This is a genomic window from Paenibacillus sp. FSL P4-0184, from assembly GCF_038004625.1.
GTDB lineage: Bacteria > Bacillota > Bacilli > Paenibacillales > Paenibacillaceae > Paenibacillus_AQ.
Window position 1 is genome coordinate 807399 of sequence record NZ_JBBORN010000001.1, and the last position, 57671, is coordinate 865069.

General features: G+C 44.2%; 56 protein-coding genes (2 of these 56 cut by a window edge). 19 read left to right on the forward strand and 37 right to left on the reverse strand.

What is annotated here, in order from left to right; all coding sequences use genetic code 11:
• The 6 genes in view from pbfA to MKY52_RS03475 are tightly spaced (at most 47 nt apart) and all read right to left on the reverse strand, a layout consistent with a single transcriptional unit that may run on beyond the window.
• Nucleotides 1–872 carry the 5' portion of a (R)-1-hydroxy-2-aminoethylphosphonate ammonia-lyase gene (gene pbfA, locus MKY52_RS03450; RefSeq protein ID WP_341049848.1) on the reverse strand. The gene continues 484 nt to the left of window position 1, outside the view, so the window shows 872 of its 1356 coding nt (coding positions 1–872); it begins with the start codon at nucleotides 870–872; its stop codon lies off the left edge, out of view.
• A complete protein-coding gene (gene phnX, locus MKY52_RS03455; RefSeq protein WP_341049850.1) occupies nucleotides 862–1677 on the reverse strand; it encodes a phosphonoacetaldehyde hydrolase in 816 nt (271 codons plus the stop codon). Before phnX ends, pbfA begins: the two co-directional genes overlap by 11 nt.
• Nucleotides 1674–2768 carry a 2-aminoethylphosphonate--pyruvate transaminase gene (gene phnW, locus MKY52_RS03460; RefSeq protein WP_341049852.1) on the reverse strand — a complete coding sequence of 365 codons (1095 nt, stop codon included), beginning with the start codon at nucleotides 2766–2768 and terminating at the stop codon, nucleotides 1674–1676. The genes phnX and phnW overlap by 4 nt, the downstream gene beginning before the upstream one ends.
• Nucleotides 2769–2790: 22 nt before the next feature.
• A complete protein-coding gene (locus tag MKY52_RS03465) occupies nucleotides 2791–3792 on the reverse strand; it encodes an extracellular solute-binding protein (protein WP_341049854.1) in 1002 nt (333 codons plus the stop codon).
• Between the two features lie 47 nt (nucleotides 3793–3839).
• Nucleotides 3840–5459, reverse strand: a complete 1620-nt coding sequence (locus MKY52_RS03470) for an ABC transporter permease subunit (protein WP_341049856.1) — start codon at nucleotides 5457–5459, stop codon at nucleotides 3840–3842.
• Nucleotides 5452–6204, reverse strand: coding sequence for an ABC transporter ATP-binding protein (locus tag MKY52_RS03475; protein WP_042124736.1), 753 nt, complete (start codon nucleotides 6202–6204; stop codon nucleotides 5452–5454). Before MKY52_RS03475 ends, MKY52_RS03470 begins: the two co-directional genes overlap by 8 nt.
• 209 nt (nucleotides 6205–6413) lie before the next feature.
• On the opposite strand from MKY52_RS03475, the gene MKY52_RS03480 reads away from it, so the two are divergent.
• Together MKY52_RS03480 and MKY52_RS03485 are read left to right on the forward strand one after the other, a co-directional pair.
• Complete coding sequence (locus MKY52_RS03480; protein WP_149645227.1) at nucleotides 6414–7175, forward strand: DeoR/GlpR family DNA-binding transcription regulator; 762 nt, start codon at nucleotides 6414–6416, stop codon at nucleotides 7173–7175.
• A gap of 433 nt (nucleotides 7176–7608) precedes the next feature.
• Complete coding sequence (locus MKY52_RS03485; protein ID WP_341049857.1) at nucleotides 7609–9066, forward strand: methyl-accepting chemotaxis protein; 1458 nt, start codon at nucleotides 7609–7611, stop codon at nucleotides 9064–9066.
• A 92-nt stretch (nucleotides 9067–9158) separates the two neighbouring features.
• On the opposite strand, the gene MKY52_RS03490 is transcribed toward MKY52_RS03485, so the two are convergent.
• From MKY52_RS03490 to MKY52_RS03545, 12 genes are all read right to left on the reverse strand, one after another.
• The gene (locus MKY52_RS03490; RefSeq protein ID WP_341049858.1) at nucleotides 9159–11387 is read right to left on the reverse strand and encodes a Tex family protein; all 2229 of its coding nucleotides are present in this window, start codon (nucleotides 11385–11387) and stop codon (nucleotides 9159–9161) included.
• A 118-nt stretch (nucleotides 11388–11505) separates the two neighbouring features.
• Nucleotides 11506–12705, reverse strand: coding sequence for an MFS transporter (locus MKY52_RS03495; RefSeq protein WP_341049860.1), 1200 nt, complete (start codon nucleotides 12703–12705; stop codon nucleotides 11506–11508).
• Nucleotides 12706–12878: 173 nt separating this feature from the next.
• Nucleotides 12879–13487: a TetR/AcrR family transcriptional regulator gene (locus MKY52_RS03500; RefSeq protein WP_341049863.1), complete on the reverse strand. Its 609-nt coding sequence runs from the start codon at nucleotides 13485–13487 to the stop codon at nucleotides 12879–12881.
• 156 nt (nucleotides 13488–13643) lie between these two features.
• Nucleotides 13644–13994: a type II toxin-antitoxin system PemK/MazF family toxin gene (locus MKY52_RS03505; protein ID WP_042124727.1), complete on the reverse strand. Its 351-nt coding sequence runs from the start codon at nucleotides 13992–13994 to the stop codon at nucleotides 13644–13646.
• Between the two features lie 3 nt (nucleotides 13995–13997).
• A complete protein-coding gene (locus MKY52_RS03510; RefSeq protein ID WP_025698676.1) occupies nucleotides 13998–14279 on the reverse strand; it encodes a CopG family ribbon-helix-helix protein in 282 nt (93 codons plus the stop codon).
• Nucleotides 14280–14493: 214 nt separating this feature from the next.
• Nucleotides 14494–15675 carry an alanine racemase gene (gene alr / locus MKY52_RS03515; protein WP_339269216.1) on the reverse strand — a complete coding sequence of 394 codons (1182 nt, stop codon included), beginning with the start codon at nucleotides 15673–15675 and terminating at the stop codon, nucleotides 14494–14496.
• Between the two features lie 216 nt (nucleotides 15676–15891).
• Nucleotides 15892–16977: a LolA family protein gene (locus MKY52_RS03520; protein ID WP_094872533.1), complete on the reverse strand. Its 1086-nt coding sequence runs from the start codon at nucleotides 16975–16977 to the stop codon at nucleotides 15892–15894.
• A gap of 234 nt (nucleotides 16978–17211) precedes the next feature.
• Nucleotides 17212–17385 carry an aspartyl-phosphate phosphatase Spo0E family protein gene (locus tag MKY52_RS03525; protein ID WP_076284026.1) on the reverse strand — a complete coding sequence of 58 codons (174 nt, stop codon included), beginning with the start codon at nucleotides 17383–17385 and terminating at the stop codon, nucleotides 17212–17214.
• A gap of 122 nt (nucleotides 17386–17507) precedes the next feature.
• Complete coding sequence (locus MKY52_RS03530; RefSeq protein WP_341049864.1) at nucleotides 17508–18908, reverse strand: helix-turn-helix transcriptional regulator; 1401 nt, start codon at nucleotides 18906–18908, stop codon at nucleotides 17508–17510.
• A 256-nt stretch (nucleotides 18909–19164) separates the two neighbouring features.
• Complete coding sequence (locus tag MKY52_RS03535) at nucleotides 19165–19923, reverse strand: DUF3600 domain-containing protein (protein ID WP_341049867.1); 759 nt, start codon at nucleotides 19921–19923, stop codon at nucleotides 19165–19167.
• The gene (locus MKY52_RS03540; RefSeq protein WP_076284023.1) at nucleotides 19910–20497 is read right to left on the reverse strand and encodes a sigma-70 family RNA polymerase sigma factor; all 588 of its coding nucleotides are present in this window, start codon (nucleotides 20495–20497) and stop codon (nucleotides 19910–19912) included. The genes MKY52_RS03535 and MKY52_RS03540 overlap by 14 nt, the downstream gene beginning before the upstream one ends.
• A 110-nt stretch (nucleotides 20498–20607) precedes the next feature.
• Nucleotides 20608–20982: a hypothetical protein gene (locus tag MKY52_RS03545; protein WP_341049870.1), complete on the reverse strand. Its 375-nt coding sequence runs from the start codon at nucleotides 20980–20982 to the stop codon at nucleotides 20608–20610.
• Nucleotides 20983–21232: 250 nt separating this feature from the next.
• Between MKY52_RS03545 and MKY52_RS03550 the strand changes: the two genes are divergently transcribed.
• The 4 genes from MKY52_RS03550 to MKY52_RS03565 all read left to right on the forward strand — a co-directional run bounded on the left by MKY52_RS03550 (nucleotide 21233) and on the right by MKY52_RS03565 (nucleotide 24453).
• Nucleotides 21233–21652: a MarR family winged helix-turn-helix transcriptional regulator gene (locus MKY52_RS03550; protein WP_076284020.1), complete on the forward strand. Its 420-nt coding sequence runs from the start codon at nucleotides 21233–21235 to the stop codon at nucleotides 21650–21652.
• Nucleotides 21653–21789: 137 nt separating this feature from the next.
• Nucleotides 21790–22437: a hypothetical protein gene (locus MKY52_RS03555; protein WP_341049872.1), complete on the forward strand. Its 648-nt coding sequence runs from the start codon at nucleotides 21790–21792 to the stop codon at nucleotides 22435–22437.
• A 103-nt stretch (nucleotides 22438–22540) separates the two neighbouring features.
• On the forward strand, nucleotides 22541–23674 hold the full coding sequence (locus tag MKY52_RS03560; RefSeq protein WP_341049873.1) for a copper amine oxidase N-terminal domain-containing protein: 1134 nt from the start codon (nucleotides 22541–22543) through the stop codon (nucleotides 23672–23674).
• A complete protein-coding gene (locus tag MKY52_RS03565) occupies nucleotides 23671–24453 on the forward strand; it encodes a TatD family hydrolase (protein ID WP_341049874.1) in 783 nt (260 codons plus the stop codon). Before MKY52_RS03560 ends, MKY52_RS03565 begins: the two co-directional genes overlap by 4 nt.
• 76 nt (nucleotides 24454–24529) lie before the next feature.
• On the opposite strand, the gene MKY52_RS03570 is transcribed toward MKY52_RS03565, so the two are convergent.
• The 4 genes from MKY52_RS03570 to MKY52_RS03585 all read right to left on the reverse strand — a co-directional run bounded on the left by MKY52_RS03570 (nucleotide 24530) and on the right by MKY52_RS03585 (nucleotide 28822).
• The gene (locus tag MKY52_RS03570) at nucleotides 24530–25096 is read right to left on the reverse strand and encodes a histidine phosphatase family protein (RefSeq protein ID WP_341049875.1); all 567 of its coding nucleotides are present in this window, start codon (nucleotides 25094–25096) and stop codon (nucleotides 24530–24532) included.
• A gap of 371 nt (nucleotides 25097–25467) precedes the next feature.
• Entirely contained in the window at nucleotides 25468–26766 is a 1299-nt protein-coding gene (locus MKY52_RS03575; protein WP_341049877.1) for an MFS transporter, read from the reverse strand.
• An 81-nt stretch (nucleotides 26767–26847) separates the two neighbouring features.
• The gene (locus MKY52_RS03580) at nucleotides 26848–27999 is read right to left on the reverse strand and encodes a winged helix-turn-helix domain-containing protein (protein WP_341049880.1); all 1152 of its coding nucleotides are present in this window, start codon (nucleotides 27997–27999) and stop codon (nucleotides 26848–26850) included.
• 145 nt (nucleotides 28000–28144) lie between these two features.
• Nucleotides 28145–28822: a YjgB family protein gene (locus MKY52_RS03585; protein ID WP_341049881.1), complete on the reverse strand. Its 678-nt coding sequence runs from the start codon at nucleotides 28820–28822 to the stop codon at nucleotides 28145–28147.
• A gap of 316 nt (nucleotides 28823–29138) precedes the next feature.
• On the opposite strand from MKY52_RS03585, the gene MKY52_RS03590 reads away from it, so the two are divergent.
• From MKY52_RS03590 to MKY52_RS03600, 3 genes are read left to right on the forward strand one after another with little or no spacing between them, the layout of a single operon-like run.
• Entirely contained in the window at nucleotides 29139–29633 is a 495-nt protein-coding gene (locus MKY52_RS03590) for an RNA polymerase sigma factor (protein ID WP_445671010.1), read from the forward strand.
• Nucleotides 29630–29986, forward strand: a complete 357-nt coding sequence (locus MKY52_RS03595; protein ID WP_339245522.1) for a hypothetical protein — start codon at nucleotides 29630–29632, stop codon at nucleotides 29984–29986. The genes MKY52_RS03590 and MKY52_RS03595 overlap by 4 nt, the downstream gene beginning before the upstream one ends.
• Nucleotides 29976–32288 carry a hypothetical protein gene (locus MKY52_RS03600; RefSeq protein ID WP_341049884.1) on the forward strand — a complete coding sequence of 771 codons (2313 nt, stop codon included), beginning with the start codon at nucleotides 29976–29978 and terminating at the stop codon, nucleotides 32286–32288. The genes MKY52_RS03595 and MKY52_RS03600 overlap by 11 nt, the downstream gene beginning before the upstream one ends.
• A gap of 101 nt (nucleotides 32289–32389) precedes the next feature.
• Here MKY52_RS03600 and MKY52_RS03605 read toward each other — a convergent pair whose 3' ends face one another.
• From MKY52_RS03605 to MKY52_RS03660, 12 genes are all read right to left on the reverse strand, one after another.
• Nucleotides 32390–33199 (reverse strand): SDR family NAD(P)-dependent oxidoreductase, encoded by an 810-nt coding sequence (locus tag MKY52_RS03605; protein ID WP_341049886.1) that lies wholly within the window; start codon nucleotides 33197–33199, stop codon nucleotides 32390–32392.
• Between the two features lie 46 nt (nucleotides 33200–33245).
• Entirely contained in the window at nucleotides 33246–33680 is a 435-nt protein-coding gene (locus tag MKY52_RS03610) for a MarR family winged helix-turn-helix transcriptional regulator (protein ID WP_042185446.1), read from the reverse strand.
• 129 nt (nucleotides 33681–33809) lie between these two features.
• Complete coding sequence (locus MKY52_RS03615) at nucleotides 33810–34349, reverse strand: RDD family protein (RefSeq protein ID WP_052404175.1); 540 nt, start codon at nucleotides 34347–34349, stop codon at nucleotides 33810–33812.
• 184 nt (nucleotides 34350–34533) lie between these two features.
• Entirely contained in the window at nucleotides 34534–34833 is a 300-nt protein-coding gene (locus MKY52_RS03620; RefSeq protein ID WP_341049888.1) for a hypothetical protein, read from the reverse strand.
• A gap of 153 nt (nucleotides 34834–34986) precedes the next feature.
• Nucleotides 34987–36837, reverse strand: a complete 1851-nt coding sequence (gene abc-f, locus MKY52_RS03625) for a ribosomal protection-like ABC-F family protein (RefSeq protein WP_341049890.1) — start codon at nucleotides 36835–36837, stop codon at nucleotides 34987–34989.
• Nucleotides 36838–37218: 381 nt separating this feature from the next.
• The gene (locus MKY52_RS03630; protein WP_341049891.1) at nucleotides 37219–38133 is read right to left on the reverse strand and encodes a L,D-transpeptidase family protein; all 915 of its coding nucleotides are present in this window, start codon (nucleotides 38131–38133) and stop codon (nucleotides 37219–37221) included.
• 204 nt (nucleotides 38134–38337) lie between these two features.
• Nucleotides 38338–38523 (reverse strand): VOC family protein, encoded by a 186-nt coding sequence (locus tag MKY52_RS03635; RefSeq protein WP_341049892.1) that lies wholly within the window; start codon nucleotides 38521–38523, stop codon nucleotides 38338–38340.
• 138 nt (nucleotides 38524–38661) lie between these two features.
• A complete protein-coding gene (locus MKY52_RS03640; protein ID WP_341049893.1) occupies nucleotides 38662–39360 on the reverse strand; it encodes a copper homeostasis protein CutC in 699 nt (232 codons plus the stop codon).
• A gap of 153 nt (nucleotides 39361–39513) precedes the next feature.
• The gene (locus tag MKY52_RS03645; RefSeq protein ID WP_340974412.1) at nucleotides 39514–40482 is read right to left on the reverse strand and encodes a sugar phosphate isomerase/epimerase family protein; all 969 of its coding nucleotides are present in this window, start codon (nucleotides 40480–40482) and stop codon (nucleotides 39514–39516) included.
• Entirely contained in the window at nucleotides 40483–41214 is a 732-nt protein-coding gene (locus MKY52_RS03650; protein ID WP_341049896.1) for a ThuA domain-containing protein, read from the reverse strand. It lies immediately after the preceding gene.
• 145 nt (nucleotides 41215–41359) lie between these two features.
• Nucleotides 41360–42439: a Gfo/Idh/MocA family protein gene (locus MKY52_RS03655; protein WP_042185435.1), complete on the reverse strand. Its 1080-nt coding sequence runs from the start codon at nucleotides 42437–42439 to the stop codon at nucleotides 41360–41362.
• A 7-nt stretch (nucleotides 42440–42446) separates the two neighbouring features.
• On the reverse strand, nucleotides 42447–43400 hold the full coding sequence (locus MKY52_RS03660) for an AraC family transcriptional regulator (RefSeq protein WP_042185433.1): 954 nt from the start codon (nucleotides 43398–43400) through the stop codon (nucleotides 42447–42449).
• 392 nt (nucleotides 43401–43792) lie between these two features.
• On the opposite strand from MKY52_RS03660, the gene MKY52_RS03665 reads away from it, so the two are divergent.
• The 5 genes from MKY52_RS03665 to MKY52_RS03685 all read left to right on the forward strand — a co-directional run bounded on the left by MKY52_RS03665 (nucleotide 43793) and on the right by MKY52_RS03685 (nucleotide 49703).
• Nucleotides 43793–44797 (forward strand): LacI family DNA-binding transcriptional regulator, encoded by a 1005-nt coding sequence (locus MKY52_RS03665; RefSeq protein ID WP_042185431.1) that lies wholly within the window; start codon nucleotides 43793–43795, stop codon nucleotides 44795–44797.
• A gap of 153 nt (nucleotides 44798–44950) precedes the next feature.
• Nucleotides 44951–46210: an ABC transporter substrate-binding protein gene (locus tag MKY52_RS03670; RefSeq protein WP_149646583.1), complete on the forward strand. Its 1260-nt coding sequence runs from the start codon at nucleotides 44951–44953 to the stop codon at nucleotides 46208–46210.
• An 82-nt stretch (nucleotides 46211–46292) separates the two neighbouring features.
• Entirely contained in the window at nucleotides 46293–47159 is an 867-nt protein-coding gene (locus tag MKY52_RS03675) for a carbohydrate ABC transporter permease (RefSeq protein ID WP_042185429.1), read from the forward strand.
• Nucleotides 47156–47977 carry a carbohydrate ABC transporter permease gene (locus MKY52_RS03680; protein ID WP_179085741.1) on the forward strand — a complete coding sequence of 274 codons (822 nt, stop codon included), beginning with the start codon at nucleotides 47156–47158 and terminating at the stop codon, nucleotides 47975–47977. Before MKY52_RS03675 ends, MKY52_RS03680 begins: the two co-directional genes overlap by 4 nt.
• Before the next feature lie 37 nt (nucleotides 47978–48014).
• Nucleotides 48015–49703: a glycoside hydrolase family 13 protein gene (locus MKY52_RS03685; protein WP_341049898.1), complete on the forward strand. Its 1689-nt coding sequence runs from the start codon at nucleotides 48015–48017 to the stop codon at nucleotides 49701–49703.
• A 113-nt stretch (nucleotides 49704–49816) separates the two neighbouring features.
• Here MKY52_RS03685 and MKY52_RS03690 read toward each other — a convergent pair whose 3' ends face one another.
• The 3 genes from MKY52_RS03690 to MKY52_RS03700 form a co-directional block, all read right to left on the reverse strand.
• Entirely contained in the window at nucleotides 49817–50362 is a 546-nt protein-coding gene (locus MKY52_RS03690; protein ID WP_341049899.1) for a GNAT family N-acetyltransferase, read from the reverse strand.
• 82 nt (nucleotides 50363–50444) lie between these two features.
• Nucleotides 50445–50978, reverse strand: a complete 534-nt coding sequence (locus MKY52_RS03695) for an NAD(+) diphosphatase (protein ID WP_341049901.1) — start codon at nucleotides 50976–50978, stop codon at nucleotides 50445–50447.
• 36 nt (nucleotides 50979–51014) lie between these two features.
• Nucleotides 51015–52490, reverse strand: coding sequence for an amidase family protein (locus MKY52_RS03700; RefSeq protein WP_341049903.1), 1476 nt, complete (start codon nucleotides 52488–52490; stop codon nucleotides 51015–51017).
• A gap of 269 nt (nucleotides 52491–52759) precedes the next feature.
• Here MKY52_RS03700 and MKY52_RS03705 point away from each other — a divergent pair, with 269 nt between their 5' ends.
• The 5 genes in view from MKY52_RS03705 to MKY52_RS03725 are tightly spaced (at most 22 nt apart) and all read left to right on the forward strand, a layout consistent with a single transcriptional unit that may run on beyond the window.
• Nucleotides 52760–53605: an STM4015 family protein gene (locus MKY52_RS03705; RefSeq protein ID WP_341049904.1), complete on the forward strand. Its 846-nt coding sequence runs from the start codon at nucleotides 52760–52762 to the stop codon at nucleotides 53603–53605.
• A complete protein-coding gene (locus MKY52_RS03710) occupies nucleotides 53565–54902 on the forward strand; it encodes an STM4014 family protein (RefSeq protein ID WP_341049905.1) in 1338 nt (445 codons plus the stop codon). Before MKY52_RS03705 ends, MKY52_RS03710 begins: the two co-directional genes overlap by 41 nt.
• Nucleotides 54902–55684 carry an STM4013/SEN3800 family hydrolase gene (locus MKY52_RS03715; RefSeq protein WP_042185413.1) on the forward strand — a complete coding sequence of 261 codons (783 nt, stop codon included), beginning with the start codon at nucleotides 54902–54904 and terminating at the stop codon, nucleotides 55682–55684. Before MKY52_RS03710 ends, MKY52_RS03715 begins: the two co-directional genes overlap by 1 nt.
• 22 nt (nucleotides 55685–55706) lie before the next feature.
• The gene (locus MKY52_RS03720; protein ID WP_341049906.1) at nucleotides 55707–57056 is read left to right on the forward strand and encodes an STM4012 family radical SAM protein; all 1350 of its coding nucleotides are present in this window, start codon (nucleotides 55707–55709) and stop codon (nucleotides 57054–57056) included.
• A protein-coding gene (locus MKY52_RS03725; protein WP_076301060.1) for an STM4011 family radical SAM protein crosses the window boundary here: on the forward strand, nucleotides 57053–57671 show its 5' portion. The gene runs 248 nt beyond the window's last position; 619 of the gene's 867 nt are visible here — the first part of the coding sequence; it begins with the start codon at nucleotides 57053–57055; its stop codon lies beyond the right edge, outside the window. Before MKY52_RS03720 ends, MKY52_RS03725 begins: the two co-directional genes overlap by 4 nt.

Here is a 57671-nt window from a genome sequence, read left to right on the forward strand (position 1 = left end):
AGGATATCCGGTTCGATATCGAAATTCTGATGGACGTAGAACCTACCGCTTCGCATCAGCGCTGTAGGAATCTCATCAAAAATCAGCAGAATCCCATATTCATCACATATTTTTCTTAATCTTGTGAAATAAGAGATAGGCGGGATATGCGTATCCGTCGCCCGAATAGGCTCAAGTAAGATCGCCCCGATCTCTCCCTCATGCTGAATCATATATTCCAGATAGTCGAGGCAGAAGGTAGCCACTGCTTCATGGGAATGACTTCCCAGCAGGTTACGGTATGCGTTAAAAGGAATGGCTTTCAGCATTCCTGGCATTTGCGGGCCCATGTCCTTTTTAAACACGTATTCTCCTCCGACAGCGATTGTATCCAGCCCCGCGCCATGGAAGGACTCCCACATGGAGATGACCTTATGCTTCCCCGTCCATTTGCGAGCAATCTTAAGGGCCAGGCCTACAGCTGCACTTCCGGAAGGCGTAAATAATACTTTATAGTCCTTTGAGGTCGTTTTGTTGATTAAAGCTTCTGCAGCTTTCACCGCAATATCTGCCGTAAATCTTCTTGGAATGAACGGTAGCTCGTCGAGCTGTTTTTTCACAGCTTCAGTTACGTAAGGATTCTTATAGCCAATCTGATGAATGCTATTTCCATGAAAATCAAGATATTTGCGTCCATTCACATCTGTGATATAACATCCCTCAGCATCTACGATACTGTTCAAGCACGGCGTTGACATGGATTGTCGCATATATGCACGCTCGTCCGCTTCGATCCTATCTATACTCACAGCGCTTAACTGGGTCATCCACTCTGTCCGCAAGGGGCTAAAGTTGATGTCGCCTTCTCTTTTCAGCTCATGATTATCTCGCATAAGGTCTGATTCCTTGAGAAATCAGTACATTGATTCGCCCAATCAGCTGAGGCAGCTCACTCATCGATTGAATCGTAAAGTCTGCCCCGTTTTGTATAAAAGAGGTCTGTGTCGCAGAGATCACCGTTTCCTTCTCCACAGCTGAAAGTGCATTAAATTCCTCCTGGCTTAAGCCCATTTCAGAGCTTCCAATGATTACACCTACGGACCAGACGCCTGCATTAACACCCTCTTGAATGTCTGAAATCGTATCGCCTACCTTAACAACCTTCCATGCTGCCGATAGCTTTAAAGCTTCCATATTATGATAAATCATATACGGGTAAGGTCTTCCCAGTGAATGCGTTCCATCTGGCGTGATTACATAATCCGGTTGATAGCCCTTCCCAGCGGCATTCGGAATTACAACTTCCATCATGGACTCTGTATATCCAGTGGTTGAACCAATCTTTAGTCCTTGGCTTCTGAGCACTTGGACGGTCTCAATAACCTGCGGAATCGGATCAGTATATTTGGATAAGGATGCCATCAGGGCCGGTTCGAATTCAGCATACAGGTTCTCTACATCCTGTTCAGTAAAAGCTCTGCCATACTTTTCTTCCCACAAGGCACCTACTCTTGGCATGGATAACATCGCGCGGATATGATCTATTTTCAGCATCCCCATAGGGGCTCTAGCTTCCTGCATCGTAACTTCAATCCCAGCTTCCCGAAAAATATCAAGGAACACATTCACCGGTGCAAAGCAGCCAAAATCTACCGCTGTTCCTGCCCAGTCCAGAATTACGCCTTCGACTTGATTCATTGTGTCATTCCTCCCATGTATGCTTCGATAATATTACATAAGTTCTGAATATCTTCTTCGTAAATCTCACCAATATTCCCAATCCGGAAGGTGTCGTGCTCCGTTAATTTGCCTGGGTAGAGGACGTAGCCTTTTTCTTTCACATATTCATAGAAATCTTCAAAGCTGAATGTCTCGTTCGGAAAAAGAAAGGTGGTTATAATAGGAGACTGCTTATCGTCTGTGATATACGCCTCTATTCCTATTCTCGCAAGTCTTTCTCTCAGTATGCGGTTATTATTCTGGTATCTTGCTGCCCTTGCAGGAATGCCGCCTTCTTCGATCAGTTCTTCAATCGCTTTCGAAAATGCAGCGACTACATGGGTCGGAGACGTATAGCGCCATTTCCCATCCGCGTCCATCGCCTTCCATTGATCGTATAGATCAAGTGATAGACTACGTGCATTCCCTTTACATGTGAGCAGCTTATCCAGCTTTGCAATGACAAACCCAAATCCCGGAACACCCTGAATACATTTATTGGCGCTGCTGATTAAATAGTCAATTTCAAGCCCAGGTACATCCATCTCTATTCCACCGAAGCTGCTCATCGCGTCGATAATTAATGTTTTATCGTAGGCTTTTGCCAGTTGTGAGATCATCTCAAGCGGGTTAAGAATCCCTGTCGTCGTCTCGCAATGCACCATCGCAATGTGCGTAATGGCTGGATCCTCTTTAAGAATCCCTCTAAGCTCTGCCTCTTGGGGGAATTCATTATATAGGGCACTATACACACGATAATGGAGTCCGATATATTGCGCCATTTGCACAATACGTTCTCCGTAGGCACCGTTTGTAATAATCAAAAGCTTATCATCCGCTGAAATCGCCGTCGTCAGCACAGATTCCACTGCAAACGTACCACTACCCTGCATGAGAACTGCCGTATATTCATCGTTCGTTGCCCTTGCCAAATCCAGAAGTCTGGATCTGATTTGTTGTGTAATGTTCTTATAGTCCTGGTCCCAAGTACAACGGTCAAAGAACATTTGCTCTTTGACCGTGTTAGTAGTTGTCAATGGACCGGGTGTCAGCAATTTATAGTTGTTCATGGCCCTAACACTCCTTCTAATCTTATTTATTTTCTTTAAAGAATTGTTGATGTTGCTCCAGCAGTTCCACAGTCAACGGCTTAACAAATTTCATACTGTGTGCAGGCTTATGGATATCACTAACCGTTTCATCTTTATATAGAGCCACTGGGTAATTTGTAATTAAGTCTTTTCTAGCATCTTTAATAATCGTTTCTGCCATTTTCATAGCCAGCTCTGTTGTTGCATCATCTTTTTTCACCACGGCTACGGATTCTGTAAGCGAGAAGTTACCTTCCGTTGGATCTACATAGTCAATCGGTGCGCCTTCTTCTTTAGCTAATACTGCCTGATGACGAAGTCCAAAGCCTGCAGCCACTTCTCCTGCTTTTACCTTTTTAATCGGACCGGAACCGGAGCTTTCCAGATGTGGGCCTACATTAGCAACTAAATCATGCAGAACCGTTTTACCTTCTTCTTCCCCGTATTGCGAAATAATCGCCTGAACCAACAACCAGCCTGTCGAAGAGTCCATAATGTTCGGAACAGATACCAAGCCTTTAAATTCTGGTTTTGTTAAATCCTTAATGGACGTTGGCATCGCCAAGCCCTTATCTTTAAGCACCGCTGAGTTTACAAAAATAGCACCGGTATTCGCCAAAATCGGCGTATAGTACGCTGGATAGGAATCTAGCGCGTTAGTCGTAAACGATAGATCTTTAAACATGCCATGTTTCTCTTGCGCACTTTCTACAAAATAAGAGCTCATCGTGATCAGGTTAGCCTCAATTTTGTCTCCCTCTGCCATCAGCTTTCCACCCAGCTCAGAAGTGCCCAAGGATTGAAAGAGATATTGCCCTTCGTACCCCGCACCTTTTAGCGCAGTCTCCATAGAGGCTACAGCTTCTTCATCCGCATTGGTCAAAATCACTACTTTACTCGCATCACCCGCTGCTTTATTTCCACAACCTGCTAATGTGAACACCAAACTCAAAGCCACGATAGACAACATAATTCCTTTGAATCCCTTAATTCTCTTAGACATAATTTCTCCCTCACTTTAACTGGTTTTTTTATATTTAAAATCGTTAACTAACGAGAGTTTGATTGCCGTTTCTGGAGACAGTCACCTAGGAGCTTAATGATAAGGTTGGTGCAAAAGATCAGGATGGATAGGACAAACACCTCATTAAATTTGGCGAAATGCTGCAGCTCTTTTATTTTGCTGGCAACTACCGAGGTTTGGGCAGTCACTAGAAAGATAATTCCGCTAATGGTCACCATCGCATTGATAAAATAGTAGCTGACCATCTCGATCACCGTGGATGCAGAGTTTGGTAGAATGACCCGGCGGATCGTCTGCAGCCAGCTGTCACCTAATAACTCAGCAGTGGTTTCCCACGATGGATTCATTTTCGCCAGAGAGTTCTTTGCCATCAAATAAGGAGTCGTAAAGTAATGAACAAGGGTGCAGAGCACAAGAATCGTAAAGGTTCCTTTGAGACTGCTGTTATTGAACAGAAGTAGATACGACAGACCAAGGACCATACCCGGTACCGTGTTCGTCACCATCGATAGGATGTCAAAAGTCGCTTTCCCTTTTATAGGCGTTCGCACATTGATGATAGCCGCAGCATAAGCTACGATCGTACCTACGATTGCCGTCAGTCCTGCTACGAGCAAGGAATTTTTATATACATTGATTAAATCACTTGATTGAAAAACATCCACAAAATGCTTGAATGTAAACGTAAGATCATAAGGATAGCCATTCATCAGTGGTGCAACGAACATGACTGCAAATACAGCCAGTAGCCCGATTAGAATCACGGATGAGATTAGTCCAAGAACCGAATCTCTGCCTTTATTCGGGATCATCTCGATTTCAGTCACCTTGTCATAATGGAAATTGAATTTTTCAAGATACGTTAACAGCACAACCCCGAACGCCGCCGGTATTAACATCAGTACAGCAATAACTGCCCCATTGTTGAAATCCGGTATAGCCCCAAGCATGACCTGATACAGCTGAGTAGCAACCACGTTATACGTCCCCCCCACCGATGCAGGGATCCCAAAATCCGTGAAGCTTAGGATAAAAGAAAGAACAAACGCCCCTCCCAAAGTGCCCCACAAAGGCCGAACGATCGTGTTCATGAAGCTTCGCAGCGTCCCATCCCCCATAAGCTTGGATACGACGATGAACTTTTTATCAATGTACTTGAACGAATTATGAATCAGCAGGAAAGCAGAAGGTAAGGTATAAATTACGTAGCCTATCAACAGACCATTAAATCCATAAATCTCGAATAAATTCCGTCCAAAGATTTTAGTAATCAGTCCCTGGTTGCCAAAAGAGTACATTATCGCAAACCCGTAAGTAATTGTAGGCAGCAGCATAGGAATCAGAATTCCAGTTCTAATGATGCTTTTTAACGGGCGATAGATTCTTGTACAGTGGATAGAATAGGCTAGGATAAAAGCTAGAACCGTCGTGATGAGTGCCGTAACACCGGAGACCTTCATACTATTTCCGATGGACTCTCGAATCTCTTGATCTGCCAGAATGGTGAGATAATTGGATACCGAATAACCTTGGCCCGTTTCAAACGAGCGGATAAATAAAACTGCCAGTGGCAAGATCAGGAAAACGATAAATAACAATACGATTGGGATAAAAATGATCCGCATTTCCGGTTTAGCTTTAGGCATAATGTTCACCGAACAGGTTATAGATATTTTCCCGTTTCACTTGCAGTTGCCCCAGAATAAATTCTTTTACAAAATCATTGCTAGGTTGTTGAATGATCTCTTGAGGTGTTCCGAATTGGGCAATATGACCTTGATTAATGATGAGAATTTTATCCGATAGGGTTAACGCTTCTTCAGGGTCATGGGTAACGATAATCGTCGTAAGCTTATATTCTCTGGCGATGGATTTAATCCGAGCTTTAATAGATTCCTTGATGATTCCATCCAGTGCGCTTAGAGGTTCATCGAGCAGTAATAATTTGGGCTTCATTACGAGTGTTCTTGCCAAAGCCACCCTTTGCTTCTGCCCACCCGATAGAGCGCCGATTTTCTTCGTTAAATGCGGCTTTAATTCCAGGAACTCGATATACTCCTGAACCTCATGCTCCGACGTTAAACCCTTTTTATTTTTCAGACCATAAACGATATTTTCGTAAGCATTAAGGTTGGGGAAGAGCGCATAATCCTGGAACACTATATTAAATCCGCGTTTCTTCATGGGTACATTGCTTAAATCTTGATCATTAAAAATGATTTGCCCCTGCTCCATCTTAGCCAATCCCAAGATGATGTTTAGCAAGGTGGTTTTGCCACTCCCGCTGGGGCCGAGTAAGGAAACAATCTCCCCTGCTTGAATGTCTAGACTAATATCCTCTAGAACAACCTTGTTATCGTAATGCTTGCTTATGTTTTGTAATTTAAGCAAAGGTTCCACCTCCTCAAGTACAACCTCAGTATAAAAAGGTTTTGTTTTTGAGGATAAACAGTTACGTAAAATGTATGTAAATTATAAATAAGTTATGAGTATATTATAAGTATATCATGACTAACTTAGAAAGGAGTAGTTGCTACCCTATATTAATCCCTTTATACTTCAACTATCGAAAGCGATATAAACTTTGAATGGGTGATTACATGTTTCCACTGGAAAGACAAAAGAAAATCATAGAAATCTTAATGTTCAAAAAGGTTCAGAAGCTGCCGGAGCTAGCAGAAGAGCTTAATATTTCTATCGATACCCTTCGCAGAGATATCAACCTGCTGGACAAGCAAGGGAAGATCAAGAAGATTTATGGTGGAATTAAACTGGTGGAATCGGAGTTTGCTGAATCTCCAATGGATGCGCGGATGGTCGGTCACTTAGAGGAAAAGAAAATGATCGCCCAAAAGTGCAGCGAATATATCAACGATGGGGATTGCATCTATCTGGACAGCGGCTCTACCACCTATCAGATCGCCAAATATATCAAGAATAAAAAGAATCTCACGGTCATTACGAACTCCATTCCTGTGGTAAACGAGCTGATGAACAGTGCGGTTGAGCTTATTATCATTGGCGGAAAGGTCCGACTAAATGAGCAGTCTGTCATTGCATATGATTATCTATTTAATTTCAGTGAATTAAATATCCTTAAGGCTTTTATTTGCGCAAGCGGCATTACCCTTGAAAAAGGCATCTCCGACTATAACCTGGAGGAAGCCCAAACGCGCAAAAAAATTATCGATCTCTCCAAAGAAGTTTATGTTGCCGCTGACCATACTAAATTCGGGAAAGATGTGACCATCGGCATCGCCTCACTCGATAAAATTGGATACATTATTACCGACCGTAATATAGATCGAAGCTTCCAGCAGAAATTTAAAACCAAACGCACGAGCTTGATTATTGCGGAATAAAGACTTTCATCATCCATCTAAAAACACAAAAAAAGCCTCTCCTTGGATTTAAAATGGTGGTGGTAACTCCATTTTACCTAGGGGATTTTTGTGTTTTTTAGAATCATAGACACTTACCTGATGCCTTGATGATAATTAGGGAATTTCTCCCTATAAATCAGAGATTTATACGCATCAGACTACTAATTAGGGAAAACCTCCCTATAATTTAGGTGATTCGTTGGTAAAAGTAGATATTTGCCTAATTTTCAGGGAGGAATTCCCTAATTCCATTGATTTTATGCAAATATCAGCTTTTTTCAGGGAGTTTTTCCCTAATTACTCTCCCAAACATCATTTTTCCGAACATTCCCGAACTTAACATCATAGACAGCATTTCAGGAATCTCTTAAACTAAAAAATCAGAAGTACTATTACATTATGGAGTGTGAATATGGCTTTGAATCAAATGTCAGAGTTACACCAGCGCAACAAATTAATTATTTTCTTATTTTGGGGCTGTTTGCTGTTAGGCTCGCTTTCGCTGTACAGATTTCCACAAACAATAATTGCAATCATGACAGCGGCGGTACCTCTAGGCTTGTTGTGTACGGTGTTCATTTGGAAACGTTTGGCTACACCCTATATTATGTACATAACAGCTATCGGCTTTAATATCATTACATACTTCTATATCGATGCTGGGACCAGCATCATCAGTACCATAATTCTATACTGGGGACTAGGCATTGTATCGCTCTATCACAACTACCGCCCACTACTACTCAATGGTGTAATAGCTTGCATCTTACTCAACTATTTTCTGATGACCAAACCCACTTTCGAATCCGTTGATGCCTTAAGTGTTAACGTTTTTCTCATCATGATGATACTGGTTCTGATCTATCAGAGTCAGATTGGTACGAAAATGTTCAAAAATATGTCTAAGAGCAGCAACGAAGCTGAACGTGCCAGAGCGGAAATGGAGACCATTCTTACAGGTGTTACTGAATCCGTAGGAGTTCTGAGTCAATCTAGTAATCTAATGCATAACAACGTACTGACAACAGATCGAATTTCCAAAGAAGTCGTAACCGCCTTCCAAGAGATAGCTAGTGGAGTAGAATCACAAGCACAGAGTGTTAGCGATATCTCAAATGCTATGCAGCAGTTAAACGAATCAGCTATGCAGGCAAATGCCGCCTCCGTTTCCATGAGCAATAGAAGCCGTGAAACGGATCAAATTACGCAAGAGGGGCAAGATGAAATCATTCGCTTAACTGGAACTATCTCTGAAGTTACAGATATCGTAACGAGTACTGCTGGCTTGATGACACAAATGAATGAAGATAATCAGAAGATTGAATCAATTGTTTCCAGCATCGTAGGAATTGCTGAGCAGACGAATCTTTTGTCGCTAAATGCTTCCATTGAAGCCGCTCATGCGGGAGAACACGGCAAAGGTTTCGCAGTCGTATCCAATGAAATCAGAAAATTAGCACAGAGTTCCCACAATGCATCCGCGGATATTGCCCAGATTCTCAGAAGCATTCAAAATAATATTGCGCAGGTTGGCGATATGGTTTCTAACGGGTTGCTAGTTGTAGAATCAGGAAAAAATTCCACTGATGATATCGCTCGATTATTCGAGGGCATTCGAAATAATACACACCAGGTGCTTGAGCAAGCAGAAGACCTGAAGGGTAGGAGCGATCATATTAGACAGGCTTCCACCCTTGTACTGGGCGAAGTTAATTCAGTGGCTGCAATTACCGAAGAGAATACAGCAGCTATTGAACAAGTCCTCGCTAGCGCGGAGGTCCAGCAACAACATGTTTCTGAAACGGTGATTAGCATTAGCAATCTAAATGAGTTAGCTATTAAGTTAGACAATTTAACGAGATCTTCATAGATACAGCTGTTTGTTTCAATACCATTCAGTCAAAAGAAAAAGCCATCTACTCCTCACGAAGTAGATGGCTTTATTTGTTCATTTAGTTCACTTTAGCTAAGACTTCCTGCCTCAACACGCGGCGGACGCATGGTCAGGCTGACCCGGCCCTTCTTCAGGTCAACACCCATCACCCAGACGGTGACATTATCTCCTACGGAAACAACATCCATCGGGTGCTTCACAAAGCTGCCGCTGAGCTGGGATATATGCACCAGCCCATCGTTCTTGATCCCGATATCGACGAATGCGCCGAAATCGATCACGTTGCGGACGGTTCCCTGCATTTCCATGCCGGGAACCAGATCCTCGATCTTCAGCACGTCGGTGCGGAAGATCGGCAACGGCAGCTCCTCGCGCGGATCGCGGCCCGGACGCTGCAAGCTCTCCAGGATGTCGCGAAGCGTAGGCACGCCGACATCCAGCTTCACAGCCAGCTCCTCGGCATTTTGTGCCTCCAGCTGTGAAGCCACTTCTTTGCTGCCAAGCTTATTTACATCTAGGCTTAGCTCGCGGAACAAGCGATCCACCACCGGATATGACTCGGGGTGAATAGGTGTGCGATCCAAGGTGTTGTCTCCACCTGGAATCCGCAGGAAGCCGATACATTGCTCATAGGACTTCGCACCCAGACGAGGGACCTTTTGCAGCTGCTTCCGAGTCGTGAACTTACCGTTCTCTTCACGATATTTAACGATATTTTTAGCAATTGTACCGTTAACGCCAGCCACATAAGAGAGCAAAGCAGGAGATGCCGTATTTACATCCACGCCCACATGGTTAACCGCCGATTCTACGACAGCCTTAAGACTCTCTTCCAGATGCTTCTGGGAGACGTCATGCTGATACTGACCCACACCGATAGCTTTCGGATCGATCTTCACCAGCTCCGCCAGCGGGTCCTGCACACGGCGGGCGATAGAAGCTGCACTACGCTCTGCTACATCCAGATCCGGGAACTCCTCCTGCGCCAGCTTGGAAGCAGAATAAACACTCGCACCAGCCTCATTAACGATCAGGTAAGCCAGCTCTGGATCGCCAATTTCGGCGATCACTTCTGCCGTAAATTGCTCGGTCTCACGAGAGCCTGTCCCATTTCCGATCACAATGAGCTGAATGCCATATTTAGCGATTAGTTCTTTAAACTTAGCAGCAGCTTCAATTTTCTTGTTGTTCGGCGGCGTAGGATAGGTCACGGCTACTTCAAGCAGCTTACCAGTATCGTCTACGACGGCCAGCTTACAGCCGGTACGGTAGGCAGGGTCAACACCCAGCACACAGCGTCCCTTAACGGGCGGCTGCAGCAGCAAGCTGCGTAGATTACCAGAGAAGATCGAGATCGCTTGATTCTCGCCCCGCTCGGTCATCTCCCCACGAACCTCACGCTCCACAGAAGGAGCAATCAGACGCTTGTAGGCATCCTCAGTCACTGCCTCCAGCAGTTCCTTCACTGGGGATGGGCCTTTAATGATTTTCCGCGCAATGTAAGCATGAATTTTGTCAGTGACAACCTCAATGCCTACCTTCAGTATATTCTCCCGCTCACCGCGATTAATGGCGAGAATTCGGTGAGGTGGCATTTTGTGTACAGGCTCACGGTAGCTATAGTAGTTCTCGTATACGGATTCCTGCTCTGCATCCTTAGCTTCAGATACAAGGATGCCCTGACTTGCCGTATATTGCCGAACCCAAGAGCGGATCGCAGGATCATCTGCAATGTTCTCGGCGATGATATCCAGTGCACCTTGAAGCGCTTGATCTGCGGTCTCCACTCCTTTTTCAGCATCTATATATTTCGTAGCCTCAGTTTGTGGGTCACCTTGTCTTTGCTGCTCCATCATCCAGTTTGCAAGCGGCTCTAAGCCTTTTTCCTTCGCAACACTAGCACGAGTCTTACGCTTCTGACGGAAAGGACGATACAAGTCCTCCACTTCCTGCAGCTTGACCGCATTGGTGATTTGTTCATGAAGTTCCTTGGTCAGCTTGCCCTGCTCTTCAATATTGCGGATAACGTCTTTCTTACGTTCGCCCAAATTGCGAAGATAAGCCAGGCGCTCTTCAATATCACGAAGCGCATTCTCGTCCAGCTCACCCGTCATTTCTTTCCGGTATCTGGCGATGAACGGAATCGTATTCCCCTCATCCAGCAGTCCAACCGTTGTACGCACCTGCTTCAGGCTAATGTTCAATTCCTTGGCAATCGCTACAGTAATCAATTCCTGCTCCCGCTGTGCGGCCGCCTCATCCGTAATGACTCCCGTATTGCTGTTATCTACCGTCATTAGTATCCCTCTTCCCGTACACAATCTGCTTATACAATTCTTGTTCTCATAACTAAAATAGTATCACAGATCGGCTCTGTTCCAAAGTCCAGCCTAGAGAGGAGGCAGATTGGGTGGTTTACGCGCGTTGTCCCATTCCCCTTTTTCCAGAACTAAGTGACAACATAAAACATAATGCTAGAACAAACGCCGCTGCCACATATGGAAAGTTAATACTTAGATCAAAAAGATATCCTGCAACGATAGGCCCTGCGATATTTCCAAGACTCGTATAAGCAGAGTTCATTCCTGCTACGAAGCCTTGCTGCGTTTCCCCCGCCATTTTGGATAACTGGGTGCCTACCGCTGGTCGAAGAATATCCATAGCCAAGAATACGACAAAGGTAATCGCACAAATCGCCCAGAAGCCACTTACAAACAGCGTCAACAGAATAAACATTGAAGCAGTTATAAGGCAAGTGGAGATTACCTTATTCTCGCCGAATTTATTCAGAATCCAGCCAAACGCGGATACCTGCACCACAGCACCGGCGATTGAGCCAAAGGTAATCACAAAAGCAATATCTTTAGGGGTAAAGCCAAATTTATGGTCTACAAACAATCCGAACACCGTTTCATAGTTAGCCAATCCAAAAGCCATAACAAATACAATAATTAAACCGAAAAAGTAAGGTTCACGATAAGAACGCATCAATTGCGTGAAGAAGCTCTCCTGATTATTTTTAGATAGCTTCGCTTCCATCCGTTTCTCTACAGACAGAGACTCAGGCAAGATTAAAACTGTGATTAGAGCTGCGATCCCAGCCGCACCAGCCGCACAGAAAAAGGGTACCCGCATGCCAAGCTCAGCAAGATAACCGCCAATCCCTGGACCGATAATAAATCCGGTAGTAATGGCTGCATTAATAAGCCCCATGCCTTTCGCTCTCTCTTCAAAAGAGGTCGTATCCGCTACATAAGCCATAACTGCTGGCATAATTAACGCAGCGCCTACACCACCGAGCAATCTTGAAACGAACAAGAGCCAGGACACATTCGCCAGACCAAAGAGCAGCTCTGAAAAAGCAAACACGATCAGACCCGCAACGATCACTTTTTTTCGGCCAATTCTGTCGGATAACCTGCCCGCGAATGGCGATACCAATAATTGGGCAAGGGAGAATGAAGCCACTAACAGCCCAACGGTACTTCCTGTGATCCCAAGTTCATTCATGTAAGTAGGCATGATAGGGACTACAAGTCCGATCCCTGTAAAAGCAAGAAAAATATTAAGCATAACAAGTAGCATAGCGCCCCTGTTTCTAAGTAGTAATGACATTGTGTTAACCTCCGTAGTTTCTAAAGCCAAGTCTTCGAATAGTTTTCCTGTAGAGACCGACCATCCGGTCTAAATTATAGCCAAAAAAATAGTCCTTCCAATTCCGGTGCCTTTAAGAAGCTTCAGCCTTCTTGATTCCTGAATGTAAAGCTCCTTTCAAGCCCCATTATATCTTATCCCGTATATATCCCTTGCAATAACAATCGTACTGATTCCCGGTAATATTTTTTGATATCATCCGGAGTCTTTTCAGGAATAGAACATTCAGCAGCTCTTCCGATCCCTTCGAGCATACCATTTACAATAATCACATAATCCTCTAAGTCACCCTTAATAAAATACCCCGTGTCCATGCCTTCCTTCAGAAGATCACGACACGCATGCGAGGCAGCCTCATATAAATGAGCAAGCCGCTTAGTGATATCCTCCGGATGAGCTCTGCTTCTTGAGAATTCCTCAAGCGCCCGAATCAACGGATTCTGAAAATCATTTGCGTAGTGCTCGGCTAAAGCATATAAACGCTCCTGAACACTAACAATTTCCTTCTTCTTATCATCCCACGCCTGTAACCACTGCACCGTATCCTCTTCTACCACATATAGGAAAAGTTCATCCTTGCTCGGAAAATGATGATATAAGCTGCCCTTACTAACATTCGAGGCTACGCAAACCTCATTCATGGTTACAGCTGCATATCCCTTCTGAACAAAGAGCTGTGTGGCTTTAAGTACAATTCGTTTCTTTGTTTCTTCTCCGTCTGAACGTCCTCTGATTCTAAGCACCTCCTAAACCGACCGTACGGTCTAATACTATCAGATCATTTTGTAAAAGTGAACCCCTAATCCTTTTTTACCATGAGTTCGTAAAAATGCACATCAAAAGACGCCCGGATTCGTACCCGAGCGCCTATCTCATGGATTATCTATAACCCTGGGTGATTAAAAATCAATCAGTCCGAGGCTGATTTGCAGCGAATCATCCACCTTCTTCATAGTCTCATCATCAAGGTGGGTGATCTTGTCAGTTAAGCGTTGTTTGTCAATCGTCCTAACCTGCTCCAGCAGTATAACAGAGTCTCTGTCAAAGCCATGAGCTGCTGCGTCAATTTCCACATGCGTAGGTAATTTAGCCTTCTGGATTTGGGCCGTGATTGCGGCCACAATTACCGTCGGGCTAAAGCGATTGCCAATATCATTCTGGATTACCAGTACTGGCCTTACTCCGCCTTGCTCAGAACCTACAACCGGCGAAAGATCAGCAAAAAAAACATCGCCACGTTTAACGATCAATGTCTACACCCCGCTTACTAAGCGGCCAAGAGTGCTGTCTGCATCTTCCTCCGCGAGGAACGCCTCGCATGCCATGGTCAAGTTGATCTTAGCCATTTCCATGTAGCCGCGCTGCATGGACTCCCGGATAGAACGTTTCCTCCGTTCGCTCAAATACAGCTTCATGGCCTGCCTAATCAATTCACTCCGGTTGGAATTCTCCAATTGAACAATTCCGTCCACTTCCTGCAAGAGATGATCGGGCAAGCTGATCATGATTCTTTTGGTGTTCTGCAAATTGGCCACCTTCTCTTCCACCCCCACAAACCTTCTGCCCTTGTGTTCCAGTGTTGCAATATACAAGGAATTTTATACAAGGAATATATGCCGCCAGTATATCAAGTATGCTGCATCCCATTATAAACTAGAAATGGCGGTTCGTATAGGCTTTTAGTCATATCTCCTAAAACGATACAATTCCTTCTATTTTCTCCCTTGAATAACATCACTGTCAAGAACTTTAAGATTGTAACAGAGCATTTACTAATTTAGGAAGTGTGCCTTCACGGATATAAACGCGCGGCACCCGATGAGCCAGCATGCAAATTACCTCGTAGTGAATCGTTCCAAGATGGAGAGCCAACTCGTCTGCCGTGACCATCACGTCAGCTTGACGGCCGATGAGTACAACTTCTTCGCCTGCTTTAATTTGTTCCGCTTCTTCAGCGAAAGATTTGAGTGATACCATACACTGATCCATGCAGATTGTTCCGACGACAGGAACGCGGCGTCCACGTATTAACACCTCCGCTTTGCCAGTTAGCATGCGGGAATATCCATCTGCGTACCCCACAGGTAACGTTGCGATAATCTCCTCGCTGTCTGTGAAGTACCGAGTGCCGTAGCTGACGCCCCAATGAGAAGGCAGGCTCTTCACATATACAACCTGCGTCTTCAGCGTCATTACCGGATGTAGTTCTACCAGCTGACGGTTTACCTCAGTTGAGGGATAAAATCCGTACAAGCTGATGCCTACCCGCACCATGTTGCTGGATAAATAAGGTGAATCAATGGCCGTAGCGCTATTGCCCGTATGTATGATCGGGATCTGAATGTTCTGCTCCCGCAGCGTTTCCGCCACGCTCATGAACCGTCGATGCTGTTCCAGTGTATAGCTTTTGTCTAGTTCGTCTGCCTTGGCAAAATGGGTAAACATACCCTCCAGCTCCGCCTGCGCAACAGACTGCACTTCAGAGATAAATGCGGGTGCGTCATCTGGTAAAAGACCCAGTCGCCCCATCCCGCTATCAATCTTGATATGCACCTTCAGCCGATGTTCCGGATCTATAGGAAGCTGTCTAACAGCCTCTAATACTTCCGGTGTGAACAGTGTTACAGTTACATGGTTCTCCCAGGCAACGGCTATTCCTTCAGGAGAAGTGTAGCCAAGCACCAGTATAGGAATCAGTATTCCCGCCTGACGCAGCTCCAATGCTTCATCCAAAAAAGCCACACTAACATAATCTGCTCCGAGTCTTTCCAGTTCCCGTGTCACTTCCACTGCTCCATGGCCGTACGCATTTCCTTTGACGCATCCCATAAACTTTGTCTCTGCCGGCAAGTAGCGGCGAAAGGCTTCGTAATTGGCACGCAATTCATCCAGATTAATTTCGGCTACTGTCGGTCGATAGCTTGCTTGCACTTCAAAGTCACCTTCTTACGTTGTAGTAAAACGTCATAGCTGTAATGATCATTGTCTTAGTACTCATGGTAATGCTACAGAAGGTGGCTGTCAATGTGAGCTCAGTTATCTTTTCGCTTCAGTTCAAAGCGGCTGGAGCGCTGGCAAATATAGAAAGGCGGATACTACGTTGTAGAGGAAAGAATCCCACAAAACGCAGTATCCGCCTACTTTATATTATTTACCCGATTGTGCCTCCATAGAAGCGGCAATTTGCATCATTTCGTTAACAGGAAGATTAGCACTTGTAATTCGATACTCTATACCCTCAGACATCCAAGTCAAAGTCTGCTGCTCATCACCACTCAGAAGTCCTGCGGTGAAACCAAGATCTATCAGCGTTCCAGGAGCCAATGCTACTGCACGGTCCAATGGACGGGCTTCCATAATGGTGTATTGATAAACCCCATCATACCGGATGAGAACAGCATGATCCTTGTTCCCCTCCATTTTATGGGAGTCCTTCAACTCGACACCTGCCGGAACGTACCCCGGTTCGATAATACCAAAGTCACCCAGCTCAGCAGCGACAGGTTGCCCCTCTTGCTCCTGACCCTCAGGAACTACAACCGGATTTCCATTTTCGTCAACCTGAGCGACTGTACTTTCTGAAGCAGCACCTGTAGTCATATTCTTTTGCATATCAAAGGAATCCTTAGTGAAATCTGTATCGAATTTAAAGGTGTCAAACTTCACGTCTACAACTACCTTGGCTTCAGAATCAGAGACTTGAACCTGTTTAGGCTCATAAGTCTTTTTATCCAGCCAAATCTTCTGCCGCACAAGGGCATTGCTCTGATAATTCGCAGCTACCTCAAACACATAGTTATCTCCATCTTCCACAAATTGACGATTGTTATCTGAGACGATGCCCCGAACTAGTGTCTGATACAAATAAACCTGACCTTGATTGTCCGGCCAATCACTCTGGAAGCGGAAGCTCTTATTCATACTTGGTGTAAGTACGAACACTCCCTCATCATTACGAAGCACGATCTGCGTAATATCCTTCTGTACATTCGCCAAGCTGATCCGGTAATAAGAAGGGTTCTTGTACCATACCTCTACCTTATACTCCTGCGGCTGCTCGCCGGTGAATAGGGTCATAATGCCTGAAGCTTGGTACGTTCCCTGCTTACTCTCCAACTTGTCGGCCACATTGTTCAAATCCTTGACCACGGAAGCGGCATCCTTCTTCCCGCACCCCGTCATCACCAGGGCCACGCTCATAATGATCGCGAGTACCCATATTGTCCGGCGCATGACATCATCCCCTTAACCTGTTTTGAATGCATTGATTAGTACATGTCTATGAGGGACTTGGCCGCAATATGCAGACGGGCATGACAAGCTGGGAGTTAGATTTATTTTTTAGGAACATACAAACAAAAAAAGCCCACGCATAGCGCTGGCTTTATGTTTTATACAGAAATGTAATAACATTATGTAGGTCTTATCTTTTGAATAGAGAGAAAATTATACGATCAGTTTCTTGTTTCAACTCTCATTATCACTATGTATTGCTTTATTGTACTGATTGATTAATTCATCCAACCTCATCGACTGTCTGATCACATTTGGATGTAACAATCCACCGTATTCCCTTTCCATTAAATAAAGTTTGGCTCTAGCACCCTCTATTCTCTTTTGGATAATTTCTGGATTATTCATTACACTACCTCCTCAAATTAATATACTAGAGGTATATGTCAAATTCTATATTTTACAAATAAGTGCAGTACTATAAAGAAATGATTCTAATAAATACTAGAAGGAAGGTAATAATTACGTTACTATGCACTGCTAACAACAAAGCCATTTTTCTTTTCGTTGATTCGCTGCACCTTACTAATTAGGTTTCGGTATTCTTTTTGCGTTTCTAAAGATACCGTATGACGAAGCTCTTCGAACATTCCAACACATTTTATAATACATGATTCGCTATTTATTTTTACTGAATATTCTAAACTTTCCATTATATACTTTATACTAATCTCATATTTATTTCTTCTTATATAATAAAACGCTATCTCAGCCATCAAGTTGGTATATCTATCTTCGAAGATTTGTTGATTATAGGATCTAATCTCTAGCTGATGACGATCTCTACAATCTGATATTTTTCCCTCAAACTGCAGAAGAATATCATCCACGTTAAATTGGTAATAATTAGCTGCTTGAAGGATTTTGAACAGACCTGAGAGGATCTCTTCCTCCCTTTGTTCAAGGTATGCCACATATTCCGGCAGCACCGTTATATCCCCTTTTAAAATTCGCAGCAAGTTAATATTAGCCCGTGCCCACTCCATACATTGATTCATAAGCTGCAAAGCTTCTTCCGTGTCTTCCCGAATCCAGTTCATATCCATATACATGTTAACATAATGTAAAGCCCTATCATAATCTCCCAGCTCTCTATAAACTACTGAACGTAACATGTAAGAGTATTGAATATATGAGAATAGTGGTATTTCAGGTTCCTTTTGAAGCCTGCTTTTTCTGGCACGGTCGTATTTAGCATGATATTGGATTGTTGCTTTATTCCCCATTTCCTTAGCCATTGCCATTACCTTATCCCAATGTCGTAAAGCACTATATGTATTCGCCAAATCTTTCAGCGCATCAAGCTGGTCCACCTCATCAAGCCGGTTAACAAATCCTTCAAATTGCACAGCTGCTCGCAAATTAGCATCCCGATCTTCACCCAAAGCGATCGTGAATAGCCTGTATTGGCAAAGGGCCAGCCGCTCTGAATGTTGATACTTCTCACTCTCAGCCACACTCTGATATAACATCGCTGCTGCTTTGTGCTTCCCTAGCGTAAAAAAATCTTCTGCAGTATCAAATAACGAAGGCGTATAAGATAAGCTATCCATCATGATCCCAACTACCCGTGCAATACATTCCAGCTTATCCAGCTCTGCACAGCGATATAGAAATGGCCGAAGACGTCTCCAATTCGGATTGGAGTGAACAAAACACTCATCCACATACAAATCATAGTAGCAGCCTTCTTCTAATCCCATACCTTCTGTAATCCGATCTAATTGTTGCATGGCTATTGGGCGATTCCCATTGATGATATTACTGATCGTGCCTGAATTTACCTTAGACACCTCTGCGAACTGATTGATCGTTATCCCCTGCTTCTTGAGATAGTCTGCCAGTTCTGCACGAATGGTCATCTGCTTCATGATCAAAGCCACCTTCCGCCAACATAATTCATAGATAAGCAAATAGCATTTTAATAAATATATGTCTAATTATTCCAGTGGTCAAATACTTTTTTTCTATTCCTTTTCATTATGCAATTATTCGGTGATCAATGTATAGACTTTAGATTAGTAAAAGATAAAAACCACCAGAATACAAGGTGTAATAGACCTTTTCTGATGGTTTTTCTTATGATATTGCTATCGATAGTTATTCAATACATGCATTTAAATTCAACTAAGAGCTAGGTTTAATCATCATATCCAGCTTTTTAATATAAGGGTCTAGCATTTCAATTAACTTCTCTTGGTTTTGAATCTCTTCTTTCGAAAGCCGATCCATATGAACACTGCCATCTGCATCAAATACCTTAGCATCATAGCTTTGTAAGTCTATGATTAATCGTTCGATCTCCTCAAACTCTTTTTTAGTAAGCCTCTGTTCAGCTTTTTCAAGCAAGCCATTCCAGAAAGTATCACGATCTACGGATTGCACTGATTTCTTTGATGTTTTCGCTTCATTTATTTGTTCGAAATATGGTTCAAGCTTAGCCTGTAACTCTTTATATGCCTTCTGGTCCTTCACACCTAACTGTTCTAGGTGAAAGACGCCTTCAGCATCGGCCATTTGCAGATTATAAGATCCCAATTCCTCTAGTAAGGACATCAGCTTTGTGAATTCCTCTTCGTCAAAGCTTTGCTTCGCGTTTTGCAGTTTGGCTTCAAGCCTGTCATATTGTTGCTGGGTTACTCCTATCGTAGCAGCAGTTGCTGGGGATCCATACATGTTGTCTGCCAAATAATGATATCCGGCATAAGCTCCAGTAGGAATTAATAGTGCAGCCGCCATAATACTTGCCACGAGCCATTTCTTCATACGTCTTCCCCCTTGTTTGGCTACGGCCAGATTTAGTATTTGCTCCTTCAGTTCCGGTGGGGCACTTATATTTCTCGCCTCTTCCTGCAGAACTGTCCGTAACTCTTCATTGAAATTCATGCAGGTCCTCCACCTTTCCCTTAAAAAGAGTATGATTGTCTGGCTTCTGACGAAGCTTCTGCAGTGCAGCGTGAATACGGGATTTCACGGTTCCGAGCGGAATACCCAGTATCGCAGCACTTTCTTCCTGTGAATATTCGTTTAAATAATGCAGAATAATCACCTGCTTCAGCTTAAATGGAAGACGATCTACACTTGCTAGCAGGCGGCGGTTAGATAACCTGTCCACAACATCACTCGTGAAATCATGCTCCAGCATTAGATCTGTTTGTTCTACTTTTTTTACCATTCGGAGATGCGTCCATCTCTTTCTTCGATAGGCATGAATTTGCCGCATGACCACTCCCATCAGCCAAGGCTTAAAGGGGCGGTTTACGTCAAATTGTTCAAGAGAACGGTGCACCTGAATGTAAATCTCCTGAACGATATCATCCACATCGGAGGTTTCGCGAACGAGGAAATGAACGGTCTGATACACATCCCGGATCGTTGCTTCATATAGCTCACCATACGCTTCACGACTGCCGGCTAGCGTAAGCGCAATGAGCTGAGAATATTCATTTGGATGTTTCATCCCTCTCAATCCCTCCTTCGGTCTTACACTATATATTGGTAAATCAAAGAGATATCGTTCGATTTATTTTAACGAATTAAAAAAAGTATGTACTTATTAAATGCGTGAATCTATAGGAAGAGCTTCGATTCAAAAAGCCCGCACAATGCGGGCTTCCAGTATCGTTGCATTCCAATCAGCAGCATAAGCCACCTGCTCAGGTTTGCCCCAAATTTAAGAGCCACAATATTTCTTTCCCTCGAGTTCAGCGTGTTCAGCGCGTTAATTAGCTTGCCATTGCGTTCTCCCTGGAGGATCATGCTTTCCGGATCTTTCCTGCTAGAAACCAGTTCCTTGACGGCATCCAGCGAGAAGAAACTGCGCCGCTTCAGACTTCTGTAATGGTCATTGACCACATTCCTAGCGATGGCAAACAACCATACCTCCAAAGGAGCTTTTTCCTGGGAATAAGTCGAAAGCTTAGCTAATGTTTTCTCAAAGACCAAGCTTGTCAGATCCTCGGCCGTATGGAGTGAGCTAACCGATAAGCCATATAGTTAAATATTCTTTTATAGAAGGTTTCAACAATCGTTGTGAATAAAGCATCTATATCCGTTTTTTCTTGGATTTTCTCTTTAATACGCAATAATTCCAATTCCATTACAAGATACTAAAAAGAAGAGAGAACACCTTAACTTGACAAGCTTATTATAGCTTCTATATATTTTAGGAACTAAAGTAAATTGGAGCGTGGCTATGAGCACAGAGCAAGATAAACAATATGCTATCCATAAGGTTATGGAATCCATGGCAAATGTGCAGCAGAAATCCCAGTTCTTCATTGATATGATCACCAAGCAGGAGACCCTGACTCACAATCAGATCCTACTGCTGTTCCAGCTCAGGCTTATAGGTAGCTTGAACATTACTGACATCTCCGAACGATTCATTATTACACCAGGAGCCGCTTCCTCGATGTGCGATAAGTTGGAAGATGCCGGTCTTATCGAACGTGTGCGGACGAAGGAGGATCGCAGAGTCGTCAATATTGTCCTTACAGAACAAGGGCATCAGCGGATTCTCCATATCTTTGAAGCCTTTCCTACCTCGGATTTGGATAAAATCTCAGGAACCTTAGAACAAATAAATGTGCTAATGGATAAAATGATGAACTAAAAGCTTTTGGGTTATATATGCTGCCTGTCAGGAAACTGACGGCAGTTTTTTTATGTCCAAAATACTATATTGACTATATATTATAATAATTATATATTTTAATTATTAAAATATATTTCGAAAGGCGGCCCCTGTAAATGTCCAATGCTAATGATCTTTTTGAACGCCAGGAAATGATCGGTCCACCGCTGAAAGTAAGAGGTTCACTGACCCTCAAAGAAGATGTTCGTGCGGATACCATCGATGTTGTCGGCCATTTAAGTGCACAGAAGAATGTTACTACCGCTAAGTTAAAAGTATCTGGTGATTGTTCGATTGGAGGTCATTGTAGAGCCGAACAGGTTATTAATCTGGGAGGACTACGTGTTCAACACATCCAGGCAGACAGACTGCAATCGTCTGGATACTTTTCTGCAGCAGAAGATGCTGCACTCGAAACCTTTTATGCCGAAGGTGCTGTGAAGATTCATAGGTTAACTGCTGAATCATCCATTGAGCTACGTTTAGGAAACAGAAGCACAATCGATGTCATAAAATCTAGCGGGACCATTACTGTTAAGCCATCTTTGAAGCTAATGAATGCGCTAATCCCCTACTTCCGGAAGCTTACCTGCAAAACGATTGAAGGGACTAGCATCATGTTATATCGAACGACAGCAGATCTCGTCAGCGGTGAAGATATTATCATCGGACCGGGTTGTTCTATTGGGGAGATCCGCTATACCAAAAGTCTAACGGTAGACCCTAAATCACAAGTTGCTCGGACCGTATTTTTAAATAAATAGCAAACGTAACAACCTTGTCTCTGCTTTGTTTACAGAAAGTGACCTACTACGCGCTGATTTAATCTATACTTAAGAGGACTGGACTTAATCCTCGGAGGTAATTATGAATAAAATCATCGTAATCGGAGCTATCACGCTCTTTTTAGCCGGATGCGGAGCATCGGCATCTATAGATATGGATACAACAATGGCAATTAACCAAACACAAACTACTGAAGCACCACTGAAGCTAATCGTTGATGGAGAAACCGTTCTTCCTTCTCTCCCACCTTTTTTCTCAGGTGATAAGGTCTATGTACCTGCAAAAGTACTCATGGAGTACTACTCATCTGAACAACAATGGGATAATGCTACGAAAACCTTAACCATCTCTGATGGAAGCAGTAAATATGTTTTGAAGCCAGGTAATGAGTATATGCAAGGTGACGGTTATCAAAATGAGCTGGGGGGACCTGCAATTCTACGAAATGGTATTTTTTATATTCCGGCAGACTCTCTAAACTCTCTCTCTGGTGCCACTGCGCAGCTGAATGCCTCGCAAAATGAAGTTTCCATTACATCAGGGGATGTTAGTACTACCGTAAGAACACCCAGCGAACCTCTCGCGATTGCTACAGAAAATGACCAAGTTAAGCTGTATACTGCCCTCAAAAATGGCGGTACCTACGAAGGATTTGTTGTAGAGGTGAACGGTAACAAGCATACGTTTAATTGGGAAGCACCAAGATTGTTAGGTTACACTCCTGAGATTCATTATGCCGATATAGATCAGGATGGGCAGGAAGAAGTTGTTGTCATACTGTGGCTAGGAACAGGTACGGGCATATCTATGCAGGAGCTTCACGTCATAAAGCCTGACCAGTGGAAAGAAATGAATATACCATCCGCGGATAAAGCTGTCTCAGCATTTGTTACCTCAAAAATCTCCAATGAAAAAGGCGATGCCTTAATTCAAATTCAGGTAAAAGGTTCCACTCCATCTATAGTTACTATGCGTTATCCGGATCGTGGCGAGGATAGCAATCTTGGCGAAAAAGCCGGGATTGGTGCTGTGACTTACTACATGGTAGAAGAAGGCAAGCTGAAAGCTGAAACCAATGTTTATATTGGATTTTTAGAGAGTATTGGCACATTAACCTTTTCCTACAAATCAGGGAATGATGGAATGGAACCTGAATCCATTCGTTTTGAGCCTCATGAGGAGTATGCCTCTTATGTGTTGGGTAAGCAGCTATGATTGATGCCCATGTACATTTAGAGCAATATGAGCCTGAGGTTTCGGAACAAATGTTGAGTGAGATTGCTAACTTGGGAATCGAAGCCCTGATTGCTGTCTCCATGAATTTTGACTCTTGCGTTCGCACTCAAAAGCTTGCCGCTACCTATCCCGGAGTGGTACGCCCAGCTTATGGTTTTCATCCAGAGCAACCCATACCGCAGAACGCTGAGTTATCCACTTTGCTGGAATGGATTGAGCGTCAAGACCGGGAGGATTTTATCGCTGTAGGTGAAATTGGACTGCCTTATTATTCGCGTGCTGAAGCACTGGAGCGCGGCGAAGCTTTTGATATGGAGCCTTACATTCAGCTTCTTGATCAGTTGCTTGAGCTTGCCGCCCGTATAGATAAACCAGTGGTCCTGCACACCGTCTATGAGGATTCGTTGATTGCCTGTGATCTATTAGAAAAGCATGATATAAAGCATGCCCACTTCCACTGGTTCAAGGGACCCGAAGAAGCCATTGCCCGTATGATTAAGAATGGATACTATATCTCTTTCACCCCTGACATCCTTTATGAGACGGAGATTCAGGAGCTTGCCCGCCGCTATCCCCCAGAGCTTGTCATGGCGGAGACCGATGGTCCTTGGCCATTTGAAGGACCTTTTGCGGGTAGAGTCACGCATCCATCTATGATTCGAGATGTTGCTGCCGCTTGGGGAGCGCTACATGGCTACACTTCCAGCCAAGCAGAAGAGATACTAACTGCGAATACTAAGCGATTTTATAGCTTGTAAATAAACAAAAGGATGGTTCCTAGCGAACGCCAGGCCATCCTTATGAATAATCACAGCATTATCCCAATTTAGGAGTTCACAACCTTTCCACACCCACTAACGTTCCGCCTGTGAATTCCATTCTATAAATATCCGGCTTTGTGGTTTGTAGTAGAAAATCCAGATCATATTTAGCGTCAAAATAATTCATCATAAGCGTCATGACTGCACCGTGAGTGCCAATCGCAATCTTTTGCCCACTGTGTTGTTTCAGTATATCTTGCAGTACGCTAACTGATCGCTTCTGACACGCATAAATGGACTCTCCACCAACCGGAACAAAATTTGGATCAGCAAACATTGTTTCCAGTAATGGATATAGCTCCTGGTCAGGCATGATCATATTTCCATCCGAAAAATGGATTTCCCGAAGATCTTCAACACTTTGAATCTCTGCCCCTAACTCCTGCGCCAAGCCAGAAACCGTATGTATAGCCCGAAGATATGGACTTGAATAAAAGACTTCAATTCCTTCGAGACGTAATTTCTCCGTTATCTTACGGGCATCCGCCTCCCCCTTCGCTGTTAATCCACGTGTTCTCTCAGTTCCACCGGGCAGCTTGGGTGACTCTCCATGCCTTACCATATAAATAAAAGTTGCCATTTTTCCCCCTCCTCTACCTTTACATTTCTCGTGTTCTACCCGAACTCCTTCATAAAAAAAGCCCTTACGGGCAAGAATCGATCCTAGCGAGCTAGGAAATCTCTTAATTGCACTCTATGCAACTATTAAGCGTAAAAAGAGATCTGCTAAGCAAATAAGTGTAGTTTCTGCAACTAAAAACCATCATTTCTACCCCAAAAGAGAAAAAATCAAATTATAGCTGCACATAATACAACTAAAGTTCGCTTTGAACAATGGAACAGCATTTAATTGCAGATTCTGCAACTAAATGCTAGGTAAGCCCGCTAGGTAGTCTGTCTACTCAAGCTTTCTAGTCTGGCTAGTTTGCCTGACCTTCACTATCAGCAGCCTCAAGTTTCCATCACTTTTACCTTCCCCGGTTGCTCCGTTGAGCTATCATTTTTCTCTTTCTGCGCAGGCCACAGCACGCGGCCAAATACTATCCCCAGCACACCTATCAAAGCGATTACGATACCAAAGTTTAAAAAGATTCGACTAGGCCCAGCAGCCTGAACCAGCATTCCACCGAGGAGTGGAGCGCCTATCATAACTCCGCTAAGAATGGTACTCTGAATACCGAACACACGCCCTGTCATGTGCGGGGGAGTTTCTTTTTGTAAACAATAATTGAAGGTAATCATAAACATTCCGTTTCCGAGACCCAGTACGAATCCTAGCAGCAGTACAGGTAGGGTAGTGACGCCTGGCTGAAGCAGGCCAAGCCCTCCGACCGATACACCAATAAGTGCATAACCCGTACCTAGCTTCCAGCCGTAGCCTGTTCCCCGGTTCATTTTGTTCATGACCATGATCATCAATATTGCACCCACGCCAGTTGCCGCGACAAGCCAGCCCAGCATAGATTCCTCAGCAGGTGCGATAATTCTGAATAGACTTGTAAACTGAAAATCGATCATCTGAATAGCTAACGCACCAACTAAACCAAATAGCATGCTGTTTAGCAGCAGTCTGCTGCGCAGCATAAAGCTCCAGCCTTCCTTCCACATCGTGCGGAGAGAAACATGCTCCTCTGGATCCCCCTTGCTCTCTGAGCTTACTTGTCCTGCTTCACTATTTTTAACAGTAAGTAGGAGCAAGTAAGAACAGCCTCTGAGACAAGCATTGATCAAAATACACCACTGCGGCGTCAGCACAGACAATGCAAAACCACCCAGCAAAGGCCCAGCGATCTTGGAACCCTGATTTACAATTCCATTAAGTGAAGTGGCTTGAAGCAGCTGATCCTCTCTAACCATACTGCGGGTCATCGACTGCTGGGCAGGCACATTTAACGTCGAGATAGCAGCACGCAACATCAGTAACGGGAGTAGCCATACCATACTGGGAGCGAAAAGAACCAGTACTGTTAACAATGCCGTTAGTAGATCACACATCCGCATTAGCTTTAGCTTATTTAGTCGGTCAGCCGCTACTCCCGCCACGGAGCCGAGCAGAATCCCAGGTAAAGCTATGGAGACTGGAATCAAAGCCAGCATTAACGGACTAGCCTGCCAGCGGTACCCTACGAGTACCTGAATCGCCAGTGCATCGAACCAATCCCCAAAAGTGGCTGTCGCATATGCGCTGTACACACGCATATACACTTTGTTTTTTAGCAGACTCGTTCCTGCTTGTGATGAAGCATTCATCGGACATTCCTCCAAGTTACGATTAAGAACAAGAGCATATGAAGCATGATCTTAATGTAACGGAGAATTGTCAGAGAATTATCAGAGAGCTGTCACGATATTCATAAGCACGTTTTCCAAGGATTGCTCCAAACGATGAAATCCCCGCTCTTCCTTCTCACGTTCAAATAAATCTGCATATTTCTGACGCAAAGCTGACTGGGGAGAAAACTCGTTACAATAGTGAACAATTCGGTATAACGCATATAGCCGCATCGGCACGAATCCTGACATCTCTAGCACCTGAAGCGCCTCATCCAATAACTGCTCTGCTTCACACCAAGACTTGCGCCGTAGACACCACAAGCCTCTTGCAACTTTATAACTGCCGATCTCGCGCAAAAAAGGTTTCTCCTGCAAAAGCACTTCAATGTCTTTCGCCATCCGCTCCAATTCCTGATCTTTTGTCCCCATCCACAAGTGTACGAGCATTTCGGAAATGGCCGTTACAGGAATGAAGTTCTCATACCCAGGCTCTTTAATCACTTCATGCGTTAGCTTTAATCGTTCTATTGCTTTTTCCGGTTGCCCGGCCAATGTGTACAAATCCAGAATATTAAGGATCTCCATTTCAAGATGCTGGGGCGGCAAAAGAATCTTTTTCTCAAGGACTAGCTCACAGAACGCTAATTTCTTCTTCGGATCACCCAAAAATATATAACAGATCATCAAAGAATAGAAACGCTCTTCTATCTCAACTTCCTCTGTGTTCAGAAGCCATTCCAAATCTCCCTGCACAAAATGAATATAGATCGAATAGAACGGATCCATTTCATAACCCAAAACATCCTGTTGTCGCGCTAAGGTTAACATGGATCGTCCTTGGCCGTATTGATGATATTTTACGAATACTTCCCGCATCGTCTCTTGCATCTTTGCGTCATATGTAGTCGGATTGGTCATAGTTACTGAGGGTTCCCGCATCGTTAGACTATAGCCAAATCCACGAACAGTCTTAATATCCAAGCCTTGTAGCTTGCTAAGCTTTTTACGAAGGCGATAAATATGATCATCAACCGTTCGCTCTACTGGGTATTCTAGCGGCCACACCTTATCCAGCAGTTGTTCTCGACTGAACGTACGCCCTCTATTTTTGTACAAGAACTGAAAAAGCGTAAATTCTTTAGGGAATAATTCGATCGTTATCCCATCTCCGGTCACTTTATATTCACTTTCGATTAATTCCAGCTGCATGATAGAACCTCTCTTTCCCCCGAATCCGCTCATTGGTTACATTATATCAGCCCATCCAAGGCGTACTCCAGATTAAAAATAAACATATAAAAAGAGCAATCCGCAGATTTCTCTGCATGATTGCTCCTTGCACCCATTGCTGGTCTTATCCAGCCATATTATTAGTAGAATCCTGTTCACTAAAAACAGAGATGTGACCTACCTTACCCGTCGAGTTTGGAATAATGAATTTCAACTGGAATTGATCATTGGCTTGATAAGTGTAGATCTTATCCTCACCATTTACTTTGGTATCATCCGGCTTGCCCAGTGTGGACTCGATCTGTTTCAGTGTTAGCTCTTGCAGTGCAGCATCACTGGAACGAACATCGAAGATTAGGCTCCCTTTATTGAATCCGAATACGACATGTTCATCAGTATAGGTAGCATAAATACCTTTTCCCGCTGACTCTTGTTGATCAGGCTTACCCCAATCGGCTTCTACCTCATCAATTAGTCCGGTATGAGCAGCATATTCAACACCGGGCACCTTACCCTTTTTAGCAAGCTCAAGTAATTCTTGAAGTTGTTTGTCGCTATTCTGCGGATTCGCATTGGCTGTATCTTTATTAGTCTCCGTAGGGGAAGTGGTCGCTGCTGGTGCGGTTTCCGAAGGAGTGGCTGATGGGCTAACTTCTGGTTCTGCGGTTGCTGTTACCGTTTCAGTTGGCGCCGTAGTTGGGGAAGCAGAATTAGCTTGCTCATTGTTCGAGCTGCATCCAGCTAATCCAATCATTCCTGTGAGCAAAATAGAAGCTGCTAAAAATTTAATCTGTACCGACATGATGTCATCTCCTTAGTAGGTTAGCTCAAAACCAGCTTGCAAAAAAATGGAACTGAAAATATAGACGATACTGAAATGAAAAAGTTTCATCAGCCAAGGAAGGCTTGGCTTGGTCTAACTATCATTTACCCAAATCTGCTGAACATCAATAAATTACGGGACATCATCTCGGGAAATACTCCCCCTCAGTAAAAATATTCCACACTAACGCAACCTTAATCCTCCAAGCCGCATCTTATTAGTAAAGGGAGGGGAGCTTCATCTGAATATTATAGAGAGAATCAAAGCAAAGGATGAGTCAGCTCTCCGCCTATTGATGGACGATTACGGCGATATGCTGCTCCGAACCGCTTGCTTACTGCTCAAAGATCGACAAAGTGCCGAAGAGGCGGTACAAGATACTTTTATTCAAGCCTATGCCAAAATGAATCAGTTGCAGGATCCGGAACGGTTAAGGGCTTGGCTCATTCGCATCGTAGTCAACCGCTGCCGCATGAAGCAACGGACTTGGAGCTGGCGTAATATTTTCCCCTCGGGTGGGACAGAGCTACAAGCCAGCGATGATGCGGGCTTCACTGCCGGGGCAGAAGATCTTTTCATGGTGGAATGGCATAATGTTAGACTCGCCGAGTTCATCAGGAATCTCGATTATGTATACCGTGAATGTCTGACGTTATATTACTTTCATGAGATGAGCATCCGTGAAATTTCCGAGCAATTGAATACACCGGAGAATACGATTAAATCCCGGTTAGTTAGAGGACGGACACTCTTAAAAAAGATGTTGGAGAAGGAGGGACATTTCTTATGAATACGGGGAACACGGAGAATACGAAACGCGAAGCTATCAAGCAACAGCTAGATGAAGAACTACAACCCATACACTTCGAAGGACATGAACGCGTCCTCAAGATGACCCACCCTCCAACCTTTGGAGCTCGTCTCTTGGCTTTCTGGAATAAAGAAATCGAGATCCCTGTGAAACCTATAGGCGCGATTGGTGCCATTATTCTAGTCGTATCATTGACTCTGCATCAACCAGAGGTTAAACATCAACCACAACAAAACGTCCAGCAGCATCCGAACCGTGAACTTATTGAGGCTGGAGGCAATACGTACTGGAAGGATATCTATGATCAGGCGGTGAAGAGACATGCGAATTAAGATCAAAGTCAAACATCTAGTTTCATTCGTGCTACTCCCTGCCTCCCTGCTCATTCTTCTATTTAACTTTCTGCCCTCCTCAAAGGCACAAATGGAGGAAAGCCCAGCTATTCAATCTAACCTGGCACGTACAGAACTTCTGAAAAAGCTAGAGTCTACAACTGGCAGTAAACGTATGGAGCTTATTCAAACCAATATCATTGATAAGGAGCACGGCTACGATCCCTATAGATACGACGTAAATATTGGCCCCTCTATGAGTCAGTGGAATCATGATGAACCGAGTATTTCCGGCTTGCTGTCAGAGGATAAAATCGCGTTGCTAGAGGAATACATCCTTGATGGGCCAGCGAATAATACACGTATATTTGCGGTTAAGCTGCTTGCCTACGAATATGATGCTCTTGGTCGTAGAGACGACGGAGATCAAGCACTAAACACCGCCGCGAAACAGTTAGACAGTAATTCTAGCGTGGCAAAAGAACTGGCGCTGCTTCAAGCAGAACGTGCCCTGAATCGTGGCGATACAACAGCCGCTGAATCTATTCTTGAACAAACCACATTTCCATACGAGAATCAGAAAGATTTAGAAGCGCAAAAAGCATGGCTTACCGGGCGCCTGCTCTTCACGAAAGGCAAAGCGCAGGAAGCCCTGGCCGTAGTAACCAATGGTTTGGAGAGCTACAAAAAATACTGGCAGGATATTCATAAACAAATGAGTCTTGTCATTAGTAACTCTGATAAAGACACCGCAGACAGCGAAGCAGCGGGCTCATCATCAAATTCAGCACCAACGATTGGCACTTCAGAAGCCGAAATGCAGCTTGAAGCGCTAATATCCGCCATTCAGTCAGCTGTAGATATGGGAAGTACCTCAACAGCTGTCGTATCTGGAACCCTAACCCGAAGCGATGGGACACCAATCTCGCGCGCAGGTATTTTTCTCCGTGCTGAAAGCGAGGTTAATCACAGCATCACAGCTGCTGAACCGTACCGAATCGTTACCGACGATGAAGGGCGTTTTGAATTCCACGGTGTGATTCCGGGCTTCTATCAATTGCAGCTTGGACTTAGCTATGATCAGATCGACGGATGGACTTGGCCTGTACAGTATGACGATTGGATTGAAGTTAAACCGGATGATAGGTTGAATGAGAGCATTGTTCTACAACCTCTGCTTGAGCTTCAGTCTCCTATTAATCAGGAGACGATAACGGGTCAGTCTGTAGATTTCCACTGGAAGGCTGTTGAAGGTGCGGCTTACTATCGTTTAAGCGGTGGGGTCTCAATGGTGGGGAGCTCCTTCAGTTCGCAGATTCGGGACCATATCACGGACAATCAAGTCTCTATTCCAGTAGATGAACTCTATTACAATAGTGGTTTCTCCTACGGCAGTGGCGGAGAGGGCTTTGAATCGATTGATCCTCTATCTTTTCTCGTGTTCATGAATCCTGAAGCACGCTTTTCTTGGAATATCGAAGCATTTGATGCGGATGGACATCTGCTTACCCGCAGTAATGGCTACAGATTGAACGAAGACACCGTTGGTAATCTGCCCTTCTTCTATCTCAAGGAACGAGAATTAACCACAGCCGATAGACTATTGCTAAATAAGAAACCTGAGCAAGCCATAGAAATGTACCAAAAGAATGTTGCAGATGATCCAGAGGATGCTCATGCCCTGCACATGCTTGTGAAGCTGATGCTCGCTAAATCCTCCCTGACGAAGGATGACTCATTAGAAGATCAGGCAATTCCGCTACTCCAAAAGCTCATACAGTTGCATCCTTATTCTAATTATGCCTTCACGTTGTCACAGTACTATTTTGACCATGCGGACTGGAAATCATATAACGAATTTCATTCCCGCTACATTGAGCTGAGTCAAACTAAGGGGGATGACTATGACCGCTCGATTAATGCTATAGCTCTCATGCATCAAGGCAAGCTAGAAGAAGCACGCGAACAATTTGCTATGGCTTTAGAGCATGATGACAGCCATCGTTTTATTGGCAGCTATTTGGCGGCAGAATTATACGCTGGTGAGTCGCTTTCTTCTGTATTGACCCTGGCTGAGCATTACCCCGAACACAGCTTTGGTCTTAATGGGTATCGTTGGCCACAAATGGTTAAACAGCTCATAGCTGAACGAACAAACCAGCCTAACAACTTTGACCAAGAGCTGAAGGAAAAACTCGGATGGTATGTAAATGGTCAGACAGATGTTTTGAAGCAATGGATCGAAGGGGCAAAGTCCTCCGCATTGAAGACCTTTATGCAAGCTGTTCAAAAGGTAAGCTAACTTAACTTAACTTAACTTAGCTTAACTCACTTATACAAACAAAAATCCGGTCCCGCTCGTTGAACACGAGCTTAGGACCGGATTTTTAATTACGCATGAATTTATTTACCTTTAGCTTCCATCATGTAATTCTGGAAGTCCGTAATGCTCGGGTTGGACATATAGTGACCACCCTCTACTTCAATCGTTTGACCAGTAATGAATTTAGATTCATCCGATGCCAGGAACAACACTGTGTTTCCGATATCATCCGCTTCTCCATGGTAAGGCAGAGCGTTGAACTTCTGGAAAATATCCAGCACAGCTGGCGGCATATTTCTTGCAGCCGCAGGTGTTAAGATCAGGCCCGGAGCCACTCCATTGCAACGAATCTTATCTTTACCATATTGTGTGGCGATGTAACGAGTTAGGTTCACAACAGCTGCCTTAGAGGAGCCATAAGCCGTGCGCAATGAATCTCCAGCAAATGCTGACATGGAAGCTGTGTTAATGATCGAGCCTCCGCCCGCTTTAATCATATGTGGAATGGCAAACCGGCTGCCTAAAAGAACACTTTTGGTGTTCACATTCATCAAGCGATCCCATTCTTCCAAATCTATGTTGACGACATCTAGGTCTTTTTGCAGATTAGTTAGACCTACATTGTTAAATAAGACTGTAATCGTGCCATACTGAGCGACTGTGAAATCAACAGCTTCCTTGATCGAATCCGCTTGGGATGCATCCAGGAAAAGACCTTCCGCCTCTCCACCTTCACTTTTAATCTTAGCCGCTGCTTCTTTGGCAGCCTCTACATTAAAATCGGCGATGACAACTTTGGCTCCTTCTCTAGCCATTAAAGTAGCGGCTGATAAGCCAATACCTGAAGCGCCTCCAGTTACTAATGCAACCTTACTTTGAACTCTTCCCATATTCATACCCCTTTATAATGTGATTAAGATTCTTAGATGACTTCATTTATGTTTCAGAGCTATCAAAGCTCGTTAACAACTTTTCATAGATTTTCAAGAATTGCTGCAGTTCTTCTTCATCGAGCTTCTGAAACATTTCGGCTCGGAGTTCCTGCCCTTTTAGCTGTGCTTCCTTCAGTACATCTCTGCCTTTGTCCGTGATAGACAGCAGTACATTTCGGCGATCATCCTCGTTATATTTGCGCTCGGCCATTTCCTGCTTAATTAAGCGATTGGCAATATTCGTCATCGCCCCCGGCGTATAACCTAGCTTCTTAGCCAAAGTAGTTTGCTTCTGGGGACCCTTTTTATTCAATTCTCCCAAGACGAGAACAGGAGATATCCCAATATTGTGGTCAAAAGCATTCATCCATCGAACAATAATTTCATTCGTGAATAATTCAACTGCATGTATGAGTCTAAAAATATCTGGGTTTTCCAAGACATCCTCCTTAGATATTCATAATTATTGGCTGCTTCGAGATATATTTTAACACTAAAATATTTAATAGTAAATTGTTTAATAGTGAAATACTTAATATTAAAAAAAGAATGCTTATAAAAGCATCCTTTAGATTGCGGATTTATCAACAACATAAGTACCAGCCATCATATCGTGAAGCGCCCGTTTACGGGGAGTAAATGCGACAAATAGATAATCCACAAGCATGATGAGGCCAAGTATTTTACTGAGATCAGTAGCTAAAGGTGCCCATAAATTAAGAGTGGTGGAAATCACAGTGAGATCGTAGAGGCTTACGCCAACAATCATTGAAAAAATCGTACTAATGATTCGGAAAATATTTCGAATTAGAGCTTCCTTCAACGTTGGGATATTCCCTTGCTGATTGACAATTTTCATCTTTAAAACCAGCTTCCCAGGCGTTCCGCCAAATCTAACGATCATAAAAACATCAAACACGACGAAGAAAATATACTCAAGGATGATGGGAATCTCCGAATGCAAGGATACAGCTAATGAATTGAATATCCAGTATACAATAACCGCAGGTATCAGAATGATAAGGAGATCAAGAATAGTAGCGAGAACTCTTTTCCAAAAGCCTATGAAATCCTCCTGTTCCAAACGTTCAACTTTATAATTATCCATATTAGGGCCTCACTCTCTATGCTTACTTTATTCATTCATCCTTATGATCCGCTCTTCAATAGTGGTTTCCAGTTCCTTATTATTCTTTAAAATCACCCGTCTATCAGAAAAATTATTCGTTAATTCAATTATTCTATGTATCGCTTCCTGATCATATCCCCCGATGATTCTAATCTTCATAGGCTTAGCCGAGCCCGATCGGCAGGATGATAAGTCCAAGCGATATAACCGTTGTGATTCTCGTAGTGAGGATCGTTAGCTTTTGATTTTTCTGCGATTTGTACCAACCTTTAAACTGAAAATGATTCCGATACAGCATAAAAAATATCAATAAATTCCCGAGCGCCATACTCCAGTTATACACAGGCTGACCAAATATAGATTGATATATAAATCTCTCTACCCCGCCTAAAATAAACAAGGTTAACGTAAGCAATACACACATTCGAAGTAATTCCAATATAAAAGAACCTAGTTTTGTCATTTCTAGAGCCTCCCCTTCAAAATTTTCTGTACGCAAAACATCCATATTCATCCAATTATACACTTTGACTGTGATGACTCCTAACGGAATATTCGAAAAAACAACCCAGCCCAAGATACCTTCTCTCCTGAGCTAGGTTGTGTCGGTTCTTCCCTATGAGTGTATAGTTTTTTCCTTACCCTCTATTTCCTGAATCTGCGCCCTCAGATTAACGATTTCCGCCATTAACTCTTCATTTTCCTCCTCTGTATCCCTAGTTCCGCTCTGGATCAGTTGATTCAGACGCAGCTGCAGAAGAACGAGGTCGTCCTCAAGGGCCTGTTCTTTACGGGTAAGCACACGACTCCTGTCTTTCGAGGTGTATTCCTCATAGGAACCTTGAAAAAACTTCGGTGCCTGAGTCGGTGCTAGTATTACCAAACGATTAGCCACTTTAGTGTGAAGGTACCGGTCATGTGAGACCATCACAATTCCTCCCGGATATACCCTTAGCGCTTCTTCTACTCGTTCCCTAGTGTCAATGTCCAGATAATTGGTGGGTTCATCCAGTACTAATAGGTTAGCTTTTCCAAAGTACAATTTAAGGAAAGCTACACGACATTTCTCCCCCAGACTTAAATCACCAATTCGTTTAAAGACATCCTCCCGCGAAAATAAAAAGCAGCCCAGAATCGTTCGTGCCTCCGTTTGGGTCATACCTGGCAGTTCAAGCAAACTATCCAGAATGGTGGACGACACCGCTAGATTATCGAGCTCTTGCGCAAAATAACCAACCTTCGTACGCGGATGCAGCCGCACTTCACCTTTGCTAGGTTGATGAATACCAGCAATCAGCTTCAGCAAAGAAGACTTACCGACACCATTAGGACCCAGAATAGCGAGACGATCTCCTCGATTCAATGACAAACGGAAATTTTTCAGTACAGGCGCACTACCCTTATATGCAAAATCAATCTCACGGAGTGACAGCAAAGTGTCCGCCATAAACGCTTCACTTTCCAGCTTCATCTTCAGCTTACTTGTCTCGCGTGGTATTTCCACACGGTTCTTATTTAAGCGTTCGAGTGCAGCTTCCTTCGCATGAAGACGAGATACGTTCTTCTTTGATTTCGCACGCAGGAAATCATGCTGTCCGGCAGCACGGTGTGCCTGTTGGAACCATTCGGAATACCTTCTGATGCTCTCCAGCAGCTTCTCCTTTTCCTGTTCCTGCTTCTTATATTGTCCCTCTAGCGTTCGCGCCTCTACCGCCTTCTGCTCCCGATACTGCGTATATCCACCCGAATACCGGCGACACCCCTCTGGACTAAGCTCCAGCAACGCCGTCGCCGTTCGATCGATGAACGTACGATCATGCGAAACATAAAGCACAGTTCCGGGATAGGTATGGACCCATTGTTCCAACCACTCCATCGTTTCTCCATCTAAGTGATTCGTCGGCTCATCTAGAATCAACAGCTTCGGCTGCTGGGCTAACAATGCTGCCAATTGAACACGTGTCTTTTGCCCACCGCTTAGCGATGAGTACGGCACATTCCAAACCGAACGCTCAAGTTTGAGCTGCTTCAAGCATTTTTCCGCTTTAGCCTCCCAGTCATATCCACCAAGCTGCAAGTATTGATCGTACACTTCGGCGTATTCAGTAAGTCCCGCTTCACTCTCGTCGTTCTGCTCCTGCAACCTCTGACTGAGAATTTCAAGCCGGCGCTTCAATTGGGGGAGCTCTGGCGATCCGGCGATTACGTAATCCAAGGCGGTCACTTCTTCGGATACTTCTAGCTGTTGATCCAGCACACCCCATTCCTCACGTGGCAAACCATGATAGATACTTCCCTCCTCAAAGAGGAGGCGACCGATCAGCCCCTTAAGTAATGTGGTTTTGCCGATTCCATTACGACCGAACAAGAGCACACGCTCTCCTTCTGATATCTCAAAGGACACCTTCTCGAATAACAGGGTCCCGTTCCATTCTTTACGTAAATTTTTTGTTTTTATTAGGGTCATATTCCATTCCTCCGATTATATTGCAAATAAAAAACCGCAGCCAGCGGTCTGCGGTCGAATAACGTATGTTGGGGGAATATGCCATAACATGAATAGACTACGGCCGTGATCAACTGCTGCATGCAGAGTAAACCAAACCATAGATAGATCTATTCATATAAAAGCAACGTAAGACCCCCGACCGACACACGTATCCCTGACCGTTATCACCCTGCATGGGTGCTCCGTGACTTGTGCATATGCACTTCACAAGCTTAAGTGGTCTACTTCTAGGAAACGTGTTAGTTATTCATCAGTCGGTGGTCCTCCGTCATTGTCCGAATTGGTTTGAATGAATATAGTATATACCCATTTAAGCCAGAATTAAAAGTTCAAGAACAGTTATAAAATAATCTTTACCGACTGAGACTGCGAACTCCATTGCACCTGAATACCAAATAATTCTGGCAAGATGCTCAGCGGAATCATCAATCGACCATTTTCATTACGGGACGCCGGTATCGTAAGTGTCTTTCCATTCACAACAGCCTGATCGGATAAAGGCTGATGTGCCACTGTTCGATTTCCTATCGTAATTAGCAGTGCACCTGTTCCAGCTTTGCTCTGTAAAGTTCCACCTAACAAGGCTACAGATTCTCTCAGCGGAACAAATACACGGGAGTTATCCATTAAAAAAGGATCTTTTAGCTTTGTTGTGACTCCATCCATCTCAAAAGCTCCAGCAAACATCTTACTTCCTACGGAATACCCATTTTTAGTCGCAATACTCTCCATAGCCAGTGTGCTTGTTGTAATAATAACCCTTGTATTTTTAGCTATTTTTGGGTACAGCCAGTGGATGTCATCATTATGCATTCGAATACATCCGGCGCTAACATACTTTCCTATAGAGGACTCATTATTATTGCCGTGAATCGCATACGTGGTACCATAAGTTCCGTTCACTTCTAGCCCTAGCCAGCGGTCGCCAAGTGGATTGGCCGGATCACCCCCGGGTATTTTTTCTTTGTAATAGGGTCTGTTCTTTACTTTAACTACCATTTTGAAGCTGCCTTCGGGTGTCAGTTCCTTCGACTTCCCCGTTGCGACTGGAAAGATCTTTACCAGCTTACCATCACTGAAATACGCGAGTTTGTTTGTTTTTTTGTTCACGATAATCAGATCTGATCCAGCAGCAGCTTCCGCCTTTCCCACACCTGTAAAGCATGCAGCGAACAGAAGCCCAAACACAAGCATCAGCTTCACATACCGCTGTAATGAAGATTGAAACTGGCCACCCGAAACGAAAAATCCCAATTTTCTCCACCTCCATATATAAAGACGAAATCATTTCAATTTTGTTGCATGCCAACCTGTACCTATTCTTTTCAACTCGTCCCCCACATTTGACGCAGAGATTGCAATACTGTAACCAAGTGAGCGCACATTAAAAGAGCCGACCTTTGGATAACCAAAGATCAGCTCTATATTTTATATGCACAGTATTTCATGATTAGACAACTAATTTTTCTTACCTGAACCAAATGCAATCACGTACCCATCCGGATCTTTAATCGCAAAATCCTTCCAGCTCCCCCAGTCTGCTTCCTGAAGATCAGGCTCTTGAACAAATTCTGCTCCTTTACCCTTTAACTCTTCATATAGCTCGTCAAGCTCAGGATGAGTCTCCACATAAGCATAGGTCATCCTCCGATTGTCATATTTGGCTTGATCAACATTCGTAAATTTAATATTCCGATTTTATAATATCATCCAAATAAGGAAATTAAATTGAAATCAACGGACAAGCCTATCGGAGAATGAAATCAATAAGTACCGGTGAGGTTACTGCTCTTTTCTTTGATCCAAAAAGTTTCGAACAACCTGCAAGCGAAGAGGATCTATCGGCTTTAGCGCATCTCCATCTTCTCTAACGGCTGAACCGAAATGCACTCGGCGCACACCCGTTTGTTTTATAAAATCACTTAACCCATCTGCCGTTAACCCACTCCCAGCAAGAATAGATATAGATTGCTTCGAGGTAAGCTGCTCCAGCGCAGCAAGACGTTCCGCACCTTTAGGGGCTGTATTCTCGGCTCCTGATGTTAGAATGTCAGTAATTTGAGGATAACGCATCAATATTTCTAACGCCTCAAATTGATCCCTCACTTCATCAAAAGCACGATGGAATGTCACCTCCAAACCTTTTGCAGTACGAAGTAACCTTTGAAGTGACTCTTCATCAATTGTTCCATCAGGGCGTAACATGCCCATTACGACAGATAACCCGCCGATAGATACGATATGCTGAATATCCTGCTCCATGGTTTCTATATCATCCTTATCATAAGAAAAGGATCTGGCATGGGGTCTAACCATTACCCTGACCGGGATAGAGACAGCATTGCGCACTTTTTCAATAAGTCCCAGACTGGGCGTCAATCCCCCTTCACTGATCCCAGTGATCAATTCAATTCGATCAGCTCCATAACGCTCGGCCAGTACTGCATCACTTAATGTTGTAGCAATAACTTCTAGTAACATTGTTGTCTCTCCTTTATTCATCTTAGAACCTTGCTTTCTGCTATTTTCTTCATCCGCACATTATCCTAACCCACATCCACATAAACACGCAAAAAAAGATCTTGATCCTCTACAAACACTAGAGAATCAAGACCTTTCGTTCTTAAACTTTTCTTACGCCCACCACATACCTTGTGGTTGATCGCGAATAAGAATGGATTGCAAATTGGTTACTGCACGTTGGAAGCCTTCGTCTACCGTCATAAGAGGGTCTTCATGCTCGATGCTGACCACATAATCATAACCGTAAGTACGCAGCGCACTCATGATATCTGACCATTCAGATATGCTGTGTCCACAGCCAACGGAGCGGAAGGTCCATGCACGGGTCTGTACATCGCCGTAAGGCTGCATATCCGTCAGACCATACATATTAATATTGTCCTGATCCAGGTACGTATCCTTGGCATGGAAGTGATGGATCGCACCAGCTTTACCAAGAATCTTGATCGCCCCTACAGGATCGATGCCTTGCCACCACAGATGGCTCGGGTCTAGATTCGCGCCGATCGCATCACAGGTTGCTTCTCTAAGCTTCAGAATCGTGTAAGGAGTATGGCAGAGGAATCCGCCATGAAGCTCGATACCGATCTTAACGCCATGCTCCTCAGCAAGCTTACCAATTTCCTTCCAGTAAGGGATCAGTTTATGCTCCCACTGCCAGGTTTTGATATCACTGTACACGGTAGGCCAAGGTGTAACTGGCCAGTTCGGTGCTTTTGCATCGTCGCTGTCTCCCGCGGTTCCCGAGAAAGTGTTCACTACCTTAACGCCCATTAGCGAAGCTAGCTTGATCGACTTACGCAGAATTTCGTCGCCTTCACGAGCTTCTTCTTTATCCGGCGAAATCGGGTTATTATGGCAACTGAATGCACTGATCATAATGCCACGTTTCGTGAACTTCTCCAGATATTCCTTACGTGCTGATTCGCTGGCAAGCAGCTCATCTGTTGGACAGTGGGCATTTCCGGGATTGCCTCCTGAACCAATCTCTACCGCATTCAAACCAGCAGCAGCGATTTTATCAAGCATCTCTTCGAGAGTCAAACTTCCAAATACAGGATCAAATACGCCTAATTTCATTTATAATACCACCTTTTCTTTGATTGGCTCCAAAGCTTTAGAATGTCCGTAAACTGGATAATCACGCTTCGTTGGTGCACACCAGTTCACACCATTGATGATCACTCTTTGGATTTCTTTGTTGTAATAGGTTGGATAAGATTCATGACCTGGTTGGAAATAAAAGATCTTCCCGTTCCCACGACGATAGGTCGATCCGCTTGGGAACACATTGCCGCCTTCAAACCAGCCGACAAAAATTAGACTCTCTGGTGCTGGCACATCAAAATGTGCTCCGTACATTTCCTCTTGCTCCAAATCGATATATTCACCAATGCCCTCAGCAATCGGGTGACTTGGGTCCATGACCCAAAGACGCTCCTTCTCCCCTGCTTCACGCCACTTTAGATCACAGCTGGTGCCCATTAACTTCATGAATATTTTGGACATATGACCCGAATGAAGAACCACTAGCCCCATGCCTTGAAGCACTCTTTGGTGAACACGATTTACAATCTCATCACTAACTTCTTGATGGGCAACATGTCCCCACCAAATCAGTACATCTGTGTTATCCAGCACATCTTGTGTCAGTCCATGCTCCGGTTCATCCAGCGTAGCTGTCTGAGCGTCCAGTCCAGCTTCCTGAAGGAAGCTTGCCAATTGTCCGTGAATCCCTTGCGGATAGACCTTGAGAATTCTCTCTTCCTGCCGTTCATGGCGGAATTCATTCCATACCGTTACTCTGGTCACTTTGGACACACTCCTAGTTCATAGTTATCTATGTCGTTAAACTTGACTGTTTATTCAAGAAGAAACGCTGTTGTCATCCTTAGAAGATGACAAACGTTTCTCGTAGAAAAGTAAGGATTAAGTATAACGTGGAACTTATACTTTCTTACTTTTCAAAAAATACAGGCATGCCAGTTTCAGAGGATTTATAAATAGCCTCCAAGATGCGGGTAACAACGAGCGCCTGCTCTGGCTTCACTACAGGCTCGGTGTCATTGACGATGCTTTCGATCCACTGAGTAGCCTCGGTCAATGCAGGATCATCTCCCGCGCCATCATAAAAGTCAACGCCGCCGGCTTCCAGGCTGATATGCTTCTCGAATGTTTTGCCGTATTCTTCTCCGTTAATGCGCAGACCGTTCTCCATGTCCGCTCCACCTTCAGTACCGCAAAGCACAGTCTTAGCTTCACCAACATCAAGGGTATTCAGCGCCCAGCTTGCTTCGAGAACGATGCTAGCTCCATTCTCCATAGTAATGAATCCAATGGCGGAATCCTCAACTGTAAATTTCTCTGGATCCCACGGGCCCCAAGCGTTCGCGGCGTTTTTACGACCGGACAGCTTATGATAAGCGTTACCGACAACATATTTTGGTTTGTAGTTATCCATCATCCAAAGAGTCAAATCAAGGGCATGCGTACCGATATCAATCAATGGACCTCCGCCTTGCGCTTCCTCGTCCAGAAACACGCCCCACGTTGGAACGGCACGACGACGGATCGCCTTAGCTTTAGCATAATAAATCTCTCCAAGACCATCATTCTCGCATACCGTATGCAGATAAGCTGAATCTGGTCTGAAACGGTTTTGGTAACCGATGGTCAGCTTCTTCCCAGTTCGTTTTGAAGCATCGATCATTGCTTGCGCTTCTGCTGTGGTCTTAGCCATCGGCTTTTCACACATTACATGCTTGCCTGCCTCCATTGCCGCAATGGAAATCTCTGCATGGGAAATGTTTGGTGTACATACATGAATTACATCTATACTTGCATCTTTAAGAAGCTCTTTATAATCTGTGTAAACCACGGAGCCCTCATCCCCAAACTCCGCTTTTGCCTTCTCAGCACGCTCTGGAACGATATCGCAAAAAGCAACCATTCGAGCACCTTCCACTTTTGATAACGCTGGCATATGTTTGCCGTTTGCAATGCCTCCGCAGCCGATAATTCCTACTGTTAATGTCATTTTTATTCTAACCTCCACTTGTTCCTGTTTTGATATCTCTATCATACAAAGCCCGGGGGCGTCTTTCTTCCTGCATTCTTGCTGTATTATTCCCGAATATTGTCTTATGGTATTTTAGGGGGGATATCCCCGTGGCATCTTTGAAAAAATGATGGAATGTCTTCACGCTGCCAAACCCGGCGGCTTCCGCCACCGCAGACATCGGCAAATCTTCATTGATTAAGATCCATTTAGCTTTGTTAAGCCGATATTCGTTTAAGAAAGCTATAAAGGTCATACCAGTATTCTTCTTGAATAGCTTGGTAAAATAATACGGACTAAAGCCCATATAGCTAGCTACCTCATTCAGCGTAATGGCTTCCTGGTAATGCTGCTCTACATAAATAAAAATCCGCTCTAATCTTTCCAGCGTTTCTCTAGACTGGTTCAGCGTATCTTCCGAGAACTTAGGCTGTTTATTGAGTGCACTCTTCGGCACTTCCCGTAAAATAACGGTCAATAGTTCAAACAATCTAGCTTTGATTAAGTAAGCGTACCCATCTCTTCGCTGCACGTCTTCCTCATAAATACTCTCAATCAGCCCTTTGATCTTCACGGCGGTTGCTTCGGGCCATTTTGAACTAGAATGCTCCATAAGCGTAAAAACCTCACGAAGCGAATAATCACTTCCGCTCAAAGCTGCGACTTCCTGAAACAGGTTAAGATCGAATTGAATTACTACCCGCTCGCTTTCAGGTGAGGCGAGAAAATAATGGACATCCCCACCGTTGATAAATTGAACCTCACCCTGCTCCATGTGAATAGGGGTATCATTTATTCCCAGATTTAGACTTCCTTTAGTTACATATATAATTTCAATTTCTTTATGCCAATGCGGATAGCACAGCGTATCTCCTCCACATAGTAAACTTCTAAAAGGAAAATGCTTATCCACATCTGGAATTTCGAGATAAATATTCATAAGCGCAGCTCCTTATCCGGTTAAACACTAAACCAACGATAAACATGTCAATCCGATTTCACGTAAGCGTTTACTGTCTAAATGTTAGTCCTCTAATATTCTTTTGTCAATTCTGGGTCTCTGTATTCTTAATATCCTGCTCCAACTACATTTCTCCCTCTTATACACCACTTTAACAGAGATTTTCTGGTAATTTAATCGGTTTCATTCTATTAAAAAATAATTACCTTTCATGGTTCTTATCATTCACATATTTTTTAAGTGGAGTTGACAAGCATACCTGTCAGGATTTATATTCAGGGTAAGCGTTTACGTAATACTTTTTAATGAATTTGATTTTCGAAGCGTAAACGTTTAATCTAAGGCTAACCGTAATCTAAGGAGTCGTATGAATGAACCCAACCATTAAAGATGTTGCACAAAAAGCGAACGTTTCCATTGCAACAGTCTCTCGCGTGCTAAACAATTTAAGTGGGTACTCCGACAAGACGAAACAAAAGGTAAATGAAGCTATCAAAGATCTCGGCTATCAACCTAACGCGATTGCTCGTGGCCTAATCAATAAGCGTACGCAGACCATTGGTGTTATGTTTCCAAGTGTTTCTGGAGCGTTCTCCTCCGATCTGCTTAAAGGCATTGAGGAATTGGCCAATGACCGCAATTATAGTGTAATGGTCTGTAATACCGACCAGGACGGTAAACGAACGTTAAAGTACTTACAACTCTTAAGGGAGAAGCAGGTCGATGGCATTATTTACTCTAGTGAGGTCTTGAAGAAAGAGTATTACGATGTGCTAGAAACCATGAAGATCCCAGTTGTGTTGGTTTCTTCCCAAACGGAATTTGCCAGTGTACCTTACGTGAAAGTAGACGATTACCAGGCTGCTTATGATGCTACCCTCTACTTAATTTCCAAAGGTCATAGCAAAATAGCCATGATCAGCGGAAATCCAAGCGATGCTATCGCTGGTGCACCCAGAGCCGAGGGATATCGTAAAGCGCTTGAAGCGAGTGGGATTCCTTTCGACAGCCGCTATCTCACCTTTGGAGACTTTCTGTATGAAAGCGGGAGCATTGCAATGGAAGCTCTCTTGGAGCAAGCCCCTGATGTCACTGCCGTCTTTGCCGCTAGTGATGAAATGGCGATTGGTGCTCTTTCCACGGTCATCAAATATGGTTTAAGTGTTCCCGACGATATATCCATTATGGGTTATGACGATCTTGGAATGGCGAAAATGATTATTCCTCCGTTAACTACAGTGCGTCAACCACTGTACGATATTGGTAAGATCGCCGTGGAGAAGCTTATTCAGATGATTGAAACAGGCGAGACTGTAGATAGCAAAATTGTCGATCACTTAATTGTGGAAAGACAAACGGTAAGATCACTTACCTGAGTCTTTTTACCCCTTTTACGTAAACGTTTACTCTCTATTGGTGATGCATATCTGCCGCCTATAAGTAGCAGAATATCAATTAGTTTTCATTTACGTACATGTTTAATCTCTTACATGTTCATAATACCAACAAATTATTAGGAGGATTTAATCATGAAAAAAACAATCAAACCCGTAGTGGTTAGCGTACTGGCTATGTCCGTACTAAGTGCCTGTGGTAGCAATGCGGCTGACAACAGCGCAAATAGTGGTGGAAATGCCTCCTCCGGTGAAAAGGTAAAAGTCGAGTTTTTCCAAAATAAAACCGAAGCCAAAGCCACCTTCGACAAGCTGGTTGCGAAATTCAATGAAGCCAATCCAAATATTGTTGTCACACAGGTTAACCCGCCAGATGCTGAAACGGTATTGAAAACTCGTGCAGCGAAGAAAGATATTCCTGACGTGGTAGGGATCGGAGCAACTGACACCTACAAGACGTTATCTGGCAGCGGTCTTTTTGAAGATTTCACAGGTGATCCACTCGCTGAGAATATCCAGCCAGCATATCTTCAAATGCTGAAAGACCTGACAGGTTCGGACGAACTGAATGGTCTTCCATTCTCTTCAAACGCAAGTGGTGTTATTTACAATAAAGCGATGTTCGCTGAAGCCGGTGTTACTGTTCCAACTACTTGGGATGAGTTCATGGCTGTCGCTCAAAAGTTCAAAGACAGCGGTAAAAATGCTTTTTACCTGACACTAAAGGATTCATGGACAACACTTACGCCGTTCAACTCCCTCTCCACGATCATTAAAGGGAATGATTTCTTCAAGGAGCGTGCGGCAGGCACTGTAACCTTCGCAGACAGCTTTAACGAGGTTGCTGAAAAGCTGCTTAAGCTGACGGAATACGGACAAAAAGATATTTTTGGTAAAGGTTACAATGACGGAAACACAGCATTCGCTAAAGGTGAATCCGCAATGTACCTGCAAGGCGTATGGGCAATCCCAGAAATCGTGAAAGCCAATCCATCCATTGAACTTGGCGTATTCCCATTCCCAGCAACAAATGATGCTGCCGATAACAAAGTCATTTCTGGCGTAGATACGTTGCTGACGATTTCCAAAAACACTAAACATAAAGAAGAAGCAAAGAAATTCGTAGACTTCCTGCTTCAACCTGAGAATGTTAGCCTATACATCAATGAGCAAAAAGCATTCCCAGCTGTACAAGGTGTAACACAAGATGATCCAACGATGGATGGCTTCAAAGAAGCGTTTACCGCTGGCAACTTGGCTGACTTTGCTGACCACTACATCCCAAGTGCGATGAAAGTGGATACCATCAACCAATCCTTCTTACAAAAGAAAGACATTAAAGCTTACCTAGAACAGCTTGATAAGGAATGGGATAAAGTAGCTAACCGGAAATAAACTGATCAGACAAACATGAACCGCGAAAGAGAACGGGGCTTCCCCTCTTCTCTTTCGCTTTTACAATGAGGAGGATTACATGATGGCCAAACGCCGAGTCGCCTTTTATCTGATGACTATACCGGCATTACTTCTTTTCTTTGCCTTCCATACCTTTCCTGCAATCCAGGGTATATATTATTCGTTCACGAACTGGGACGGCTTTAGTGACAGCTTTGATTACGTAGGATTTAAGAACTTCATTAACATTTTTCAAGATGAAAATGTGTTGAATTCATATGTGTTCACTTTTAAATATGCCATTCTAACCACTATTCTTATCAATATCATCAGCTTGTTGATTGCGCTTGGACTTAACGCCAAAATTAAAGCTAAAAACTTTTTCCGTGGCGTATATTTCTTGCCGAATATCCTCAGCGTATTGATTGTTGGTTTTATTTTTAACTACTTGTTCGCTAATGTATTCCCTATTTGGGGTGCGAAAATCGGCAGCGAATTCCTATCACAGAACATTCTCGGTAACTCCGACTGGGCTTGGATCGGTATCGTCATTGTAGCCGTTTGGCAGGGGATTGCTTATAACACGATTCTCTATCTTGCGGGTCTTCAAACCATTCCTCATGATCTTTACGAAGCTTCCAATCTGGACGGCGCTAGCCGCTGGAGAGAATTCTGGAGCATTACATTTCCAATGCTTGCTTCCTTCTTCACCATCAATATGGTGCTCGCGATGAAGGGCGGTCTAATGGTATTCGACCAAATCGTTGCCTTGACAGGCGGGGGTCCAGGTCGTTCAACGCAATCCATTGCCCACTTAATCTACACAGGCGGCTTCCAAGGCGGAGAATTTGCCTATCAATCGGCGAACGCCGTGATTTATTTTATCGTGATTGTCGTTATCTCCGCCCTTCAGCTTAAATTTCTGCAGAAACGGGAGATGGACTTATGATCAAAAAATCAACCAACTGGCCTGTAACGATTCTTATCGCCCTAGGCTCAATACTGATCCTGTTTCCGCTGTACATGACCATTGCCATCGCACTCAAGAATCCCGAGGAAATGGCTCAATCTATCTTCTCGCTGCCAACTGGCCTGCATTTTGAGAACTTCTCCAATGCAATTAAAGCAACGAATTTCTTCAATGCATTAGGAAATAGTACCGTGATTACCATTACAACAGTCGTGTTCATATTGCTTACCAACTCCATGGTAGCCTATGCTATTGCACGTAATATGAAGCGAAGATTTTTCAAAGTGCTGTACTTCTATTTTATCAGCGCAATGTTTATCCCTTTCCAGATTATCATGCTGCCTGTGGTCAAAGTGACTACGGATCTGCACATGAACAACATTGTAGGGATTATTATTCTATACGTCGTTTATGGTCTGGCCTTTAACGTGTTTGTTTACACCGGTTATATCCGTTCCATTCCGTATGAACTAGAAGAAGCGGCTACAGTAGACGGTGCATCGACCTTCGGAACGTTCTGGAAGATTATTTTTCCGCTTCTTGCTCCTGTTAGTGCAACGATCGGTATCCTGTCTTGTCTATCCACTTGGAATGACTTTATGCTACCGCTGGTTCTGCTCGGTGATCAGGATTCCTACACACTTCCGCTGGTACAATATGTATTCCAGGGGCAGTTCAGTACAGATTTCAACTTAGCTTTCGCTTCATATTTGCTCGCATTAACCCCGATGCTCATCGTCTATTTGTTCGCACAAAAATGGATTATCAGCGGACTTACATCAGGATCCATTAAATAAAATAGTAAGATCTATATAGAGATAGGAGATTACAACCTTGGATAAAAAATGGTGGAAAGAAAGCGTAGTGTATCAAATTTACCCCCGCAGCTTTAAAGACAGTAACGGGGATGGTATTGGTGATCTGCAAGGGATTATCTCGAAACTTGATTATTTAAATCATCTTGGTGTCGACGTGGTGTGGCTGTGCCCAGTGTACCAGTCGCCTAATGACGATAACGGTTATGATATCAGTAATTATCAAAGTATTATGGATGATTTCGGAACGCTCTCCGATTGGGAGGAACTGCTTGCTGGTCTTCACAGCCGTGGCATGAAGTTGATTATGGACCTTGTGGTCAACCATTCCTCAGATGAGCATGCTTGGTTCGTAGAGTCCCGCAAATCGCAGGATAATCCTTATCGTGATTATTATATCTGGCGTCCTGGAAAAGACGGCCAGCCGCCGAACGACTGGGGCTCCTTCTTCAGTGGATCAGCTTGGGAATACGATGAGAAATCGGAGGAATATTACCTCCATCTATTCTCCCGTAAACAACCGGATTTAAATTGGGACAATCCAAAGCTCCGCAAGGAAATCTACGATATGATGACCTGGTGGCTGGATAAAGGAATTGACGGATTCCGCATGGACGTAATCAACCTGATCTCCAAAGTACCGGAATTACCTAGCGTTTCTGGGGAAAGTAACGGAGAACAGCCTTCGTACCACTTCGGTGGAGACTATTTCGTTAACGGTCCACGCGTACATGAGTATATGCAGGAAATGAACCGTGAAGTGCTATCCAAGTACGATATCATGACAGTGGGTGAAGCCGTTAATGTCACTCCAGAAGAAGCTTCACTGTATGTTTCCGAGGATCGTAACGAGCTGAACATGGTATTCCATTTCGAGCTCATGGACGTCGATTCCGGTCCTGGAGGTAAATGGAATGTACAACCTTGGAAGCTGGCGGACATTAAGTCCATTATTTCCAAGTGGCAAGTCGCACTCGACGGTAAGGGTTGGAACAGCTTGTATATGAACAACCATGATCAGCCGCGTATGCTATCCCGCTTTGGTGATGATAAGCTGTTCCCGAAAGAGTCTGGCAAAATGCTAGCAACACTGCTTCATACGCTCCAAGGTACACCTTACATCTATCAAGGTGAAGAAATCGGCATGACAAATGTACAATTTGCTTCCATCGATGACTACAAGGATATTGAAATTGTAAATATGTATAAGGAATACTTGGCTGCCGGACACTCGGAAGAAAAAATCATGAATTCCATTTACATCAAAGGTCGGGACAATGGCCGTACGCCGATGCAATGGAACTCGGAACCGCAGGCAGGCTTCACTACCGGCACTCCGTGGTTGGCTGTGAACCCTAACTATAAAGATATCAACGTAGATAAGGCACTGGCTGATCCCGATTCTATTTTCCACTACTATAAGAAGCTAATTGAACTGCGTAAGCAGCATGAGATTATCGTATACGGAAGTTATACAATCTTGGCTGAAGAGAATGAGCAGGTATATGCTTATCTACGTACTCTTGGAGAAGAGCAGTTGCTGGTTGTACTGAATTTCTTCGGGGATTCTACGGTATTCGAGCTTCCTTCTACTGTGAAATTCCAAGCGAAGGAACTGCTCATTGCCAACTACGAAGTAAATGCAGAAGATGAAATAAACACGATTCAGCTTCGTCCTTATGAAGCTCGTGTATATAAGCTTAAATAATAAAATCCATCCGATCTGTCAGCAAAGATCAATGGTAGAACTATAAAAAGGAGCCCTTCGGCTCCTTTTTGTTTTATATGCTTGTAAAAACTTTAAAATTCACTTTATGTAGCTTAACCTTCAGAGTTAATAATTCCATAATGAATAAGGTCATCATATTTATTTTCTTTATAGATATGTTGCATGAATATGCCTTCCTCCACCATTCCACATTTCTGCATCACCCGCCCAGAGCCGGGATTTGAAGCAAAGTGTCTTGCAAATACTTTATGATAATGCTTTTCTGAAAAAGCAAACGCAATGATCGCTTTTGTTGCTTCAGTCGCGTATCCTTTACCCCAATATTCCTCACCGATCCAATATCCAACTTCACCATTTCTGTGTGCTTGCTTATTTGTCAGTCCTATAGCTCCATAAAGCTCGTTTGTACTTTTATCAGTAATCGCAAACTCATAATACATATTATTGATAAAATTCTCTTCATGAGCTTCAATCCATGATATTGCACATTCGATAGTGTATGGATAAGGTAGGGTCAACGTACTTTTGTAGATATTATAATTATTGCAGAGGTCAGAGACACGCTTGGCATCAGATAATTCAAAGGGTCTCAAAATCAATCTTTCGGTCGTAATTGTTCTTTTCTCTTGATTAAACATTGTTTTACCTCCGCTCCAGAATCTCTTGCACCATCGGCATCGTCAAACTCATATTCTCCGCTGAAAGCTATATACTATCATCTTACACTCTTCCTCCTACCGACACTGGATTTACCTGTACCTGATCTGCATGCAATTTTTCAATAATCGCCAACAGGAAGGTTTCGGCTAGACTATTGTTTTTAATAGCACTGGCGGCCTCTTCCAAAGTAAACCATTCTGCATGATCTACCTCAGCACTCACCTGACTTAAGTCCTCCGTATCTGCAACACCTATAAAATTCAGCATCAGCGTATTAGAAGGTGCGAAATACAAGCTGCGCATATATTCATAAGCTACAATATCAATTCCTACCTCTTCTTTTACCTCACGAATAAGTGTGGTTTCCGCATCTTCACCTTTATTCACGTACCCTGCAAGCAATATATAATCTGGTCGGTTATACTGCTGAATCAATAGAATCTTATTCATATCCCGATTTAATACTGCTGTACTGATCGCCGTGCTAAAAATAGGGAATCTGAACGTTTCGCATGCATTACAATAAGGTACCTGCCCTTCCCCATCGCTTTCTTTCATTACCAACGCTGTTCCACACTCTAGACAATATTTCAAGCTGATCTCTTCCTTCTATAATAAAGTAGTCAATACCTATTCCAGTTGCGGTGGAACACGATGCTGCGTAGCTTGTTCAAACCCATAGGCTATGGATAGGAGCGTAGGCTCACTATAGGCTTTTCCGGAAAAAACTACACCAAAGGGCCCCCGAGTAGGATCACCATCAGCATCAATTATGCCCTGTTCTACATACCCTGCCGGAACGGTAATTAACGGATACCCCAAGCGTGCCGCAATATACATACCATCTACATCACCTGGCAGTAATAATGCATCCAAACTATATTGTTCCAACACGTAATCTATTCCTTGCTCAAGCGCTAGCTTTCTGTATTCTTGTTTCTTTTGCTGATATTCTTCTTCGGTTAAAGTTACTTCCTCTGACCTAGTTAATGTGTCTTGCCCATATTGTAATGCGATTTCAGCATGGATCTCATTATACGCTATCAGTTCTTGCAGAGAGTGAATCGGAACGGAATCATCTACTTGGGATAAATACGCATCGAGCCCCTTTTTAAATTCATAACAGATCACATCATTATTCCAGTTTTGTTGTTCAACGTAAAGCGTAACCGGATCTATAATTGTAGCCCCTTCATTCTTCAAAGTCTGGATAGCTGCTTCCATAATTGAAAGTCGCTCTGCATCTAAATGGTTATAATAATGCCGTGGGATGCCTATTCTTGCTTGCCGTATAAAGCTTTTATCTAAAAAAGGAGTATAGTCCGTAAAAGCATGCTTCTCGCTCGATATTGTTGCTTCATCCTTGTCATCTACTCCCGTTAATGCCCCCAAAATAATCGCCGCATCCGTAACCGTTTTAGCAATAGGTCCAGGAGTGTCTTGGCTAACTGAAATAGGAATCACTCCAGTACGACTGACTAATCCGACCGTTGGTTTGATCCCAACGAGTGCATGCTGACAGGCTGGCCCAACAATTGATCCCGCGGTTTCCGTTCCGATCGATGCAGCTGCTAAATTCGCCGCAATAGCTGCCGCAGGTCCAGAACTAGATCCGCTGACAAATACGCTCCCAGGTCCGTAAGGATTCAGCACTAACCCTCCCCGGGAGCTATACCCAGCTGGCATTGAACTAGACATAAAGTTAGACCACTCCGACATATTCGCCTTTCCAAGCAAAACAGCTCCTGCCGACCGAAGTTTCGCAGCTACGAAGGAATCTTTTGCCGCGAATGATCCTGCTAAAGCTATTGACCCAGCACTCGTATGCATTTCATCCGCAGTATCTATATTATCCTTCAACAATATAGGAATACCGTGTAGACTTCCCCGACTTCCTTGTTCCCTACGTTCAATATCCAGTGCTCTAGCGATGTCTTTAGCCTCTGGATTGATTTCTAAGATTGCGTTTATGTCTATATCGTACTTATGAATCCGTTCCAAATAGGCTGCTACCAAATCTTCTGAGCTGACTACGCCTGCTTCCATAGCCGCTTGCAGCTTTGCAATATCTGCTTCTATTATCCATTCCTGAATTTTGATCTTCATCAGAACAGCTCCTTCAAGTATAATCGCCTTCGGCGTCCTTATAAGGACGGTAAGCGTTTAGCGAGAAATATAAGGTTAAAATATAGTGTGAAACGTATACTTTCTTATATTTCAAAATAATGTAATTCTCCCTAGCATAAACCTACCATAAATGATTAGCTCAATGACATGACGAATTTGACTATAATTATTTAAACCTGTGATTTGACTCCCTCGGCTACAGATGATAGGGTATTTTCGAAGTTAAATTTTTCCGGGAGGGAATGCCCATGACGGAAGTAAAGCTTAGTATCGGATACGACGAATTCGAAGAAGGCCAAAGAATTGGCACTGAAATTGAGAAACTTAGTAGCAGCCCTGAAAGTTCTTCGCTGACAAGTCTAATTATCGGTGATTGGGGGCAAGCCTACGAAAATAGTTCAGAAGAAGTTGTAGAGTCACTGGTTACGCATAGTGCTAGTTTCCCTGCTTTGCGCAAGCTTTTCATAGGCGAGATGGGCTATGAGGAATGCGAGATTTCTTGGATTACCCAAAGCGATCTATCGCCGTTGCTCCCTGCTTTTCCAGAGCTACAGTCACTCACGATTCAAGGTGGGAATGAGCTGAGCCTCTCAGAACTCAAACACGACAAGCTAGAAGAACTGATTATTATAAGTGGAGGCTTAGGTAAAGCCGTTCTTGAACAGATTGCAACTAGCCAATTGCCGAATTTGCGCAAGCTGGAGCTATATCTCGGCGTAGATAACTACGGATTTGACGGTAGCCTTGCAGATCTTCTCCCTCTTATAGAAGTAGGAAAGTTCCCTAAGCTTACTTATCTAGGTTTAAAAAATAGCCAGATCCAAGATGAGATCGCAGGTGCATTAGCAAATGCTCCTATTCTGGATCAGCTAGATACGCTCGATCTATCACTCGGTACCCTAAGCGATGAGGGGGCGGAATTGCTTCTAGCCAGCGACAGAATCAAAAAATTAAAAGCATTAAACCTAAGCCATCATTATATGTCTGACGAGATGATTAGCCGCTGGAAGCAAAGTGGATTGCCTGTTGATGTTAGCGACAAGCAGGAAAGCGATGATGAGGAAGACTGGCGTTATCCTTCCATCACAGAGTGAGCCACTCATGAGGCCGATGATCGTTATCGGTATTCCCGGTGATAAACGGACTAGCGGCATCCAGCAAGCGCGTTCCGATCTTGGAATGCCCCCTGCCATTATTTTATCGTACGCTGAGTTTCTGCAAGGAAGATCGTTAGGTGATCTTATGGAAGAGCAGAAGAAACAGATATCCCGTCAGCCCTCCGTTTATAACGGAGTAGATCTCAGTGCAGCTCCCCCGCTACTGAGACTGGAATCGCCTGGCAGCAGCTTCGAGATAGAACGAGCCATTATCGCTCTGGGTGCACCGGATTCGGATGATATGGACGATTCCCTTCATCCCTTCGCCGATAGACCTGATCCGCGACCACTCCGCGTGAAGGTAGCCCGTCAATTGAAGGAAATGCAAGGTGTCCTGCATCATCCATCTCAATGGTTCCGTGGCTACTGCCGAATGCTGGCTAGACTACAGCGAGAGGCCAACACCGCGTGTCCAGGTTCGCTGTGGTTAAATGACCCTACTGACATTGCGGCCATGACCGATAAACGCCAGACACAACAGATTCTGAGCGAGGCAGGGATTCCAATCCCTCGCCCAGTAGGCGAAGATCAGCAGCCTACGGATTATGACTCTCTCCGGGAGATGATGTTATCTCGGCGCATGCACCGGGTATTCATTAAGCTGGCCTTTGGTTCTGCCGCTTCTGGAGTGATCGCCTATCAAATCCATCCTGTGACGGGGGCCGAAATTGCCTTAACAACAGTGGGGGTCGAGGATTACATCACTCGACCACCCATTTACTATAATTCCGGTAAACTGCGACGGTACACGGATACCGCCACAATCTCGGGAATTATGAACTGGATCTACCAGCACGGTGCTTATGCTGAGCAATGGATCCCTAAAGCGGGGCTTAAGGGAAAAGCATTCGATATTCGCCAGCTAGTCGTTCTCCGCGAGGCTTGCCACGCGGTTGCCCGGGTCAGCCCTACACCAATTACGAATCTGCATTTACGCAACCAGCGGATGTCTCTTTCGGAAGCCGGTCTGTCTGAATCCGTACAGGAGCAGGTACGGAATACCGCTGTGCAAGCACTGGCTGCTTTTCCCCGTTCCGGGGTAGCCGGAATCGATGTACTCGTATCCGGGGGTTCACAGCAATGTTTTGTCGCGGATGTCAATCCATTTGGCGACTTGCTGTACGATGTAAAATACCGCGGCTGCAGCACCTACGAATGGGAAATGAAGGTATTGTCGGCTAGAGACTATATCACACCTCCCTCCACACCGCTTATAAAGGAAGGATTATCTTAATGGATATGAACACCATCGTCGGCACTCATGACATTCTTATGATCACACTCGATACTCTTCGTTATGATGCTGCCGTTATGGAAGAATCAAACTGCCCGAACTTGTGCGGAACCGGATCATGGGAGAAAAGACATACCCCAGGCAGCTTTACCTATGCGGCTCATCACGCCTTCTTCGGCGGTTTTTTGCCTACTCCAGCCACAACGGATAAGACGGAACATATCCGAATGTTCCATTCCCGAAACACCGGAATGAAGACGCATCCCCATACCTGGCTGTTCGATACACCCGATATCGTATCCGGGCTTGCTGCCGAGGGCTACCGTACGGTTTGTATTGGGGGCGTTATTTTTTTCACCAAAAAAAATCCACTCGCTCGTGTGTTACCAAGCTATTTCCAGCAAAGCTACTGGCGGATGACGTTCGGGGTCACCAATCCGCGTTCCACAGAGCATCAGGTGAATCATGCCTTGAAGCTGTTGAAGGATACTCCGGGCGAACAAAGATTGTTCATGTTCCTCAATGTCTCAGCCATCCACGGGCCGAACCATTATTTTATACCCGGTGCTAAAAAGGACTCCGTAGACAGCCAGCGCGCCGCACTCCGCTATGTGGATGGTGAACTGGGCCGGTTGTTCGATGCCTTCCGGGAACGCGGTAATCCTACCTTCTGTCTGGCGTTTTCTGATCATGGAACCGCTTTTGGCGAAGATGGCTATCAGGGGCATCGCTTGGCTCACGAGACCGTATGGAACGTCCCTTATCGGGAATTCATTTTATAAAAGGAAAGGATGGAGAACTGTTATGACGTTATCGTCCTTCTCTTTAGAAGAGCTTCACCAATGGAAAGACAATATTACTGCTAACCCTTACCGATCTTATCTGTATTCCTATCCACACAAAACAGCTTACAGGGATCTACAGCCTCCGATACCACTAGAATCCTTATGGCGAGATGAGCCTGCAGAATCTTTTTTTCTATATATGCATATCCCGTTTTGCGGTGCTCGCTGTGGATTCTGCAACCTGTTCACCTTGCCTGATAAACGCGCGAATGTTCACGCTACATACGTAGACGCGCTAGAACGTCAAGCCAAGCAGTGGGCCGCGTTCACCAAACATAAGCCGTATGCCCGTTTCGCGATTGGTGGGGGTACGCCTACATTACTGGCGGCAGATCAACTGCGCCGTTTGTTCCACATTGCCGTTGATACGATGGGACTGGATACGAGCTCAGCCTCCATCTCAGTGGAAACTTCACCGGAGACGATCACCGAAGAGAAGCTGAATATTCTAAAAGAATATACGGTGGATCGGGTCAGCATGGGCATTCAAAGCTTTGTCGCCGCTGAATCGACGGCCATCTATCGCCCACAAAATCCGGATGAGGTGTATCGCGCACTAGAGCTGCTGGGAAAATATGATTTTCCCATTCTGAATTTGGATTTGATCTATGGTCTTCCGGGGCAGTCCGTCGACTCTTGGCTGTATTCGCTAAATCAGACGCTTAGCTATGATCCTGAGGAAATCTTTATTTATCCGCTCTACACCCGTGAGCATACCATCGTAAAGCCAGGGGATATCCAGCGTCAGGAGGATATTCGCCTAGACTGCTACAAGGCCGCTGGGCAGCTGCTTAAAGCCAGAGGTTATCGCCAATATTCCATGCGTCGTTTCGCCAAGGAAACCGCAGGAACAGATAAACGCATTCTTGACTACAGCTGTCAGGAAGAAGGAATGGTCGGGCTAGGCTGCGGGGCTAGGTCCTATACTCGCAATGTGCATTACGCTTCCCGTTATGGGGTCAGCCGTAAAGCAACCGAGAGCATTATTGCCGATTACGTCAGTGCAGATCGTTACGATACGGCAGATTACGGAATTGTGCTAAGTCTAGAAGAACAGAAACGCCGCTTTATTCTAAAGGCGATTTTACATAGTGAAGGTCTGAGGCTTGAAGATTATAGTCTGCGCTTCGGAAATTCACTCTGGAGTGATTATCCTGAACTGTCTAACCTGCTTCATACCGGCTTAGGGAAAGAAGAAGATGGAGTATTACGCCTCACTACTGAAGGTATGGGCTACTCCGATTCCATCGGTGATTGGTTTATTTCAGGAGAGATACGAGAGCAGATGGAAAGGTTCGTATTGCCATGAATGCGGTCCTCTACTACCGTGGGTCTCTCACCTCCTGCAACTATGACTGCCCCTACTGTCCTTTCGGCAAAACAAGAGACAGCGCAGCCACTCTCGCGAAGGATCGACAAGGATTGGAAACCTTTGTCGAGTGGGCCTCTCTGCAAGGTACAACGGGCCATCGGCTGTCTATCTTTTTCAATCCTTATGGCGAAGGGCTGATTCATCGCTGGTACAAAGAAGCGATGATCTCGCTCTCCAATATGGAGCATGTGGAGAAGGTAGCCATTCAGACGAACCTTTCAGCAAATCTTGACTTCATTCATAAGCTGAATCGAAACAAGGCTGCCTTTTGGGCTACTTACCACTCCGGTCAGGTGAGCGAGGATAAGTTTCTAACGCAATGCATGACCTTGTATGAGAATAATATGCCTTTCAGTGTTGGGAGCGTTGGGATCCGCAGCGCCTTTCCTGCTATAGCCTCGCTTCGCGCAGCATTACCGGAGAGTGTATATCTATGGGTCAATGCTTATAAAGATAAACCGGATTACTATACTGCCGAGGATCTTTCTATTCTTAGCAAAATTGATCCGCATTTTGCTGTGAATGCTATGGATTACGAGAGCCTTGGTCAAA

Coding starts and splice junctions, on each gene's coding strand:
- MKY52_RS03635 (WP_341049892.1), bottom strand. CDS start 38,523: ATGACCTATGCTTATGTGGAGACTCATCCTGAGCTTGACGAGCTATAT.
- MKY52_RS03645 (WP_340974412.1), bottom strand. CDS start 40,482: ATGAAATTAGGCGTATTTGATCCTGTATTTGGAAGTTTGACTCTCGAA.
- MKY52_RS03580 (WP_341049880.1), bottom strand. CDS start 27,999: ATGCAGCTGGAATTAATCGAAAGTGAATATAAAGTGACCGGAGATGGG.
- MKY52_RS03535 (WP_341049867.1), bottom strand. CDS start 19,923: ATGAATTTCAATGAAGAGTTACGGACAGTTCTGCAGGAAGAGGCGAGA.
- MKY52_RS03680 (WP_179085741.1), top strand. CDS start 47,156: ATGATCAAAAAATCAACCAACTGGCCTGTAACGATTCTTATCGCCCTA.
- MKY52_RS03490 (WP_341049858.1), bottom strand. CDS start 11,387: ATGACGGTAGATAACAGCAATACGGGAGTCATTACGGATGAGGCGGCC.
- MKY52_RS03620 (WP_341049888.1), bottom strand. CDS start 34,833: ATGACAAAACTAGGTTCTTTTATATTGGAATTACTTCGAATGTGTGTA.
- MKY52_RS03530 (WP_341049864.1), bottom strand. CDS start 18,908: ATGAAGCAGATGACCATTCGTGCAGAACTGGCAGACTATCTCAAGAAG.
- MKY52_RS03525 (WP_076284026.1), bottom strand. CDS start 17,385: ATGAATAATCCAGAAATTATCCAAAAGAGAATAGAGGGTGCTAGAGCC.
- MKY52_RS03575 (WP_341049877.1), bottom strand. CDS start 26,766: ATGAATGCTTCATCACAAGCAGGAACGAGTCTGCTAAAAAACAAAGTG.
- phnW (WP_341049852.1), bottom strand. CDS start 2,768: ATGAACAACTATAAATTGCTGACACCCGGTCCATTGACAACTACTAAC.
- MKY52_RS03655 (WP_042185435.1), bottom strand. CDS start 42,439: ATGACATTAACAGTAGGAATTATCGGCTGCGGAGGCATTGCAAACGGC.
- MKY52_RS03570 (WP_341049875.1), bottom strand. CDS start 25,096: ATGGCAACTTTTATTTATATGGTAAGGCATGGAGAGTCACCCAAGCTG.
- MKY52_RS03560 (WP_341049873.1), top strand. CDS start 22,541: ATGAATAAAATCATCGTAATCGGAGCTATCACGCTCTTTTTAGCCGGA.
- MKY52_RS03605 (WP_341049886.1), bottom strand. CDS start 33,199: ATGGGAAGAGTTCAAAGTAAGGTTGCATTAGTAACTGGAGGCGCTTCA.
- MKY52_RS03585 (WP_341049881.1), bottom strand. CDS start 28,822: ATGTCGGTACAGATTAAATTTTTAGCAGCTTCTATTTTGCTCACAGGA.
- MKY52_RS03485 (WP_341049857.1), top strand. CDS start 7,609: ATGGCTTTGAATCAAATGTCAGAGTTACACCAGCGCAACAAATTAATT.
- phnX (WP_341049850.1), bottom strand. CDS start 1,677: ATGAATCAAGTCGAAGGCGTAATTCTGGACTGGGCAGGAACAGCGGTA.
- MKY52_RS03675 (WP_042185429.1), top strand. CDS start 46,293: ATGGCCAAACGCCGAGTCGCCTTTTATCTGATGACTATACCGGCATTA.
- MKY52_RS03555 (WP_341049872.1), top strand. CDS start 21,790: ATGTCCAATGCTAATGATCTTTTTGAACGCCAGGAAATGATCGGTCCA.
- MKY52_RS03590 (WP_445671010.1), top strand. CDS start 29,139: ATGGACGATTACGGCGATATGCTGCTCCGAACCGCTTGCTTACTGCTC.
- MKY52_RS03665 (WP_042185431.1), top strand. CDS start 43,793: ATGAACCCAACCATTAAAGATGTTGCACAAAAAGCGAACGTTTCCATT.
- MKY52_RS03600 (WP_341049884.1), top strand. CDS start 29,976: ATGCGAATTAAGATCAAAGTCAAACATCTAGTTTCATTCGTGCTACTC.
- MKY52_RS03710 (WP_341049905.1), top strand. CDS start 53,565: ATGATGAGGAAGACTGGCGTTATCCTTCCATCACAGAGTGAGCCACTC.
- MKY52_RS03565 (WP_341049874.1), top strand. CDS start 23,671: ATGATTGATGCCCATGTACATTTAGAGCAATATGAGCCTGAGGTTTCG.
- MKY52_RS03640 (WP_341049893.1), bottom strand. CDS start 39,360: ATGTTACTAGAAGTTATTGCTACAACATTAAGTGATGCAGTACTGGCC.
- MKY52_RS03690 (WP_341049899.1), bottom strand. CDS start 50,362: ATGTTTAATCAAGAGAAAAGAACAATTACGACCGAAAGATTGATTTTG.
- MKY52_RS03465 (WP_341049854.1), bottom strand. CDS start 3,792: ATGTCTAAGAGAATTAAGGGATTCAAAGGAATTATGTTGTCTATCGTG.
- MKY52_RS03700 (WP_341049903.1), bottom strand. CDS start 52,490: ATGAAGATCAAAATTCAGGAATGGATAATAGAAGCAGATATTGCAAAG.
- MKY52_RS03595 (WP_339245522.1), top strand. CDS start 29,630: ATGAATACGGGGAACACGGAGAATACGAAACGCGAAGCTATCAAGCAA.
- MKY52_RS03705 (WP_341049904.1), top strand. CDS start 52,760: ATGACGGAAGTAAAGCTTAGTATCGGATACGACGAATTCGAAGAAGGC.
- MKY52_RS03520 (WP_094872533.1), bottom strand. CDS start 16,977: ATGCGCCGGACAATATGGGTACTCGCGATCATTATGAGCGTGGCCCTG.
- MKY52_RS03660 (WP_042185433.1), bottom strand. CDS start 43,400: ATGAATATTTATCTCGAAATTCCAGATGTGGATAAGCATTTTCCTTTT.
- MKY52_RS03470 (WP_341049856.1), bottom strand. CDS start 5,459: ATGCCTAAAGCTAAACCGGAAATGCGGATCATTTTTATCCCAATCGTA.
- MKY52_RS03615 (WP_052404175.1), bottom strand. CDS start 34,349: ATGGATAATTATAAAGTTGAACGTTTGGAACAGGAGGATTTCATAGGC.
- MKY52_RS03495 (WP_341049860.1), bottom strand. CDS start 12,705: ATGTCATTACTACTTAGAAACAGGGGCGCTATGCTACTTGTTATGCTT.
- abc-f (WP_341049890.1), bottom strand. CDS start 36,837: ATGACCCTAATAAAAACAAAAAATTTACGTAAAGAATGGAACGGGACC.
- MKY52_RS03670 (WP_149646583.1), top strand. CDS start 44,951: ATGAAAAAAACAATCAAACCCGTAGTGGTTAGCGTACTGGCTATGTCC.
- MKY52_RS03540 (WP_076284023.1), bottom strand. CDS start 20,497: ATGAAACATCCAAATGAATATTCTCAGCTCATTGCGCTTACGCTAGCC.
- MKY52_RS03480 (WP_149645227.1), top strand. CDS start 6,414: ATGTTTCCACTGGAAAGACAAAAGAAAATCATAGAAATCTTAATGTTC.
- MKY52_RS03720 (WP_341049906.1), top strand. CDS start 55,707: ATGACGTTATCGTCCTTCTCTTTAGAAGAGCTTCACCAATGGAAAGAC.
- MKY52_RS03550 (WP_076284020.1), top strand. CDS start 21,233: ATGAGCACAGAGCAAGATAAACAATATGCTATCCATAAGGTTATGGAA.
- MKY52_RS03715 (WP_042185413.1), top strand. CDS start 54,902: ATGGATATGAACACCATCGTCGGCACTCATGACATTCTTATGATCACA.